At 47.6% G+C, this 57,671-nt stretch carries 53 protein-coding genes (1 of these 53 running past the window's edge); 29 read left to right on the top strand and 24 right to left on the bottom strand.

The features are described 5' to 3' along the window. Positions 1-172, top strand: the 3' portion of a protein-coding gene (locus tag ACE04G_RS09040) for an ABC transporter ATP-binding protein (RefSeq protein WP_449005267.1). It extends 785 nt beyond the left edge of the window; 172 of the gene's 957 nt are visible here — the last part of the coding sequence; the start codon falls outside the window, past its left edge; its stop codon occupies positions 170-172. Next, on the top strand, positions 162-773 hold the full coding sequence (locus tag ACE04G_RS09045) for an ABC transporter ATP-binding protein (protein WP_339307149.1): 612 nt from the start codon (positions 162-164) through the stop codon (positions 771-773). Before ACE04G_RS09040 ends, ACE04G_RS09045 begins: the two co-directional genes overlap by 11 nt. A 183-nt stretch (positions 774-956) precedes the next feature. On the opposite strand, the gene ACE04G_RS09050 is transcribed toward ACE04G_RS09045, so the two are convergent. Further along, positions 957-2,150, bottom strand: coding sequence for a MalY/PatB family protein (locus ACE04G_RS09050; RefSeq protein ID WP_339307151.1), 1,194 nt, complete (start codon positions 2,148-2,150; stop codon positions 957-959). Between the two features lie 410 nt (positions 2,151-2,560). Here ACE04G_RS09050 and ACE04G_RS09055 point away from each other — a divergent pair, with 410 nt between their 5' ends. Further along, positions 2,561-3,253: a stalk domain-containing protein gene (locus tag ACE04G_RS09055; protein WP_339307153.1), complete on the top strand. Its 693-nt coding sequence runs from the start codon at positions 2,561-2,563 to the stop codon at positions 3,251-3,253. Positions 3,254-3,384: 131 nt separating this feature from the next. On the opposite strand, the gene ACE04G_RS09060 is transcribed toward ACE04G_RS09055, so the two are convergent. Continuing rightward, on the bottom strand, positions 3,385-5,394 hold the full coding sequence (locus ACE04G_RS09060; RefSeq protein ID WP_449005268.1) for a S9 family peptidase: 2,010 nt from the start codon (positions 5,392-5,394) through the stop codon (positions 3,385-3,387). A 394-nt stretch (positions 5,395-5,788) separates the two neighbouring features. Between ACE04G_RS09060 and ACE04G_RS09065 the strand changes: the two genes are divergently transcribed. From ACE04G_RS09065 to ACE04G_RS09090, 6 genes are all read left to right on the top strand, one after another. Further along, a complete protein-coding gene (locus ACE04G_RS09065; protein WP_339307157.1) occupies positions 5,789-6,346 on the top strand; it encodes an STM3941 family protein in 558 nt (185 codons plus the stop codon). Positions 6,347-6,392: 46 nt separating this feature from the next. Next, positions 6,393-7,256, top strand: a complete 864-nt coding sequence (locus ACE04G_RS09070; protein WP_397376239.1) for an aldo/keto reductase — start codon at positions 6,393-6,395, stop codon at positions 7,254-7,256. A gap of 224 nt (positions 7,257-7,480) precedes the next feature. Continuing rightward, positions 7,481-7,867: a GntR family transcriptional regulator gene (locus ACE04G_RS09075; RefSeq protein WP_036606428.1), complete on the top strand. Its 387-nt coding sequence runs from the start codon at positions 7,481-7,483 to the stop codon at positions 7,865-7,867. Then, positions 7,860-8,558, top strand: coding sequence for an ABC transporter ATP-binding protein (locus ACE04G_RS09080; RefSeq protein WP_017690291.1), 699 nt, complete (start codon positions 7,860-7,862; stop codon positions 8,556-8,558). The genes ACE04G_RS09075 and ACE04G_RS09080 overlap by 8 nt, the downstream gene beginning before the upstream one ends. Next, positions 8,555-9,295, top strand: a complete 741-nt coding sequence (locus ACE04G_RS09085) for a hypothetical protein (RefSeq protein WP_449005269.1) — start codon at positions 8,555-8,557, stop codon at positions 9,293-9,295. Before ACE04G_RS09080 ends, ACE04G_RS09085 begins: the two co-directional genes overlap by 4 nt. Positions 9,296-9,475: 180 nt before the next feature. After that, positions 9,476-9,976, top strand: a complete 501-nt coding sequence (locus ACE04G_RS09090) for an LURP-one-related family protein (RefSeq protein ID WP_449005270.1) — start codon at positions 9,476-9,478, stop codon at positions 9,974-9,976. A gap of 141 nt (positions 9,977-10,117) precedes the next feature. On the opposite strand, the gene ACE04G_RS09095 is transcribed toward ACE04G_RS09090, so the two are convergent. After that, on the bottom strand, positions 10,118-11,002 hold the full coding sequence (locus ACE04G_RS09095) for a WYL domain-containing protein (RefSeq protein ID WP_449005271.1): 885 nt from the start codon (positions 11,000-11,002) through the stop codon (positions 10,118-10,120). Then, positions 10,950-12,305, bottom strand: a complete 1,356-nt coding sequence (locus ACE04G_RS09100) for a helix-turn-helix transcriptional regulator (protein ID WP_449005272.1) — start codon at positions 12,303-12,305, stop codon at positions 10,950-10,952. Before ACE04G_RS09100 ends, ACE04G_RS09095 begins: the two co-directional genes overlap by 53 nt. Positions 12,306-12,567: 262 nt before the next feature. Here ACE04G_RS09100 and ACE04G_RS09105 point away from each other — a divergent pair, with 262 nt between their 5' ends. The 3 genes from ACE04G_RS09105 to ACE04G_RS09115 all read left to right on the top strand — a co-directional run bounded on the left by ACE04G_RS09105 (position 12,568) and on the right by ACE04G_RS09115 (position 17,587). Further along, the gene (locus tag ACE04G_RS09105; protein ID WP_221818998.1) at positions 12,568-13,368 is read left to right on the top strand and encodes a nucleotidyltransferase domain-containing protein; all 801 of its coding nucleotides are present in this window, start codon (positions 12,568-12,570) and stop codon (positions 13,366-13,368) included. A gap of 59 nt (positions 13,369-13,427) precedes the next feature. Further along, positions 13,428-14,912 (top strand): 3' terminal RNA ribose 2'-O-methyltransferase Hen1, encoded by a 1,485-nt coding sequence (locus ACE04G_RS09110; RefSeq protein ID WP_221818999.1) that lies wholly within the window; start codon positions 13,428-13,430, stop codon positions 14,910-14,912. A 65-nt stretch (positions 14,913-14,977) separates the two neighbouring features. Continuing rightward, positions 14,978-17,587: a polynucleotide kinase-phosphatase gene (locus ACE04G_RS09115; RefSeq protein WP_449005348.1), complete on the top strand. Its 2,610-nt coding sequence runs from the start codon at positions 14,978-14,980 to the stop codon at positions 17,585-17,587. Positions 17,588-17,727: 140 nt separating this feature from the next. On the opposite strand, the gene ACE04G_RS09120 is transcribed toward ACE04G_RS09115, so the two are convergent. Beyond that, a complete protein-coding gene (locus tag ACE04G_RS09120) occupies positions 17,728-18,120 on the bottom strand; it encodes a RidA family protein (protein WP_221819000.1) in 393 nt (130 codons plus the stop codon). Positions 18,121-18,396: 276 nt separating this feature from the next. Between ACE04G_RS09120 and ACE04G_RS09125 the strand changes: the two genes are divergently transcribed. Beyond that, on the top strand, positions 18,397-18,648 hold the full coding sequence (locus ACE04G_RS09125; protein WP_036606446.1) for an RNA-binding protein: 252 nt from the start codon (positions 18,397-18,399) through the stop codon (positions 18,646-18,648). Positions 18,649-18,709: 61 nt separating this feature from the next. Here the strand turns inward: ACE04G_RS09125 and ACE04G_RS09130 are convergent, their stop codons facing one another. Further along, positions 18,710-19,630 carry an AEC family transporter gene (locus tag ACE04G_RS09130; protein WP_017690279.1) on the bottom strand — a complete coding sequence of 307 codons (921 nt, stop codon included), beginning with the start codon at positions 19,628-19,630 and terminating at the stop codon, positions 18,710-18,712. 121 nt (positions 19,631-19,751) lie between these two features. Between ACE04G_RS09130 and ACE04G_RS09135 the strand changes: the two genes are divergently transcribed. From ACE04G_RS09135 to ACE04G_RS09145, 3 genes are all read left to right on the top strand, one after another. Continuing rightward, positions 19,752-20,267, top strand: a complete 516-nt coding sequence (locus ACE04G_RS09135; RefSeq protein ID WP_339307171.1) for a mismatch-specific DNA-glycosylase — start codon at positions 19,752-19,754, stop codon at positions 20,265-20,267. Between the two features lie 202 nt (positions 20,268-20,469). After that, positions 20,470-21,045 (top strand): RNA polymerase sigma factor, encoded by a 576-nt coding sequence (locus ACE04G_RS09140; protein WP_221819001.1) that lies wholly within the window; start codon positions 20,470-20,472, stop codon positions 21,043-21,045. Further along, positions 21,023-22,645: a hypothetical protein gene (locus tag ACE04G_RS09145; RefSeq protein ID WP_449005273.1), complete on the top strand. Its 1,623-nt coding sequence runs from the start codon at positions 21,023-21,025 to the stop codon at positions 22,643-22,645. Before ACE04G_RS09140 ends, ACE04G_RS09145 begins: the two co-directional genes overlap by 23 nt. Before the next feature lie 228 nt (positions 22,646-22,873). Here ACE04G_RS09145 and ACE04G_RS09150 read toward each other — a convergent pair whose 3' ends face one another. Further along, positions 22,874-23,932: a LacI family DNA-binding transcriptional regulator gene (locus tag ACE04G_RS09150; protein ID WP_449005274.1), complete on the bottom strand. Its 1,059-nt coding sequence runs from the start codon at positions 23,930-23,932 to the stop codon at positions 22,874-22,876. A gap of 114 nt (positions 23,933-24,046) precedes the next feature. Here ACE04G_RS09150 and ACE04G_RS09155 point away from each other — a divergent pair, with 114 nt between their 5' ends. Beyond that, positions 24,047-25,366, top strand: coding sequence for a glycoside hydrolase family 125 protein (locus ACE04G_RS09155; RefSeq protein ID WP_449005275.1), 1,320 nt, complete (start codon positions 24,047-24,049; stop codon positions 25,364-25,366). A 301-nt stretch (positions 25,367-25,667) separates the two neighbouring features. Here the strand turns inward: ACE04G_RS09155 and ACE04G_RS09160 are convergent, their stop codons facing one another. Both ACE04G_RS09160 and ACE04G_RS09165 read right to left on the bottom strand, forming a co-directional pair. Beyond that, positions 25,668-26,723 carry a Gfo/Idh/MocA family protein gene (locus ACE04G_RS09160; RefSeq protein ID WP_221819005.1) on the bottom strand — a complete coding sequence of 352 codons (1,056 nt, stop codon included), beginning with the start codon at positions 26,721-26,723 and terminating at the stop codon, positions 25,668-25,670. Positions 26,724-26,853: 130 nt separating this feature from the next. Beyond that, on the bottom strand, positions 26,854-27,741 hold the full coding sequence (locus tag ACE04G_RS09165) for a sugar phosphate isomerase/epimerase family protein (protein WP_221819006.1): 888 nt from the start codon (positions 27,739-27,741) through the stop codon (positions 26,854-26,856). A 129-nt stretch (positions 27,742-27,870) separates the two neighbouring features. On the opposite strand from ACE04G_RS09165, the gene ACE04G_RS09170 reads away from it, so the two are divergent. Continuing rightward, complete coding sequence (locus tag ACE04G_RS09170) at positions 27,871-28,767, top strand: AraC family transcriptional regulator (protein ID WP_221819007.1); 897 nt, start codon at positions 27,871-27,873, stop codon at positions 28,765-28,767. 152 nt (positions 28,768-28,919) lie between these two features. Here ACE04G_RS09170 and ACE04G_RS09175 read toward each other — a convergent pair whose 3' ends face one another. Then, a complete protein-coding gene (locus ACE04G_RS09175) occupies positions 28,920-29,603 on the bottom strand; it encodes a serine/threonine protein kinase (protein ID WP_221819008.1) in 684 nt (227 codons plus the stop codon). Positions 29,604-30,017: 414 nt separating this feature from the next. Between ACE04G_RS09175 and ACE04G_RS09180 the strand changes: the two genes are divergently transcribed. Then, the gene (locus ACE04G_RS09180) at positions 30,018-30,935 is read left to right on the top strand and encodes a PD-(D/E)XK nuclease family protein (RefSeq protein WP_221819313.1); all 918 of its coding nucleotides are present in this window, start codon (positions 30,018-30,020) and stop codon (positions 30,933-30,935) included. Next, entirely contained in the window at positions 30,932-31,135 is a 204-nt protein-coding gene (locus tag ACE04G_RS09185; protein ID WP_339182516.1) for a hypothetical protein, read from the top strand. Before ACE04G_RS09180 ends, ACE04G_RS09185 begins: the two co-directional genes overlap by 4 nt. Here ACE04G_RS09185 and ald read toward each other — a convergent pair. Further along, positions 31,102-32,235 carry an alanine dehydrogenase gene (ald, locus tag ACE04G_RS09190; protein ID WP_237176695.1) on the bottom strand — a complete coding sequence of 378 codons (1,134 nt, stop codon included), beginning with the start codon at positions 32,233-32,235 and terminating at the stop codon, positions 31,102-31,104. The genes ACE04G_RS09185 and ald overlap by 34 nt on opposite strands. Positions 32,236-32,424: 189 nt before the next feature. On the opposite strand from ald, the gene ACE04G_RS09195 reads away from it, so the two are divergent. After that, positions 32,425-34,095, top strand: a complete 1,671-nt coding sequence (locus ACE04G_RS09195) for a PucR family transcriptional regulator (RefSeq protein WP_449005276.1) — start codon at positions 32,425-32,427, stop codon at positions 34,093-34,095. A 59-nt stretch (positions 34,096-34,154) separates the two neighbouring features. Here the strand turns inward: ACE04G_RS09195 and ACE04G_RS09200 are convergent, their stop codons facing one another. Then, positions 34,155-34,445: a hypothetical protein gene (locus ACE04G_RS09200; RefSeq protein ID WP_221819011.1), complete on the bottom strand. Its 291-nt coding sequence runs from the start codon at positions 34,443-34,445 to the stop codon at positions 34,155-34,157. Positions 34,446-34,764: 319 nt separating this feature from the next. On the opposite strand from ACE04G_RS09200, the gene ACE04G_RS09205 reads away from it, so the two are divergent. Then, complete coding sequence (locus ACE04G_RS09205; RefSeq protein ID WP_449005277.1) at positions 34,765-36,834, top strand: nSTAND1 domain-containing NTPase; 2,070 nt, start codon at positions 34,765-34,767, stop codon at positions 36,832-36,834. A gap of 47 nt (positions 36,835-36,881) precedes the next feature. Here ACE04G_RS09205 and ACE04G_RS09210 read toward each other — a convergent pair whose 3' ends face one another. The 5 genes from ACE04G_RS09210 to ACE04G_RS09230 all read right to left on the bottom strand — a co-directional run bounded on the left by ACE04G_RS09210 (position 36,882) and on the right by ACE04G_RS09230 (position 42,286). Beyond that, positions 36,882-38,591: a sigma-54 interaction domain-containing protein gene (locus ACE04G_RS09210; RefSeq protein WP_486094393.1), complete on the bottom strand. Its 1,710-nt coding sequence runs from the start codon at positions 38,589-38,591 to the stop codon at positions 36,882-36,884. A 526-nt stretch (positions 38,592-39,117) separates the two neighbouring features. Further along, a complete protein-coding gene (locus tag ACE04G_RS09215) occupies positions 39,118-39,993 on the bottom strand; it encodes an SDR family oxidoreductase (RefSeq protein ID WP_449005280.1) in 876 nt (291 codons plus the stop codon). Positions 39,994-40,022: 29 nt separating this feature from the next. After that, positions 40,023-40,502 carry a hypothetical protein gene (locus ACE04G_RS09220; RefSeq protein WP_221819015.1) on the bottom strand — a complete coding sequence of 160 codons (480 nt, stop codon included), beginning with the start codon at positions 40,500-40,502 and terminating at the stop codon, positions 40,023-40,025. Positions 40,503-40,630: 128 nt separating this feature from the next. Continuing rightward, the gene (locus ACE04G_RS09225; protein ID WP_221819016.1) at positions 40,631-41,188 is read right to left on the bottom strand and encodes a MarR family winged helix-turn-helix transcriptional regulator; all 558 of its coding nucleotides are present in this window, start codon (positions 41,186-41,188) and stop codon (positions 40,631-40,633) included. A gap of 174 nt (positions 41,189-41,362) precedes the next feature. After that, positions 41,363-42,286 carry a proline dehydrogenase family protein gene (locus ACE04G_RS09230; RefSeq protein ID WP_449005281.1) on the bottom strand — a complete coding sequence of 308 codons (924 nt, stop codon included), beginning with the start codon at positions 42,284-42,286 and terminating at the stop codon, positions 41,363-41,365. Positions 42,287-42,578: 292 nt separating this feature from the next. On the opposite strand from ACE04G_RS09230, the gene pruA reads away from it, so the two are divergent. Together pruA and rpoN are read left to right on the top strand one after the other, a co-directional pair. Further along, positions 42,579-44,126: an L-glutamate gamma-semialdehyde dehydrogenase gene (gene pruA / locus ACE04G_RS09235; protein ID WP_076251309.1), complete on the top strand. Its 1,548-nt coding sequence runs from the start codon at positions 42,579-42,581 to the stop codon at positions 44,124-44,126. 129 nt (positions 44,127-44,255) lie between these two features. Beyond that, entirely contained in the window at positions 44,256-45,560 is a 1,305-nt protein-coding gene (gene rpoN / locus ACE04G_RS09240; protein WP_449005282.1) for an RNA polymerase factor sigma-54, read from the top strand. Between the two features lie 120 nt (positions 45,561-45,680). Here rpoN and ACE04G_RS09245 read toward each other — a convergent pair whose 3' ends face one another. Next, complete coding sequence (locus ACE04G_RS09245; protein ID WP_221819019.1) at positions 45,681-47,114, bottom strand: aspartate ammonia-lyase; 1,434 nt, start codon at positions 47,112-47,114, stop codon at positions 45,681-45,683. Between the two features lie 334 nt (positions 47,115-47,448). On the opposite strand from ACE04G_RS09245, the gene ACE04G_RS09250 reads away from it, so the two are divergent. The 3 genes from ACE04G_RS09250 (at position 47,449) to ACE04G_RS09260 (ending at position 50,747) form a co-directional block, all read left to right on the top strand. Continuing rightward, positions 47,449-48,726 (top strand): methyl-accepting chemotaxis protein, encoded by a 1,278-nt coding sequence (locus tag ACE04G_RS09250; protein ID WP_221819020.1) that lies wholly within the window; start codon positions 47,449-47,451, stop codon positions 48,724-48,726. A 199-nt stretch (positions 48,727-48,925) separates the two neighbouring features. Further along, positions 48,926-49,771: a hypothetical protein gene (locus ACE04G_RS09255; RefSeq protein WP_221819021.1), complete on the top strand. Its 846-nt coding sequence runs from the start codon at positions 48,926-48,928 to the stop codon at positions 49,769-49,771. Between the two features lie 268 nt (positions 49,772-50,039). After that, entirely contained in the window at positions 50,040-50,747 is a 708-nt protein-coding gene (locus ACE04G_RS09260; protein ID WP_221819022.1) for a stalk domain-containing protein, read from the top strand. Positions 50,748-50,831: 84 nt separating this feature from the next. Here the strand turns inward: ACE04G_RS09260 and ACE04G_RS09265 are convergent, their stop codons facing one another. Next, complete coding sequence (locus ACE04G_RS09265) at positions 50,832-51,806, bottom strand: ring-cleaving dioxygenase (protein WP_221819023.1); 975 nt, start codon at positions 51,804-51,806, stop codon at positions 50,832-50,834. A gap of 264 nt (positions 51,807-52,070) precedes the next feature. On the opposite strand from ACE04G_RS09265, the gene ACE04G_RS09270 reads away from it, so the two are divergent. Next, on the top strand, positions 52,071-52,832 hold the full coding sequence (locus ACE04G_RS09270; RefSeq protein ID WP_221819024.1) for a YwaF family protein: 762 nt from the start codon (positions 52,071-52,073) through the stop codon (positions 52,830-52,832). Positions 52,833-52,974: 142 nt separating this feature from the next. On the opposite strand, the gene ACE04G_RS09275 is transcribed toward ACE04G_RS09270, so the two are convergent. The 3 genes from ACE04G_RS09275 to ACE04G_RS09285 form a co-directional block, all read right to left on the bottom strand. Further along, a complete protein-coding gene (locus tag ACE04G_RS09275) occupies positions 52,975-53,769 on the bottom strand; it encodes an SDR family oxidoreductase (RefSeq protein WP_076214533.1) in 795 nt (264 codons plus the stop codon). Positions 53,770-53,978: 209 nt separating this feature from the next. Continuing rightward, on the bottom strand, positions 53,979-54,242 hold the full coding sequence (locus ACE04G_RS09280; protein ID WP_036612099.1) for a YqkE family protein: 264 nt from the start codon (positions 54,240-54,242) through the stop codon (positions 53,979-53,981). A gap of 483 nt (positions 54,243-54,725) precedes the next feature. Next, the gene (locus ACE04G_RS09285; protein ID WP_221819025.1) at positions 54,726-55,373 is read right to left on the bottom strand and encodes a peptidylprolyl isomerase; all 648 of its coding nucleotides are present in this window, start codon (positions 55,371-55,373) and stop codon (positions 54,726-54,728) included. A 257-nt stretch (positions 55,374-55,630) separates the two neighbouring features. Here ACE04G_RS09285 and ACE04G_RS09290 point away from each other — a divergent pair, with 257 nt between their 5' ends. Further along, positions 55,631-56,845, top strand: coding sequence for an MFS transporter (locus tag ACE04G_RS09290; RefSeq protein WP_339308621.1), 1,215 nt, complete (start codon positions 55,631-55,633; stop codon positions 56,843-56,845). 102 nt (positions 56,846-56,947) lie between these two features. Here ACE04G_RS09290 and ACE04G_RS09295 read toward each other — a convergent pair whose 3' ends face one another. Both ACE04G_RS09295 and ACE04G_RS09300 read right to left on the bottom strand, forming a co-directional pair. After that, positions 56,948-57,139, bottom strand: coding sequence for a hypothetical protein (locus ACE04G_RS09295; protein WP_221819027.1), 192 nt, complete (start codon positions 57,137-57,139; stop codon positions 56,948-56,950). Positions 57,140-57,178: 39 nt separating this feature from the next. Beyond that, positions 57,179-57,550, bottom strand: coding sequence for a hypothetical protein (locus ACE04G_RS09300; protein ID WP_221819355.1), 372 nt, complete (start codon positions 57,548-57,550; stop codon positions 57,179-57,181). Between the last annotated feature and the right edge of the window lie 121 nt (positions 57,551-57,671).

Here is a 57,671-nt window from a genome sequence, read left to right on the forward strand (position 1 = left end):
GCAGAACGGATTTCAGCCACTCCAAGGCTCCCAGCCGTTGGCAGGTCAAGAGATCACCACAGGCTGTGCATTTGCTCCCCGATGTAATGCAGCAACCGCTGTATGTATCGATGAACGTCCAGAGCTTCGTAAGGTACGGGGCGGAGAAGTGAGGTGTTTCCATGTCACTTGAAGCACGGGAGGCAAGTTATCGTTATGATCAGAAATCATGGGTATTCCAACAGATGAACATACAGGTGCAACAGGGAGAAGTGGTTGGCTTGTGGGGACCAAGTGGCTGTGGAAAAACAAGCCTTGGACGCATCCTTGCAGGATATGCCGAACCTGTGGCAGGGCAAGTGCTACTGGATGGGAGACCACTCCCTCGTACAGGAGTATGTCCGGTTCAGCTGGTGTTCCAGCACCCGGAGAAAGCTGTGAATCCACGCTGGCGAATGCGTCGTGTACTCCAAGAGGCAGCTGTGCAAGATGAGCAGTTGCTCGAAGCTTTGGGTATTCAGCAAACCTGGTTGGACCGCAGACCGAGTGAATTATCCGGTGGAGAACTGCAGCGTTTCTGTGTGGCGCGAGCACTCGGTGCATCGACACGTTACGTGATCGCAGATGAGATGACAACGATGCTGGATGCGATCACTCAGGCACAGATCTGGCATACCGTGATGGAAGTGGCTCGCCAGCGTGATCTGGGATTACTGATCATAAGCCATGATCGAGATTTGCTGAACAGGTTATGCGACAGAATGACACCGATGCCGATATCGATGTCACTGTAATTTTAATTATGTTCAATAAATAAAAAGATTGAATACAAAAGGGTGCCCCTTGTGGAGTCGTTGACCATGAATGTGAGTCATGGACTTGACTACGGGGCACCCCTTTTTCTATTTTGACAAATATTCGTCATTTAACGAACAGTACACGTTCTGTTCGCAACGTACATAGATGTAACTGACAGTTTATTTGCCCGACACATTGCTGACCAACACAGATAACCTGCGCATCGCCTCTTCAACCGTAGAACGTGGACAGGCTACATTAATACGCATGAACCCTGTACCCTCTGTTCCAAAGAAGCTCCCGTCATTGAAAGCAAGCCCTGCTTCATGAAGCAGCATGTTGCATAGTTGTGCATGGGGAATATTCAATTCCCGGAAATCCATCCATAACAGATAGGTTGCTTCGGGCAGATGCATTTTGATCTGTGGCATGTGTTCCGTAACATACTGTTGTACATACTCCATATTTCCACGGATATAGGCAAGGCACTCATCCAGCCATTCCTCGGCCCCATTGTATGCAGCTTCGGTTGCCACAGCTCCCAGTGTACTGATACTGGCAAGTCCCATCGTTTTTACACCCTGCGCAAACGATTCTCGCAACTTGGCATTGGGGATGATGATGTTGGATGTGCAGAGGCCAGGAATGTTGAACGTTTTACTTGGAGCCGTACAGATGATACTTAGATCAGAGACGGCGTCCGAGATCAGGGTCAGTGGTGTATGGGTTCCGCGCTGATGAACAAGATCGGCATGGATTTCATCTGAAACCATCAGTACGTTGTATTGCAGACATAGTGACGTAAGCCCTTCAAGCTCTTCACGAGTCCATACACGTCCAACCGGGTTATGAGGACTGCACAGAATCAGCATTTTGACCCGACCGGTCTGCAAGCTGGATTCCAGTTGTTCCAGATCCATCGTGTAATGACCGTTATTCTCTACTAAAGGATTGGTGATCAGTTCACGGCCCTGACCACGTACTACTTCATAGAAGGGAGCATACACCGGGGTTTGGATGACCACTGCATCTCCCGGTTGAGTGAATCGTTGTACAGCAATGCTGAGTGCGGGCACAATACCTGGAGTGAATACAATCCAGTCATCGTTAATTTTCCAGTTGTGGCGCCGTTCCATCCAGCCTGCAACAGCTGCATGATACGCTTCAGTCCGTACTGTATAACCAAAAATCCCGTGCTCCATCCGTGTTTGCAGGGCCTGAATGACGGATGGTGGAGCAGCAAAATCCATATCGGCCACCCACATCGGAAGCGCATCAGCAGCGCCGAAGATATCCTCAAGCGCATCCCATTTTTCTGATCCGGTAGAGATCCGGTTAATAGACTGGTCAAATGTACTGTTATTGTTATTCATCGTATTTAATCCCCCTAGAGTTCCGTTCCTTCGACCACAAATCGACAAATAATTATCTAATACATTGGTTAATTTCGCAACTGTTGTGCGTGTATAATTAGCTTCATATGTATGGTCCGGATTTCGGGACTTTATTCATATAAGAACAACTTAACTAGCCAGAGAACAACGGGCATACGACAAAGACTATTTTTGTACGCCCTTGGTCCTGTTTTGTCCATTTATCGTTTACAACCTCTTGTCAGATGCTATTATATTGCTAACATTTGGTGGAACAACGGGCTGTTATCCGAATAAGCTCGTACCCATACATGATGAGCATAACTACATGAGTCTTTCGCGTACATCGAGCGATCGCTTGAATCGTATTATGCATAAGGCTGACATTTGAACTCAGGAGGCGTTTAGGGATGAAAAGCAAAAAGTGGTTGATTGCTGCGGGTGTGTTTGGCATGGTGTTAACCGGATCGGCAGGTGTATATGCAGGTACACAACTTGAGACAATCAAAGCTTATCTGAACCATGGGCTCGCCATCGAAGTGAACGGACATAAATTTACACCGACAGGTGACCAGGGCAAAAAGCTTGCGCCAATTACATATCAAGGCAGTACATATCTCCCCGTTCGTTCGATTGCTGATGCGTTGAAGACCGAAGTGAAGTATGATTCCCAAAACAATAAAGTAAGCATCGGCTCTTCGAGCTCTTCTGGTGGGTCAACATCCACAGGCAACAGCGGATCAACATCACCATCCACAGGCACGAACACACAGGCGTCAGGCGTGAAGTCCAAGTATCTGCCAGCAGATTTCCCGTTACCGAAGGATGCAAAGGCAATCAGCCTCATTGAAAGCAATGTAGACGGCGACAATAAAAAAGTCGTGCTCACGTACACGACCAAAGAATCATTGCTGACCGTTGGAACATCCTACAAAGACTACTACCAGACCAAAAATCTAAGCCAGAACACGCAGGATATCCAGGCAGACGGCTTCAGCATCGTGGGTCGTGAAGATGGCAAATATGCCGTAACCATCACAGGTTCGGTGTCTGCAACCAACAAGGATCTGAATGAAATCACCGTAGTGTGGGGCGAAGAGTAATCTTTCCTTCTATAAAAAAGTGAACAGCCAAAGCCGCCCGTTGAATTCATAACAGATTTCATTGGACGGCTTTTAGGGTTGAATCCATATCTGGTTATATACTCTGAATTAATAGTCTAAATATTAGTCCGTTACAGGTAATCGTTAAACCATCCGGCAATATGCTCCAGACGGCGTACCCTCAGATGAGGATGACCTCCACGGGACAACTCATGGTTGGCGCCCGGGAAACGAACGAGCCTTGTGGTCTGCTTACGCCGTTTCAACGCAATGAACAACTGCTCGGCCTGTTCAATCGGACACCGGAGATCTTGTTCGCCATGCAAAATGAGCAGCGGCGTGTTCACGTTGCCGACATAAGCGAGCGGAGAGTGCTTCCACAGTTTTTCCGTGTCATCCCACGCGTTACCGCCAATCTGGTCTTCCGTGAAGAAATATCCAATGTCACTTACACCGTAGAAGGATAGCCAATTGGAGATGGAACGCTGGGTAACTGCAGCCTTGAAACGATCCGTGTGCCCGACAATCCAGTTGGTCATGAAACCACCATAGCTGCCACCGGTTACACCCAGCCTGGATTCATCAATGAACTCATATTGGGACAGCGCATGATCTACACTTTCCATAAGATCGCGATAATCGCCACCGCCGTAATCTCCACGACAGGCGTCTACAAACTGCTGTCCGTATCCGAGGCCACCGCGTGGATTGATATATATAACAGCGTAGCCTTGTGCGGCGAGAATCTGGAACTCATGCATAAATGTAAAACCATACATCATGTGCGGGCCGCCATGAATCTCCAGAATGGTCGGGATTTTGACTCCGTCGACCATACCATGAGGTTTCATGATCCATCCTTGCAACCGCAGGCCATCCGAGGAATTGAACCAGAAGGTCTCTGGCGTGCTGAGATGGATCTCATCCTCAAGCTGTGGATTGCTGCGGGTGAGCTGAATCGGCTCTACTCCGGGATTTTCTGGTTGCTCATACACATATAGATCACCAGGATTTTGCGTATCGGCTACAGCAGCAACGATTCGCCCGTTGTCCAACTCTGCAAACTGATAAATCTCCCGTTCGTCAGGCCACATATAGTCGGCACTGCTGCCGTCTCGTGCGAATCTGGCGATGCGGACACTACCATGTATGGTTGCTAGACACAGGATGGAGGAACCATCCCGGCTGAATACAGGCCCTGTGGTTGTCAGATGTGATCGCATGTCGCCGACAATGCTGTGATTCAACTGTACGTCCCAATCGGTGCTCAGACATACGAGCTCACCACCTGATACCGGAAGGGTGTACAGCTTCACAAGCGTGGCATTTCCATAGGAACGGTCACTGGCGAGCAGTGCAATGGATTGTCCATCCGGTGCAAAGGCCAGCCGGCTGAACGTATATCCTTCCGGGGTCAACTGCTGCACATCCGATCCGTCTGCCTTGGCAAGGTACACATGATTGGTTAGAGTGTAATCGTTATGATCCTCGCCATCTTCGGGCAGCTGGGCAATCCATGCAATGGATCTTCCGTCCGGTGACCAAGCGTAGTCTCCAACGTCATAATGACCTGTAGTTACAGGGAGTGGTTCCACATCGATCGGTGCGAGAGCGAAGAGGTGGGAACGTCTACCGTTCCATAATCCGCTGGCATCTGATTTCATGCGAATCCGGTCTACGACATGTTCTTGCAGCAGTTTAGGTCCATCGTCTATAGGATCTGTATGTTCTGATTCCTCATCTCCGCCCATATCCACGGATGATTTCACAAGCAAAGTATGACCATCCGGTGACCAGAGCAGGGAACTGACGCCATGTTTCAGGTGACTGATTTGCTGTGCTTCTCCTCCATCTGATGCGATAATCCACACCTGGGATTTCCCATCAACCTCTCTTAAAAAGGCCAATTGAGACCCATCGGGCGACCAGGCAGGGGAATGATCCTTCTCACCAGAGGTAAAGGGTCTGTCCTTTCCACTCCCCAGATGCAGCAGTCTCAGGTGAGAACAATAACCGTCACGTGCTTCATTCGTTTTCCGGCTTACATATACCAGTTGTCCGCCTTGAGGGGACGGAGTTGGATCATTAACCCATGTAATCTGATAAAGATCTTCCGATGTTATGCCGCGCAGACTGTTCATTGTTTGTCCTCCCACCATGAATTAGAATTGGTTAATTTCCTAACCTTTCCATTTATATTAACGGAAAGCAAGGGACAGGACAATATGACTAAGGATGGGAGGGGAGACATTTATAACAGCGATCGGAAGGTTGTTCTGTCATCGGAGTGGCAAGTGTAAATATTCTTTGTTCAATTCATATAGGTGTTTTAAAAGGATTTGCTCGAAGGATGACGAATCCTATTGTTGAATAAGCGCAGAAATGACGAAAAACGGTCTAAATTTAATGTTTAACATTGGTGAATTTGGTTTAATGTACCATGCAATTCCTGTTCTACATTCAGCTATTTGGTTCATAGCCATTCGTTTATATAGAACTTGTATGATTCAGTCACAATGGAGGAGGAACGTCACGTTGAGCACATCCTATGAGCAGCATGTGGAATATCCAAGCCGGAAACGAATGGCGTGGCTTACGGCAGGGGCGGCACTCTTTGTGGCAGCCGGATTTTTTTTGATTTTTGATCGTTCTTCAGTTACGAATGATTCCATCCTTTCGGATGTGATTGGACTTCTTTCCATTTTGTTTTTTGGGCTATGTTTCTGCTACAGTCTGGTAAAGATGATTAAGAAGGAACCTTCTTTTGTAATCGATGAGGATGGGTTTGTAGATGCATCTTCTTATACCGCAGGGGGAGCAGTGGCCTGGAAAGACGTTGAGAATATTTTTATGTATGAATTAATGGGACAGAAAATGATCGGGGTAAAATTGCGGGACGAGAAAGCCTTTCTGGATCGCCAGAACGGGATGAAACGCAAATTGATGACGGTCAACAGCAATATGGTCGATGCGACCATCAGCGTTGCCCAAAGTAGCCTCACAGTGCCACTGGATCAATTGTATATCATGATGATGAGCCACTGGAGACATGTGAGTGATAACATGATGTATGATTCGTATAATCGTCGTTAGAGAGGTCAGAACGTCCATAAGTCTTCAGAATGGAGGAATATAGATGATGCATGGTAATCCAACACGCACGATTCTACTTCCGGATGGAACTGCCCTGCCTGCGATAGGACAAGGCACATGGAACATGGGAGAGAAGCAATCCAGCCAGCAAGAAGAAGTACGGGCACTGCGTTCTGGTATTGAACGGGGAATGACTGTGATTGATACGGCGGAGATGTATGCAGAAGGTGGGGCAGAAGTTGTTACGGGAAAGGCCATCTCGGGCCATCGTGATGAAGTTTTTCTCGTATCCAAAGTATATCCCCATCATGCAGATCGCAAGCAGATGATTACGGCCTGTGAGCGTAGTCTCACGCGTCTTGGTACAGATCGTCTGGATCTGTATTTGCTTCACTGGCGAGGGGGAGTACCGCTCGAAGAGACGGTTGAGGCTTTGGAACAATTAAAGCAATCCGATAAAATCCTTCGCTGGGGTGTATCAAATCTGGATACAAGGGATATGCAGGAGTTATGGAGTCTGCCGGAGGGGTCTCAGTGCATGGTGAATCAGGTGCTCTACCATGCAGCTTCGCGTGGTATTGAACATGATCTGCTTCCCTGGATGCGGGAACGTAGCGTTCCTGTAATGGCGTATTGTCCCCTGGCTCAGGGTGGCAGGCTTCGAAGTGAATTGTTGGAGCATCCAGTCATTCAGGATATTGCACAGGATCGAGGAGTTACGACTTCGCAGATCGCATTAGCCTGGGTGATCAGGGATGGAGATGTGCTGGCGATTCCCAAGGCGGTACAGCTGAATCATGTGGCAGACAATGCAGCAGCAGTGAATATCGTTTTGACACAAGAGGAACTCGCCCGTTTGGATGAGGCATTTCCTGCACCTAAAGGCAAAGTACCTCTAGATATCGTGTAGCTGGCTCTTTTTTATTGGATAAGCATATGAATAAGATAACAATACGATTAATAAAGTTATGCAGAGCAGATCTTCACGATCTGCTCTTTTTTTGTATGGATATCGATAGCGGAAGCTTGCCCTTCAATTAAGCGAATATATATTTTAACAAATGGGCTTTACAACACTATTTCACTAGTGTACTATGTAACTAATACACCAGTACAGAGAGGAGCGAGAGCTTTGTGACTATAGAATTTGATAACAATTTACCAATCTATCTGCAGATCATGCAGTACATCAAAAGACAGATTGTAACCGGAACACTTCAGGCAGGTGACAAAATTCCTTCGGTTCGTGAACTGGCGGCTGAACTACAGATCAATCCCAATACAGTACAACGGACATTTCAGGAGCTTGAGCGGGAAGAAGTGGTTGAAACCAAACGGGGCTTGGGCAGATACGTGACCAGTGAGGAGCGGAAGATTATGACGATCAAAAAAGAGATGGCCGGTGAATTGCTGGAACGCTTTCTGACCGGAATGCAAGAACTGGGGATCGAAGAGCAGGATATCTTATCCATCGTAGCCGATGCCGTTGCGGAAGGAAAGGGAGGAACAACGCATGAGTAACATCCTTGAACTGAACCAGATCAATAAAACATATGGCAATAAGAAAGCGCTAAGTAATATTACATTGGATATTGCACCGGGACGAATCGTAGGTCTACTGGGGAGCAACGGTAGTGGAAAAAGTACGCTCATGAAGCTGGTTGCAGGTTTATTGCATCCGAGCAGCGGAACGATTCAAGTCACAGGTAAGCCTGTTGGGCTGGAGACGAAGGCACTGGTTTCGTTCATGCCGGATCGTCCATTAACCGAGAAGTGGATGAGAGTGCGGGATGCGATTGCGTACTATCGCGATTTCTATGCTGATTTTGATGAGGAGAAGGCGCGGGAGATGCTGGACTTCATGAACCTTGTCGAGAGTGACCGGGTACGGCATCTGTCGAAAGGTATGAATGAACGACTACAATTAACACTGGCACTTTCTCGTAAGGCTCGTCTGTATTTGCTGGATGAACCGATTGGCGGAGTAGATCCGGTTGCGCGTGGCAAGATTCTGGATGCGATCGTCAAATTCTATGATGAAGACAGCAGTCTCATCATCTCCACGCATCTTGTGAATGATATCGAACGGATTTTTGATGAAGTTGTCTTTATTCGCGAGGGCGAGCTGGTGATGCGGGAAGAAGTGGAAACGCTCCGTCTGAAATATGGGAAAAGTGTGGATGAGATGTTCAAGGAGGTCTATGCGGAATGATGACATTATTGAAGTATGACTTTAGAAGGAACTGGAATACACTGCTGGCTGGGCTAGTTATTTTGATTATCGCTCAAGTGGGGCTTTCCCTTTTCGTGTCTGAGGTCACAGGGATTGTGCTTGGCATTATGGGATATGTTGGAGTAGGTGTGGCTATTTATGTGAAAATGATCAAAACATACACGTCCAATATCCGCTCTTATAATCGCCGTCTGTTACCCGTAACGGGCCTATCACATGTGTTGTCTCCTTTGATCTTTGGAGCTCTTTGCGGGTTGGGGTTAGTCATTATTTTTACGACTCATGCCTACATCTATATTTCAATGAAGCTCAGAATGAACATAGCTAACAATATTGATCTTTCGGGTCTACATGTTTCGGATTATATTAGTTTGTTGCTGTTTAGCGCATGGGTTATGGTATTCATGACCGTCATTATCTTCCTTTCGATCTCGATTGCAGGCAGCTTCCGTTGGAGAACTGGGCCATGGATCGGAATCGTTGCATTCTTGGTCCTCGTTAATCTGCTTGGCTGGTTGGAGAATATCATTACGACAGGACGTTTTAGTCCAAATGAAATGTTCCGGTACACGGAAGAAAGTACAGGGATCTCGATCACAGCCAATGGCGTATTATGGTCGGACGGCATGTGGGGAAGCATTGTATTTGAAGTTATTGTGGCGGTCATCTTGGTGTGGGCTACCATTTACCTGAACAACAAAAAAGTCGAAGTCTGATAACAGGATAACTTGAACGTGATGCGAGCAACCAGGGTTGCTCGTTTTTTTACATCCAGTAATAATCCACTTTTTGAATCTACTACCATTAATTATACGTATATATAGATATATTGTGTGCTCGATGCGAGATTAGGTTATAGAGAACAAAAGGATCTGTAAGGGAAAGGAGAAAGCGTTATGGAACTATATTTCAGGGATAACTTTTTTAACGCAGGTTACACCGAGATTATGAATCCAAATCAGGAACAGGCAGGGCATCTGGATTTGAAAAGTGTCTTTGGTTCTTCGCTCGATGTATCGGATAACTCGGGATTAGTCTGCAGCGGAAAATTCCGCATGTTAACGAATCGTTGGGATATCACTGCAGCAGATGGGAGACATCTGGGTGTGCTTCGGGCCAGGTTCAGTTTCTTTAACAAAAAGTATGAGTATGATGCGGGATCACGCGGTACGTATGATGTGTCTGCTCCAGCATTTTCGCAGGAATATGATATAAGTGGCAGTGGCGGCCGCATCGTGGCCAGTTTCCGTCGTACCAGCGGCTGGTTTAGTTCAGGAGCATTTGTATTAGATAACCAGTCGGAACAACTGGACACGTATGAATTAATTGCAGTGGTCATGGGCGTGCACGCGATTAATAAAAGACGGAACTCGGCTGCCAGCAGTGGCGGAACGTAGTGCAGAATAATGGGGTTCACAGGCAGTTAGGTAGTTCTACAGGAATAGAGGAATAAGGTCTGGATAATATCATCCAGACCTTATTTGCGTAGATGAAATTGCTGCTTTTGACAAATAGACATTTAACCCACTCTCATAAAATCAATGGACATCGGCATTCGCGAGAGGTTCTTCATCATGCTGGTGCGGTATGACGCCTCGTGTGCGTTCAGAATGCTGATCAGGTTCAGCTTGCGCATAACGGGCTAATGCCTTCGCAGCTGTTTCGGACATCCGCTCCCGCAGCACTGTGTGGTCAGCGATTCGAACCCGTTTGCCGAGAAACCGCATTTTGGATAAGACGTAATCCATCTCATTGCGCGGAACGGTCAGCTCGATCCGATATGTCTGCTTGGCTTCGAGGTACTCGACCTGTTTCTCAAAGCAGGAGAAGGCATAGAGGATTCGGGACAGTTCCTGATTGAACTGGGGCAGTACCTCGATGGTGATGGTCGTTTTACGCTTCTCCGTTATCGCAGCAATTCGGGCAGTGTAACCCGAAGCGGTATCCGGTTCAACCGGTTGGGCTTCCACGGTAACGATGCTGTGCAGTTTGGTGGACATGAGTTTGTCGAAGCGAGGAGCATACCACAGCACGTACCATTCTTTTTTGACCATGGAATATTCCAGTTTATACGGGAAGCCGAATTCATCTTGGCTTGTGCGTCCATTGCGAACGCGACCGATCAGCCGAAATCCTTGATGATGCAGAATGATTAGCCGTAACTGTCGAAGTAGTGGGTGAGAGACACTATTTTCTTCGCTTTTGGCTTTTTCGGTCAGGTAATCCTGAAGGTTCAGGTTCTGCTCACTATTCAGCATGTTGTGCATTTTATCCAACGTTACAGGGCTCAGCGCTTCTCTCGCAGCAGGGTGATTCAGCATCATGCGAAGCCAGGCTCGTTCCTGTGAGGTCCAGGTGAACAGTCCGGTTTCATTCAGTCGTGTCATCATCTGGTAATTGAACATCTTCTCGAACAGGTTCATAATATTCCGCAATCTCCTTCCATTCCTTGATCATCTCCTGGCGTAGTCTCTGAGGCGCGATTACTTCACAGCTTGAGCCAAAACTCCGTAACCACGGTTTGATCTCTGTGGTACCGTTGACCTGGATTTCGTAAAGAAAGGTATGATCCGTTTCGGGTATAATCTTGCCCCATTGACCTTGCAGACGAACCCGATCCAGAATGAAATTGCGCTGACCACGTTCCGGGTGGAAAAAGCGAGCTTGAACCGTCACGGTATTCCCCGTATCCACAAGCCAACTGTAGCGACTAATGTCGGTCCACTGCTGCTTCAACTCAAGCATGTATTGCTCTTCTACTGAATCCTGTTCCTCCAGTTGGGTTATGCCTTCCATGCGGAATTTCACAAACCCGCGGCGGCCCTGATATCCAATTACATACCAACGACCATACTGATGGTCATAGATCACTTCAAGGGGCACGATCCGGTTGGATCGACCATCTGCTTCCCGTTCAAAGCGTGGATTCGTATTCTGTGAACTGTAGCTGGATGGTTTTTTCGGTGAATAGTATAGGAAATGCACACGTTTGCGCTGACGAATCGCACCAAGCAGTGTGTAGAGATGAGCTTCATCCAGGATACGAGAATAATAGTGATACTTATAGATATAGGGTTCGGTAGCTTCTTCTTGCGGAAAACTTGCCGTAATGGCTTTTTTCAAACTATCGCGCAATAAATATCCCTGTACGGACGGAACCTGGGTATTCGCCATCATATCCACAAAATCATACAACTCCAGCTGTTCCTCCACTGTTAATTCGGTAAGGACATCCTGTTGCAAGGCATATCGATATGGTCTGCCACCGGGCTCCTTCCGTATAACTCCAACCTCTTCCAGATACTTCAGATCAGAGCGAATGGTTTTCTCGTCAGGTAACGCCAGATCTTCCGGCAGATCAGCACAGCAGGCATCCAGCAGTTCCATTGCGGTCAGTGCTTTATCTTGTAAGGTATGCAGAAGGACAGAAAGTCGCTGAACTTCAGTCTCTTTCATCGACTTGGCACGGAAGAGGAAGAGCAACATAGGCTCTGCCGACTCCCCGTATTGGAAGCGAACGAGATCTGCCATTTCCCGGCCTGCTTCGGCACTTGAGCGTTGGTCGGCGACGGTCTGCATGATTTCTTTTAATCTGCGATTGGTTTTATCAAAGGTATGTACGGATATGCCAAGCCGCTCGGCATATTGTTTGCGGTTATATGCACCGCTTGTTAGGGATAACATGCGTAAGAACTGAATTTCTTTGTCAAAACTCTCTCTTGCCATGAACATTCACTCCTTGTTATCCCTTCATTGTAGCAGGATGAGCGGCAGGTTTCATTTTAAACTTATGAAGGTAAACGATAATTTAATGAGTTATGGAAGTGATTCGTCGCCATACTTCTGCCATGTTCGTATGATCATGCTTGGGTCATAATGAGGTTATGAGCGAGGAAGGGCAACACGTTTAATCGATCTGGTGAACAATGCGAGAAGGGAATAGGAATCCATGATCCATATTGTAATTTTTTAAAAGGAGGCGACTGACATGACTCATGTTCATGAAGAAATGAGAGATACGATTAGACAACAGCTGAAGCAGATTGAACAGGAGGAGCAAGTTCGGATTATCTATGCCTGTGAATCCGGCAGTCGGGCTTGGGGATTTCCTTCCCAGGATAGTGATTATGATGTGCGTTTTCTGTATGTAAGACCACTGGAATGGTACTTGTCGATTGAGGATAAAAGGGATGTGATCGAACGCCCGATCAGTGATCAGCTCGACATCAATGGTTGGGATCTGCGCAAGGCCTTGAAGCTGTTTCGCAAATCCAATCCACCGTTACTGGAGTGGCTGCAATCCCCGATTCAGTATGATGAACAGTATAACGTGGCACAGCATATCCGTGCACTGTCACCTTTGACCTTCTCGCCCAAGTCCTGCATGTATCATTATCTGAATATGGCAAAGGGGAACTTCCGGGATTATTTACAAGGTGAGCAGGTGAAGATCAAAAAGTATTTCTACGTGCTTCGTCCATTGCTCGCTTGTGGCTGGATTGAACGTTATGATGCAATGCCACCGATGGCATTTGAAGAGCTGGTGCAAGAACTTGTACCTGCGACTACACCGCTATATACGGAGATTCATGAATTGCTGCGCCGGAAAAAGGCGGGCGAGGAACTGGATCTGGAGCCGCAGTTGCCCGCAATACAAGCTTTTTTGGCGGAGAAGATCGAGCATTTTGAACGAATGGCCGGCAAGATGGATAATGAGCAAATTATTGAATTTGAAGAATTGGACCGGATTTTTCGATTTGCATTGCAAGAGGTATGGGGAACTAATTAGGGCTTGATGACAACGGAAATCGTGAAAGAGAATGGAATTGATCCGAAGGAGGAGAATTGATGCATCTGATCTTGAAAGCAAGCGGCGCTGACGTGGGGGTTGTATCCCATTTGTTAGCGAAGAATCCGCTGAATATATATGACCGCGTAGACAAAGGTGTGCGTGTAAGAATGGTGTACACTGCGGCTACAGAGAACGAAACAGAAGTACTGATTCATGCCGAGCCTGATCCTGTGGATCTGGTCAGAGGTACACCTGATGGATATGACATAACGCAATATATTAACGATCGTGAGTTCGTGACCAGCAGTCTGTTCTGCTCCTACATACGTGCGGCGCTCGGGACGGCCTTGAATGGTAAGCCGAAGGAAGACTATGTGCAGTGGGTGAATCATGCCTTTGAACTGGAACTGAAATTTGGCCCAGTGGCTTCCGATCTGCCCGATAAGGTTGTGGAGGAATTATTCTCGCCATTAGGATACTCCGTTTCGGTGGAACGAGGAGAGCTTTCGTATTCATTTGATCTGAAAAATAGAAGCACGGTTCGCCATATCATCCTGCGTGGTCGTAACACGGTACAACATGCGCTGCGTCAGCTCTTTCTGCTGATTCCAGTGCTGGATAATTACAAACATTATTTCATCAGTGAAGATGAGATCGATAAAATCAAACGATATGGTGAAGGGTGGCTGGATGCTCACCCACTGAAAGAACTCATTGTGAAGCGTACGTTGCGTTTTGCCGAACTGATCCGACAGTATGAGCGACAAGAGGGTGCTTTGTCTGCGTCTTTTGGACAGGAGAGAGGAATAGGCCACATCTCGGAGGCGGTTATTCAGGAGGTTAACGTGGAACATCGAGAAGACGGAGAACAAGAGCAGCGTGGGTCCGAGTCTGTTAGCGATGGCAGCCAATCAGAACCTCCTGTGAGGTTAAACGAGTTGCGTTATCGTGCAATCACAGATGTGGTTGCAGCGTTACCAGTGAAACGGAGCATTGTAGATATGGGAGCAGGGGAAGGCAAGCTATCTGCCCGATTGGCGTACATTCCCGGTGTGGAGTCGATTCTGGCCGTTGAACCTTCGGGCCAGTCACGACTTCGGGCCATGGAGCGCTTCGCGAAGCTCGAGGGTCGTTCTGGAGTGGTGGCTATGCCGGAGCCGATCATCGGTTCATTGTTTTATTTTGACGAGCAGATGCAAAACCAGGACGTTATGATTCTGTGCGAAGTGATTGAGCATATTGAGGAATATCGTCTGAACGGAATTATGGATACAATCATGAACGAATATCAGCCAGATGTGCTGTTGGTCACTACACCAAACAAGGAATATAACGAAGTGTATGCAATGGAGCAGGAAAGCTTCCGTCACCATGATCATCGCTTCGAGTGGACCCGTGCGGAACTGGTTTCCCGGTGTGAGGAATGGACGCAACAGGGGAACTATGCCTATGAAATTAAGGGCATCGGTGAGCATGCAGAAGGCTATGGACAACCTACCCAACTGGTCATTTTTGAGCGGAGAAAGGAGAGTCAATCATGAGTAAAGAAAAGGGTTCTCGCGAAACAACTGGTGCGGGCAGAGGACAGCAGGATCGGAAAAATGGGATGGAGGAAAGACAACGTGAGATTCGTCTACCCCATGCAGGTATCGTTGTTCTTGTCGGCCCGTCAAACAGTGGCAAAAGTACGTTGCTGGATCGTCTCGTTGCAGAAAGCGTCATTCGCCGCACGGAAGGCGTCTCATCCGATCAATTCCGCATGCTGGTTGGAGATGATGAGTATGTGGATTGGAAACACCGTCCCCGCAGCGAAGCGGATGTGATCTATGCGGAGTATCAGCAAGTATCGGCCAAAGCATTTGAAGCGATGGAGGCGATGCTAGCAACCCGCTGCCGTCTGAACAAGTTGACCTGGGTCGATGCTACACATCTGTATCCCGAGGATCGCGAGAAAGTGATTCAGGTGGCAAGGAAAGCTCATGTTCCCGTGATTGCTGTGGTGCTGGATATCCCTGAAAAAGAACTGCTGGAACGTGATGCCCGACGGGATTATCCGCGTGGGCGTCAACGGGTGAAACAACAGGTGCAACAGTTCAAGCGCACATTGCGCTCAATCCGTGAGGATGGCTTTGATGCCAGTTATGTGCTGAAGCAGCCGGATGAGATTACATTTGTCCGCACATCCAATCCGCTGGTGATTGATATGGGTACAGGTATTGATATCATCGGAGATATTCATGGTTGTTACGATGAAATGATGGAATTAATCGTCCGTCTAGGGTATGTTGACGAGGATGGGACTGGTCTGTACCGTCACCCCGAAGGACGCAGATTAGTCTCCGTTGGTGACGTAACGAGCCGTGGGCCAGAATCGTTAAAATGCCTGTTGTTCTGGCAACGACATTGTGCCGCCGAGCTTGCCTACATGATTGACAGTAACCACGGTTGGAAAATTGCGCGTTATCTGGATGGTCGAGACGTGACACTGAGTCATGGTGACGAACGGGTGGAGATGGAACTGCTTCAGCTTGAGCAGGAGCAAGGTCAGGAGACAGCAAAACGAGTACGTGCAGAGCTAAGGACCTTTCTGCTTGATGCACCATCTCATCTGGTCTTTTCCCGCAACGGGGTAAGACAAGTGGTTGTTGCACACGCCGGGATTCGAGATCATTTTATCGAAAAACAGTCCAAACGCATTCAGGATTACTGCCGATATGGCGATGTGGAAGGTACGGATGAGCAGGGTCGGCCTGTGCGCAAGGATTGGTACGTGGATCACAATTCGGGTGAATGCATCGTCTGGGGACATGATCCCCGTCCATATCCTACGATTGTGAATGATACGGTCAACATTGATCAAGGTGTCGTTTTTGGTGGCATGCTCACTGCTTGGCGAATGCCAGAACGTGAGGCAGTCAGTGTTCCGGCGAGGCAGGATTATGCTGGAGATCCAGATAGTCCATTAAAGCGCTGGGAACAGCGGCGTTTTGCTCCGCCCAACATACGTAAGTTCAAGGAGGGTTTCACGGTTCAAACAGCATCCAAGCTTGATGTGTCTGTGCACGGTGAGGTGGCGAAAACGGCAATTGATACGTTTTCCCATTATACTGTGCCGCTGGAAGAACTGATTTACATCCCGCCTACGATGAGTCCTCCGCCGGGTGTATGCTCCGTAGAGGGATACTTGGAGCATCCACAGGATGCGTTCCAATATTATCGCTCACAGGGCGTTACCCGTATGGTTGCCGAGAAGAAACACATGGGCAGCCGGGCCATTTTGCTTCTTTTCCGCGATGGGCAAGCTGCGGTGCAGCGAGTAGGCCGACCGATGCTGGGGAACATTGTGACCCGGACGGGCCGATCCTTTTTTGACCCTTCGACAGAGCAAGATGTGCTTTCCAGATTACATGCGGACTTGACCGTAGACGGTTATTTTGAGCGTCATCAGACGGAGTTTGTATTGCTCGATGCGGAGATTGTACCTTGGAATCTAAAGGCGCGTGAGCTGATTGCTTCACAATATGCACATGTGGCTGAAGCCTCTATGATGGATCGCTCTACGGTGCTGGACAAACTGCGCGAAGCTCAAGCAGCAGGTCGTAACGTAGAGGAGTGGTTGCAGGAAACAGTAGGTAAACTCACTAATGCCGAAACGTTCCGCGATGTATTCCAGAAATACTGCTGGGATGTGGATGATATCGGGGACATTCGGATTGCGCCGTTCCATACACTTGCACATAGCACGGGAGCATTTTGGGAGCAAACCCATGAATGGCATTTGGAACAAAACCGTGAGTTCGCCCGTATGTCGACCTTGATGATGGAGACGGAATATCGCGTGATCGCAAGTGAGGCAGATGAAGCGGATGTCATTCGTTGGTGGGATGAGATTACGGCGGAAGGACATGAGGGAATTGTGATCAAACCTGAAACGTTCCGCGCCTGGAACGGAAATAAAATCATCCAGCCTGCGATTAAAGTACGAGGACGTGCATATTTGCACATCATCTATGGTATGGATTACCTGGCACCCGAGAATCTGTCCCGACTTCGTAAACGTAAAACATCCAAAAAAGAACGCCACGCCTTAATGGAGAGTGCTTTGGGCATGGAGGGGATTGAGCGCTTTATACGCAGAGAGCCAGTGGAGCGAATTCATGAATGTGTGCTGGCAACGCTATCACTGGAGTCGGAGCGGGTAGACCCGCGTTTGTAAATTGTTTAATAAAAAGAATAAATGATGAAGCAGGTGCGGATTTTATCCGACCCTGCTTTTTTTGTGTGTATGAACTTCGTTAAAGTGAATACCTCATCAGGTCGTTTTTCTTAGTGCTGGAGCGTTAGGGATTTTCCGAATCAGTTGGTATGAGCAACGGCGCGAATCTCGATCAGTTGATGAGGGAAGGCCAGACCCGATGTCCCAACCATCGTAACAGCCGGACGATGAGTACCAATGTACTCTTTATACACGGCAACACATGGCTCAAGATGCTCCTGCGGATGAACTAAGAAAATCTCCAGTTCAGCAATGTTCGACTTGGTTACATCGAATGCGGCGAGCACACGATCCAAGTTATCGAGTGTCTGGCGAACCTGTGCTTCAATATCATCGACACCAATAAACGTCCCCTGCATATCATGTGAAAATTGTCCTGCAATGTAGATCGTACCGTTAACACTGTATCCCTGAGCCACACTGAATGCCTCTTCCCACGGGACACCGTGGCTATATATTTGAGCTGTAGACATATATTTCTCTCCTTTGGGAATTCAAGATAAGGTTAGTATAAACGGAGAAAAACGACTTGGGCAGTACGCACTTTCATGACAGTGACTATCCATTAGGATAGTGTAAACACGGTGTTTGTGAGCCTAACGACTCATTCCAGAGAATCTTTATATCAGGATATTTAATTTAGGTATAACTAACTTAAGTCCTATATCCTTCCACTAGAATCTGGGTAATAATGATAGTAGGCAAGTAGTTAATGGAATCTCAGAACGTAACGATAGGGGGTAACCTGTATGGCATCCGTGATTCTGCTGGTGAAACAGACGGAGGACGATGAGAAGGTTATTTATCGATTCGGACCAAATGAGCGAAAGATGGGGCTCATTGAGATGAATAAGATCAAGGAAAGTGTGAAGGAACTGGAACCTGTCCAGGTGGATGGGGTAAGCCCGAGTTTTTTCTTTAACCGAGCCGCGCAGCGACTGGTACGATGTTTATTCAGGGAAGGCGGCAAGTTCCCGGAACGAACGACGTTTGAAACATAGTTTCAGCACCGCAAAAATAAGTCCACAACCCTGCTCATGGGTCATGGACTTATTTTTCATTTTAGAACGTTTTGGCATAAGAAATCAGTGCTGTTATCGTAATGATGTTAAGCAACGTTGAGATCAGCACCGTCTGGGCTGCAAAATCGGGTTCGTTATCGTATTCTTCCGCAAGGATGGATGCGTTGACACCGGTCGGCATACCCGAAGCGATAATGAGTGCCTGTGCAGCGATACCTTCCAACCCAAGCAGAAGCACAATTGAAATGCCGATAGCCGGGCCAATCAGAAGACGCAAAAATGTGCTAATATACACATCAAGACGGTACAGTTGAATTGGATATTTTACAATCTGTGCTCCGAGTGTCAGCAGCGCCACGGCAACCATACTTTGCTGCGCATAGGTTAGCGGCATGGACAGGAACGTAGGCAAGGGAACCTTCCACATGTGTAACAGAATCCCCAGCAAGAGCGCATATGGAACGGGCATTTTAAGAAATCCAATAATCACCGCACGGTAATTACCTTTGAGCTTCGCGCCCTGAATGGACAACACGCCATAGGTGAACGTCAGTAATGCCTGCAAAGACATGACCAGTGCCTGAATGGAAGAGGCGAGTGGATCGCCACGGAATACCAGTGCATTGATGGGCAGTCCATAGTTGCCTGCGTTATCCAGCATAATACTGTTGTTGAAGGCAGCCTTCATGCCTTTATTCATCCGAAGCGAGCGCGCAAATACAGAACCTACAATATAGAGAATTAATACATATATCGCGTAAAAGAGTGTCACGGTCCCAAGCAGTTCGCCCGACATATCCGAGTGGTACATGCTCATAAAGACGGCTGCGGGGGTAATACAATAGAAATTGATTTTGGCGAGTGTGTACAAGTCCAGCTTGAACACCTTTTGCATCCAGGACCCGACGGCGATCAGGAGAAAGACGGGCAGGACGACTTCAAGCATGATGTCTGCAATCATTAGTTCAGCTTCCTTTTTCATGAAAATTTCAATCCGATTTCGAAAATACTTTGCTTATTATATCATTTTATACACACACGAAAGATGTAATTAGTTAAAAAAGATAAGGGGGCTTCCCATCATGATTCCAGATCATCTGGATGTTGGTTTATCGATATTGTTTATTGGTTTCAATCCGAGCATTACGTCTGGAGAGACGGGTCATCATTATGCTTACAAAGGAAACCGGTTCTGGCGCATCCTTGAACGGTCGGGATTAACCCCGCGTTTATATGATGCACAGGAGGATGGAGAGTTGCTGAAGCTGGGATATGGATTCACGAATATTGTGGCCCGGCCCACCAGAGGTATGGAGGATATTACGAAGGAAGAGTACGCAGAAGGACGACAGATTTTACGGCAAAAGTTGGAGAAATACCGACCGGACATCGCTTGTTTTGTCGGAAAAGGTGTATACACCCAGTACAGCAAGCGTACCAAAGTGCAATGGGGATTCCAGGACGAACCGGTCGTCAAGGAGATCCAGGAGTTCGTCGCTCCATCGTCCAGTGGACTCGTGCGTATGTCGATGGATGAGATTGTGGCGATCTATTCACAGCTTGCTGATTTTGTCGGGGAGAAGAACAGGGAAGATTAAGAGGCAAGAACAAGTGCAGCTCCAAGGTCATCTATAGAGTGAATCGTGCTGCGGAATTAACATATGTGTATTCAGAGTTCACCCATTCGGCTTCGCCGATAAGGGCGAATTCTTTTTTTTGGATAAAGTGAGAGGTTTCGGGAACGGCTTCCGTCTATATAGTACAGAACCATGCATGGAAGCTGTAGAGAAGGGGGATTACATGACTCAACAGATACCGGAGGAGGAGCTTATTCAGTGCATTGTTGCAGGGGATAAGCAGTTGTTCTCCGTGCTTGTGGATCGATATAAAAATAAAGTCTACGGCATCATGCGCGGAATGGGCGCGAGTCATCCGGATGCACAGGATCTCGCTCAGGATACATTCATTCGTATCTATCGTTATCTCCCGTCGCGGCGGGAGGGAAGAAGTTTCTCGTCGTGGGTGTACACCATTGCGGTGAATCGGATGAGGGATTTTATACGGGAAAAGAAACCCGTCATGTCTCCGGTCGATCAAGGGATCGAACCCGTCAGTAATGAAACACCTGAAAAGCGTGTGCTGCATAAAGAGATGCAGCGTGAAATATATCGACAGCTCGAACAGTTACCTGAATCGTATCGCCTGGTGTTATTACTGAAGTACACAAACGAGTTGAGCTATGAAGAGATTGCAGACATTACAGGTATGAGTTCAACCAAAGTGCGCAATGCCCTTTATCGCGGGAAAAAAACGCTGAGGAAGCTAATGGAACGCAAAGGAGGTTTAGCCACGTATGAAGCCTATTTCAAAGGATGAAGATCGGTTGTGGGAAGAGCATTTGTACCGTGAGGAGCCGGACGCAGATTTTACGCTTAAGGTCATGCAGAAGTTGGATGGCGTGTCTATGGAAAGTGGAGAAGACGAGCATCCATTCGTGAAAAAATCCATGAGAACGCATTGGATGCGTCGGACTGGAATCGCCGCAGCGGCAGTTGTGATTCTTGCCGGAGGAGCCTGGTTTGCTTTTGACCGTACAACAGAGCCACCCTCCCCCTCAGTGAGCGCTGTGGATCGCCCTCCGCTACCGAATATGCCTGTGCCGGAAGCATTGAAATATTCCTATTTTGCGGATGATTATAAACGTCTTAAACCTCTTGGACTTGTGGTTAATCCGGATATCAATATCAATGACCAGGGCTACACGCTTAAAATTGAAGACGTGCTTGTAGACCGATCTCATATGGTAATGACCATGCAACAAACAACACCTGATGGATTAGGGTTATCACGGTCACTGTCTGCGATGGGGAGAATTCATGTTACGGATGAAGAGGGGCGACAGGTTGCCACTCTTGCAAGAGATACCAGAACTAAGGGTTCCGTAACTGAACGATTGTTATTCCAGTTCCATGATGAAATTCCGGATCAAGTGGTCGTGCGGGGTGAACTGCGTAATTTAAATGTGGGCAGCTATTATGATTACGAGAAGAAATCCTACGAAGATAGAGAAGTTACGGTGGATTGGAGCTTCCAATTCAATATCGATATGACCAAAGCTAAATCATTGGCTGTTGAAAATTCTATGGATAACACATATACGACGCCAGAAGGGCTCAAGTTCGATATGACCCAGCTTGTACGTACGCCAAACGGAACCCGGCTTGACCTGAATGTAAGTCTGGATAATGAACTTCGTGCCAAAGTTGATGAGGATTGGGCAAATGATATGGACATTATGTATCATATCGAAATCCCTGAAAAAAATGAGTATCGAATATTCAATGGGAACAGACCGGATACACGTGAAGCCAAGTTCCGTCTTCGAGATTTGAGCGAACTGAACCAGAACGGTGGTCAGTTGAAGTTGTCTGAGACATGGGACCCTGCTTATGTTACGGTGGATGCGAAGAAAATTCGCTTTGTCCTCGATGGCTACACCATCCCGGTGTGGGAGGAGAAGTCCGTGGAAGTGGATTTGGAAAAGATGCGTAAGGATGCTGAATTCTACACCTACGTACTACAGTTTGAACAATTTGGAGATGAAGTTTTATTTTCCAAATACAATTATTGGCCAGTGCAGCAATCATTAAAGCTACCTGAAAGAAACTTTGAAGGGACCTCTTCTCTTGTTTTGGAGGGATCAGGGACTTTCCAAAATGATATTAATGGAGATCAATGGGTGGCTATAGATCATGAAGGAAAGGAGTATCCCGTTGAAGTGATGGGAACTACGAATCAGCCTAATAAAAACAATGAAGAATACATCGTAGATGATCTCAGGTTGATTATCCATGGTTTTAAAAAAGAGAATGGAACGAAATTCACTTTGAAACGAACTGCAGTTAACCGAGAGGTCCGTGATGTGAATTGGGAAGTAGATCTTCCGTCGTACGATAGCCTGCCTTGGCTGAAATAACCAGTAGTACAATTCTCAGACATGAAGTAAATGAAGCTTCGAGTGGATGATATGAGGATGGATCAACAGATTTAAGTGTAGATGTATAGACATATAAGGATATAAGCCTAATATACGAAAGAGGCCCTGCATAATGGTATGCGGGGCCTCTTTCGTATGCACCAGACTCAGGGGACAGCAAATACCTAACGAATCCATCTTCAGAAAAGTGCAGTTACCCTTTCCAAATTATGCCGATTCCCTTGGAATCAACGTGGTCGATAACATAACCGTCTCTTTAGGCGTCCCAGGGCGTTCAATCCGGCGCTGTAAAGCCTCCACCGCACGTTGCCCAAGCTCCTCTTTGCACAGATTAACCGTGGTCAGAGGCGGGGAGGACGTAACGGCAGAATGTACATTGTCGATACCGATGACAAGGCAATCTTTAGGTGTAGAGATGCCTATCTCCTGTAATTTGTGCATCCATTGCAAGGCGATATCATCATTAACACCAATCCAGGCATCAGGGCGCTCGTCATCTGGCATGTTTTGAATTTTGGTGGCCAATTGGTTAACCCATTCCCCGTTCTCATACGGAATGTTCCATTCTCTGAAGCTGGTCGTATGACTGGTGTCCACATGGAAATGGTTCAAAGCCAACTCAATCCCGATTTTCCGCTGCGCAAAGCTGGCAGCACGACCATCATCTGTGATGAGGCCGATCCTTCGGCAATTCATAGATATTAGATACCTCGCGACGGTGATGCCAGCTTCCAGATTATCATGGCTGATCGTATCACAATTCAGCAGGGGTTCCTGATGATCTACCAGAATAATAGGCCGACCCGTCTGAGAGAGCCGTTGCAGAACTGTATGAGGAAAAGCCCCCATGACAATAATCCCAGCACATCGTTCCCAGTCCAAATGAGGAGCAATGGCTTTTTCGGGAGAGGTGTTCTCGTCCATCACTCCGAGTGAGGGAGATACAATCGCATGATGCCAACCGCGCTCATTACAGGCGGAGATCATGCCTGACAGAACACGTTGCCAGTAGTGGGGTTCACCGCGGTTGAGCTGATTCATGCATATGAGAGCGAACGGTGGATCGGACGAATCTGCATGGTTTGCAGCAGGAATATTGTTAGCACCTGGAGTACTTTGGCGATATCCTAAAGCACGAGCGAGTTCCAGAACTCGTGCGCGTGTTGCTTCACTGACACCCGTCTTGCCACTGAGTGCGCGGGAGACGGCATATTTGGATAATCCGAGCTGGTCAGCCAGCGTCTGAATGGATACTTTGCGTGACATATCATTACTCCTTCATTTGACGATCATCTTCTGACACAGTACACTTACAAATAATAATGTTATTATAAATTATCATAACAAAAATAACAATAGAGTTGTAAGGAGACGACATCCATGGAACAGTTCAGATTACCGAAAATCCCTATGCCACAACTGGAATTGCCACAAGCTGTGCAGGATATTCTTACTGAGGCGGACGAGCGTTTGCAACATCGACCGAGATTGCTTGCTCAGTTTCGCAATTGTTTTCCGAATACACTGGAAACGACCACGAAGCTGCTGGATGATGGAACAACCTTTGTGATTACAGGGGATATTCCCGCGATGTGGTTAAGGGATTCCGTAGAGCAGGTCATGCATTATGTTCCGCTTGCCAAGGGTGACGAGAAGTTGCAGCGTATTATCGGAGGCCTAATCAAACGGCATACGTTCTATGCTGATATGGACATCTATGCTAATGCATTCAATGAAACGGCGAATGGATGGCATTGGGATGCCAATGATGAGACGGAGATGTCACCTTGGGTGTGGGAACGGAAGTTTGAACTGGATTCCCTCTGTTTCTCTATGAAGCTGGCTTATACATATTGGCAGGAGACTGAACTTACAGATATATTCGATGAGCGCTTCAAGAAAGTGATGGAGAATATCGTACACCTGTGGGAGACAGAACAGCATCACTCAGAGCGTTCACCTTACCGGTTCATGCGCCGTAATTGTCCAGCCCATGATACGCTGCGTAATGAAGGATTGGGTATGCCTGTGAATTACACGGGGATGATCTGGTCCGGATTTCGTCCGAGTGATGATGCCTGTGATTTTCATTATAATATTCCGGCGAACATGTTCGCTGCGGTAACCTTGCGCCAGATGGGGGAGATCGCGAAGTGGGTGTTCAGGGATGAACAACTGGTAAGCCGGATGGCTCGTTTGGAAGAAGAAATACGACATGGTATTGCCCTGTACGGTACTTACCGTCATCCAGAGTATGGGCAGATTTATGCCTATGAGACGGACGGTTACGGTAACTTTTGTCTGATGGATGATGCGGGCACGCCTGGGCTGATGTCCATTCCGTATATCGAATATGCTTCGATTGAAGACAGGGTGTATCAGAACACACGTCGATTCATTTTAAGTAAGGAAAATCCGTTCTACTATGAAGGGAAGGTAGCCAAAGGTATAGGTAGCCCTCACACCCCTCCGGGATACATCTGGCATATGGCGCTATCCATGCAGGGTCTGACCGCAGACAATGACGAGGAGATGCTAGCGATGATTGAATTGCTGGAGAACACGGATGCGGGTACTGGATATATGCATGAGGGCTTCCACGCCGATGATCCAAACACGTTCACTAGACCATGGTTTGCTTGGTCCAACAGTCTGTTCTCGCAGTTAGTGTACAAGGCAATGAAAAAAGGAATTCTATAAAAGATGTAGTTCAAAAAAATAATTGCTCACTGCCTGCAAAGTGGCCGTTCCGGTTACGAATCGTTCTTTCGATCGCTGTTATCCCCGGATTTCCTGATCGACTTCTGTAAAGTCGAAATCCGGTGATAAAGGCGAACACTTCGTTTCTTCAGAATCGATTTCGTCCCCTACACTACTTCGTGTTTTGTCAGAAACTTTTTTGTACCTTGTATAGGCAAGGGGAGTAGGTAAAAACAAGAAAGCCCAAACTGCTGAACTTTGCAGTTGGGCTTTGTTTAATATGAAAAACACAGGCGCTTCGCTATGTGTTTTTCAGTAGATCGGCGATGAAGACTTTCTGGCCTGTGCGTGCGCTTTCCAAGGAAGCGAGGACCATGGCCATGCTAAACTGGTTATCGCTGCAATCGGTCTCAGGCAGTCGGCCGGATTCCAGTGCGGCGAACATGTCTTCGAGACAGCCGTGATGACCTGTTTTGTCCATGACAGGCAGTTCCGCTTCAATCCGCTCACTTGGCTGGAAAAAGGATGGTTTGCCGTCAGCATCCAGGCTTTGCGCAGTAAGCACCTCAGCATAGATGTCATCATGACCATCCCAGATGGCGGTTCCTTTTTCACCGATTACGCGCCAGCTTGCTTCCCATGATGTGGGTACACCTTCTGCGCACCAGGATCCGCGATAGTTGAATACGGACCCGTCGGACATCTCAAATATACATAACGCCATCGCATTGCCCTGATACCAGGAACCTGGAGGATTGAACTCATGGCAGTATACCGATACCGGGTTGGCTCCGAGAATATATCGTGCCTGATCAAACGTATGTATCGCCATATCGAGCAGCAGCGGACTATCCATCAGATCCCGGAATCCGCCGAAGTGTGGCCCGAGGAAAAAGTCAGCCCCTGCGTAACCTACCTGCCCTATAGCTCCGCCGGAAATGAGGTGCTGGTAGGCGCGGATACGCGGATCAAAACGGCGATTCTGCATGACGGCTTGAATGTGTCCTGTGCTGCGAGCGGTTTGCACAATATCTGTGCAATCGGAGAAGGACTCTGCCAGTGGTTTCTCGCCAAATACATGACATCCTTCCTTCAGCGCCGTCATGGCAATGCCGTAATGACTCGCCGGAATCGTGACATCAAATACGATATTAGCACCAGTCGCTTGAATGGCTTCACGGATATCGGTGAACGTGGGGCAGGTGAGGCCATGTCTTGTAGCAAAAGCAAGGGCTGTCTGTTCATACAGATCGACCAGTCCCACGATTTCTGTATCTGACCTTTGCAAGGCATAGTCCGCCCACGTGTTTGCCATGGCACCGCAGCCAGCGATAATTACCCGATAAGGATGAGTCATGTTCTCATCTCCTTCGCATGGATTGTGTTATACAGCTCGCATTGTTTTCGAGAAATGAGGAATAGATAAATTAAGGTTGTTATCCAACCTCAAGCCAGCAGTAAATTAGGTTTAAGTTGAGGTTGGTTTCCTATACCGGATTGGGCACAAAATCGCCGCCGCGGCATTGTTTCAAATATCGCAAAGCATGCACCTGTCCGGTCATTTCGAGTTCGTCTTTGTAGACGGGATCATGCCAGCCTTCAATATCAATCGTGCCCTGATAACCGTTCTGACGCAGAATGGTGATAATGTCTGCCCAGTTGTTATCCCCGAAGCCGGGTGTGCGGTGCCAGACAAATTCCCGTGGGCCATGCACGCCGTATTCCTTGACAATATCCCAGGCAATCGTGGCATCTTTGCCATGTACGTGGAAGACTTTATGAGCCCATTTGCGTAGCTGTGGAATAGGATCAATCAGGCTGGACATTTGATGGCAAGGCTCCCACTCCAGGCCTACATTTTCATCCGGAACAGCATCAAACATCATCTCCCAGGCCGTCGGATTATGGGCAATGTTCCAGTCGCCTGTCTGCCAGGTTCCACCCATATCACAGTTTTCAAAAGCAATGCGTACACCCCTGTCTGCTGCCCGGCGTGCCAGTTCACCAAATACTTCCTTGAACCGGGGGATGGACTCGTTAATGGGTTGATCGGTCAGACGTCCGGTGAACCCGGAGACGATATCTGCACCGAAGAGCTGTGCGTGATCAATCACCCGCTCCCAGCTTGCCAGTGTATCGGCGTTGTCTCCGGCTCCCGTTAGCGGGTTACCAAATACACTCACCGAGGAGATGACAATGCCTTGTTCGTCCACAATTTCACGGACACGTTTGGCTGTCTCTGCCAGGTCCAGATCACCAGTCGTTTGCCAGAAGGTCAGGTTAAATGATTCGAAGCCGTGTTGCATGATCTGCGGGATAACGCGGACGGCGTCCTGCCCGCCTACAAGGGTACCGATGCGTAATGATTTATTCATGGTTGTATTTCACTCCAATATTGGCTTATAGTACTTCGTGACACACTCATTATAGCCGTGGATTAACGGGATGGCTCTAAACAATCTTGTGTAATAATAGTCGGATCTTGTGAAGAGGGGGAAGAAGTCGTGCTGGATCTGAAAGCGCTTCACGAAAATACCCGAATTGATCATAAATCACATCCATTTCAGTTGTTCCAAAATCGGTGTTCAGATATGAAAGCTGAAGAATGTATTCTGTATTTGCATTGGCATGAACACTTTGAACTGATTGTTATGCGCAAGGGCAGTGCGCTGTTTCATATTGATAGCAAACCTTATGTGGTTCGAGCAGGTGAGGTCATCATCATTCCTGGAGGTACACTGCATGTCGGATATGCTCTGGATGAGGGGGATGTGCATTATGATTCCGTTGTAGTGAACCGTGCACTGTTCCATGATTTCACTCATGATCCTGTGCATGAGCAATATGTCGCGCCGTATTTGGAAGGAAGAGTGAGGTTTCCGGTCAAACCGACAGAAGAAAACACAGCCTGCACAGGCTATTATTCTTTGCTGAATGAAGCTGTGGAGGAAATGGCGTTACAGCCCCCGGCTTATCAGCTCGTGGTGAAATCCAAGCTGCATGCCTTGTTCACCCTGCTTGCGCGTACCTTTATGCCGCAGCAGCTACCGGATAAAACGGTCGGATCATATTTTCCAAACCGCGAACGTTTCAAACAGTTGATTGCACAGATTGAAGCGGACCCCACAGGTAAGATGTCTGTTACGGAAGCGGCAAGTCATGTGGGATTGAATGCGTATCACTTCTGCAAAATGTTTAAAAAGCTGACCGGACGTACTTTTGTGGAATACGTGAACGGGTGCAGGATGAGTGAGGCAGAGCAGCTGCTGCAAGGCAGTAGTCTGACCATTACGGAGATCGCCGCCAGAGTTGGCTGCGACAACGCCAACTATTTTACCAAGTTATATAAACAATACAAGGGCATGACCCCCTCGCAGGGACGTGGAAGAAAAGAAGATTGAGCACGACCAGTTTACCAGTAGTCTCGAATAAAATGTCTATAAAGATGGTTGTGACCCTATGAGAATAACCCGGATAAAGGCCTCTTCAAGGCTATTATCCGGGTGGTTTTGATTCAATAATATCAAGACAATTATCTACGTGTACAACGTGCTCATTTCATAAATCTGGAGAACAATCTATTCGCTTTCTTGGCGAGGTCGTCCATTTTGACATTGGCATGATCGAGTTGATTGTATCCCCATTTGATCGTTTGCAGCATGCGTGGAGATATGGGCGTTCCTTTGATTCGTGGATAGATGTTGTGATAGGCCCAGACCAGATGCTCCCAGCGATTGTCATTGCCGTCTTGAATATACTCGGAGACGTCAATTACTTTCCCGCGTCCGTTCTGGAGGATTACATTTTTCAGATGAATGTCACGAGGGTTCAGCCCGCGGCTGCGAACGGCTTCTCGCGCTGCGTCCACATCGAGCATGACCTGCTCGGGGACGGGGATTCCTTTTTCCAAACATTCCAGCAAGGTATCCCCAGGTTCAAAACTGATCACGAGTACATTCCGGCCGCTGCCATAATAGGTAGGGAAGTATGTCAGGCCTTTGAGCTGCTCGTATACCTGTTTTTCATTTTCGAGTTTGTCCAAGGCATGATCCGAGTACATCTTGAAGGCATACTGCGGCAAGCCGTCATACGTAAATACAGCCGCATCCGTACCTGTGCCAATGCAATTCAATCCTTCTACATCGCCGATGATGTTCACGAGCTCATTCCGGTCGCTTCCGATGACTTGGATCTGTTGTAATGCTTCTTCCGCCTGGAACCAATCCGGTCGATTCATGGGTAGTGCCTCCTTTTAGGATATGCCTGTACAATTTTTTTATAAAATAAACACGTTCTACAATCGAAAAAAGACTAATTAGCGTGTCTGGGGTTCGTTAGTTTCCATAAAACCTCATAATCCACGTGATAAGGTGTGTGAGATTCGTTAGCGCGGGCCCCCACTGGCCCTGGGTTAGACCCATACTAACATCCCGGTCTGGGATTCGCTGCCCTCTATGGAGTATATTAAGCGTTCTGCTCCGCAATTTCATCTTTTGGTGATGTTACTATATAAACGATACGGATCGAATCGGAAACGGTTGCGTCAGAAGAAAATAACGGAAGCATGCTTGCGGCAATGTTGCCCGGGCTTTATACTGTGAGCATTAAGGGATCTCATGCAGATCCGGCATACAGAAAGGCAGAATACCTTATGGCACAATACCCGCAATGGTCTTATTCGCAGTCGCGGGCGAGTATGTTCGATGAGTGCCTGCGCAAATATTATTATCATTATTACGGTGCCCATAACGGCTGGAAGGCAGACGCTGCTGATGAGATGCAGGTTCGTCTGTACCGTCTGAAGCAGCTCAGCAATCTGTATCTTGTCTTCGGGGACCTCGCGCATCGGATGTGTGAGTCGGCGGTACGCAGCAGGGAAGAGGGCAAAGATAAACCGCGTGAACACTTCCTGGAACAGACGGTACGCAAGCTGCTGAATCAGGCGTATGTGGAATCCATGGACGCGGATCAGTGGCGGCTGAACCCCAAGAATCGCACGATGCTGTCCGAGATCTATTACGGGGATGATACGTTGAATGACCGGATTGCCACGATTAAGGAACGGGCTTCGGCCTGTGTCAGTAACCTGTACCAGACGCTTACGTGGGAGGACTTGTCCCGGGCAAGTACGGACATTTTGGAGATCGAGAAATGGGATACCATGATGCTGCACGATACGCGCGTGTATGTGAAGATGGACTTATTGTATCGGCGCAGTAACGGTAATATCGTCATTGTGGACTGGAAGACGGGCAAGGAAGATGACTTCTCGGATCAGCTAATGCTATACGCATCCTATGTGAGAGAACACTACCGGGTTCCCTTGGAGCAGATTGAGCTGCGAGTGGAGTACTTATTAACCGGAAAGCACCGAGAGTTTACAGCGACAGAAGAGGATATCCGGAAGGTGGAGGAGAACGTGGGTCGTTACATTGAGGAGATGCGATCCTGCGTGGAGGATGAGTATTATAACCGTCCCAAGGACGTCACCTACTTCACAGCGATGCCTTCGCACCGGTCCTGCCGGGATTGCAACTTCCGCGAAGTGTGCAGTGAGCGAGCAGTTTGAAGCGCCAAAAACCGGAGCAACCTAAAGGCCTTATACCAACCAACAAGCTATCCTATGTGAAAAAAATCAAGAAGCGCAAGCCGGGAACATCATCTGCCCGACTTGCGCTTCTATTGCGTTCCACAGGCCTGGCGACAAGGCGCCGGATGGAACGATCATATCAAGATCACTGGACAGCGGCGGTATTCTCCAGCGCCTGACCCGCAGGAACATAGGCATGCCCGAGATCCCGGGCGACCGCCTCATACGTGATGTGTCCATTCAGCACGTTAACCGCGCTGCGAATGGACGAACTGCCGCGAATCGCGGCGGCTGCACCGTGGTTCGCCAGCTGCAGCGCATAAGGCATGGTGGCGTTGGTCAGCGCCACCGTGGACGTCCGCGGCACGGCGCCTGGCATGTTCGCCACCGCGTAATGCACGACGCCATGTTTCACATAGGTCGGTTCATCGTGGGTTGTGATATGATCAATGGTCTCAACGATCCCGCCCTGATCAATCGCCACATCCACAATGACCGAACCCGGTGCCATCGTCTTAACCACTTGCTCGCTGACAAGCGTTGGTGCCTTGGCGCCCGGAATCAGCACCGCACAGATCAACAGATCTGCCGCCGCAACAGCTGTTGCGATGTTGGATGGGCTGGATACCAGCGTGTGGATCTGATTGCCGAAGATATCATCCAACTGGCGCAGACGATTCAGATTCAGATCAAGGATGGTCACATCGGCGCCAAGACCAATAGCAATTTTGGCTGCATTTGTTCCGACTGTACCGCCACCAATAATGACCACTTTCCCCCGACTGACGCCTGGTACACCGGACAACAGAATGCCTTTTCCACCTTCCGTTTTCTCCAGTAGTTGTGCTCCGATCTGGGAGGCCATGCGGCCTGCAACTTCACTCATAGGGGTTAGCAGGGGGAGGGTATTGTTAACCTCCAACGTCTCATACGCAATAGCCGTTACCCGACTTTTAATAAGGGCTTTGGCAAGCTCGGGTTCCGCTGCGAGGTGCAGGTATGTGAACAGAATCAGTCCCGGACGAAAATATCCATATTCACTGGCAAGTGGTTCTTTCACCTTGATGATCATATCGGCTTCGGTCCAGACTGACTTGGCATCAATCCGAATCTCGGCGCCCGCAGCTTGATATTCATGATCCGTGAATCCACTGCCGATCCCCGCGCCTTGTTCAATCAGTACCTGGTGACCGGCTCTGATGAAATCAGCAGCCCCGGCCGGAGTCATTGCTACACGATTCTCATTGTTCTTGATTTCTTTGGGAATTCCGATTCTCATCACCATGCACCTCGTCCATTTATTGGTTGTTAGATTATACTACAAGTTTATGACTTGAATAATCGTTTTGCACCTTACTTGATGTCTAATTTTTAGGAATCGAACTCAACATATTGTCGAAAAAGACTGTTCAGGACATTTGTCCATAGATTATAATGTAAGAAAAAATAACACAAAGAGGGATCGATATTGCGAAATGACCGTGTGTTTACGATCAAAGATATCCTTGCACGTCCAGTATTTGGCCGAGCACGACTAGCGGCAGGGAAGGATGGAGTGAACCGTCAGGTTGGTTGGGTTCATGTATTGGAGATTACAAATGTATCTCCATTCGTAAGCCCCCATGATCTTATTTTATCCACTGGACTGTGGCTTCAATCGGAAGAAGGGCGCGAAGAGTATCTGCTTCAGCTCATTGGCAGTGAGGCAGCGGGGCTATGTGTGGAGTTTGGTACCAGCATATACGGAATCCCGGAAGAACTGATTGAACTGGCGAACAGACACCAGTTTCCGCTGATCGTATTTGAACAACCGGTCCGTTTTGTCGAGATTACACAGGATATTCACTCTCTGCTCATTAATCATCAACACCAGTTGCTGAAAAGTCTGGAAGCATACTCCCGTCAGCTTCAGCAACGAACATTACAGAGTACGGATATGTCTGCTGTGCTGAACCTGCTGCATGAGTATGCTACCAAACCGGTGGTGTACATTTCGTCCATGGAGCCAGGCAGTTTTGTGCCCGAACTTGTTCCGGAGATGGAACAGGCCATCTATACCTGGTATGAGCATGAGGTAGAACATCTGGATTTGAATGATTCAGATACCGAATTATGGTTCCACATCGACGAAGAGAAGGCTCTGCTGTGTCATCCGGTCGTCTGTTTTGGCCAGGTATTTTCGGCTGTAGGCATGATTGTGCATCCCGCAGCTCCAGTCGAATATCTCAAGCTGTTGCTCGACTATACAGCGAAGGCGGCGGCAGCGCTCACGCTTCGTTCCCAGTTTCTTGAGGAGAAGATGGTCCGCAATCAGAATGAACTGATCCAGGATCTGATGAATGGCAACATCCATCAGGAGGAACAGGCTCAGACTAGAATGGGGCTTCGTTTGCTGGTGAAGGGACAGTACTGGTTTGCCGGAGGGGTCATCGAGATTGAGCATCGATTGAAGGGTACAGGCCGGGAGAGAATGGAAGCCAATCATCAGGATGTTCTTGTCCTGCTGCGTTCCCTGCTCAAGAAGAACAATCTGCCTAGCCTGATTATGCTGAAGAACAACCAGGTATATCTGTGCTGTGCGAAGGAAGCGGTAACGGCTGCTGCACGTCATCAACTGCTGCGATTGCTGGAGGGGATTACCCAGGACGTGAAACGGTTTGCGAGCCGTAACTTGAAACAGGTTATGATTCATGTGGGATTTGGCAAGTTACGCAACCGTTTGACCAGCCTGCCGGAGAGCCTTCAGGAGGCCTATCAGGTGATCGAAGTTTCAAGATCGGTAGATCTGATGGAACATGTTCACTTTTACGAACGTATGGGTATATATCAAATGTTAAAAGCGTTACCCCAATCCTTCCTGCAACCCTTTGTCCAAGATCACCTGGGTATGTTGATTGAACATGACCAAACGCATCACCTGCGATTGGTGGAGACGTTGGATGCTTACCTGCAGAACTTTGGTTCCAAACGGGATGCAGCTGCCCAGTTATTTATTCATCGGCAAACGTTGTACAACAGGCTGGAGAAGCTGGAAGAACTGATGGGTCCAGGTTACATGGATCAAGGGAGAAGAATCTGTCTGGAGATGGCGTTACTCGCGCACGCGATGATTGAGAATGGGCAGTGGCAATCCTCTTGATGGGGTGAAAGGGATGTAAGACAGACTGTGCACCCATCTTACACTACCTTGTGCACAGTCTAGCAGTTTTTACTGATCCGCCGAGTCCGTTGTAACGAGGCGGGAAGGTGTTGCAGGGTAGGAGTGGAGCGTCGGCCCCGATATAGCTTCGTTTGACCGGAGGAAGGTGCCAGTGATAAGGAAGATGGTGCAGCCAGCCGATACGGAGGGGATGACCGGTCAGGGCGTCCTTCCGGTTCTGCGTCGTTGTCCTCCATTGAAATGCCACTTTGGTGCAGCCATTCATTAAGTCGTTTGGGATTGATTCCGAGTTGTCCGCTCAGATTACAGATATCGAGGTTTATTCTCACACAAATCCGCCTTTCCTGGAATATCGGGCTGGTAGTAGGGTATGAAAGGGAAGCATGAATTCGAGATCAGTAAATACTCATGTAACATGTTGATTGCAGTTTGATCGGCGGAATGATCCATTATGATAAGAAATAATGCGGAGGCGTTTATGTATACCTTGTTATACGTTTCCATGTCCGCTGTTTTGAATATTTCCATTAAATTGGCTTTTAACAAGATTCTATCACTTCACATGCAATTGCGCGTCTCAATATAGTCTCAATTTTGTGAGAGAAAAAAGTATATTAAAAGTACCAGTATCTAGTACGGAGGACATATATGGGAAACAGTAGTGAGGCGAAATACGACAAATATGTTGAGGATGGCAAACGTTTCATTGGTCGAACCAAGGAACTGACGACACTGGAGCGGTGGTTCAATCATCCGGAAGCCCCATTAACCATATTTTCAATTACGGGCATGGGAGGCATTGGTAAATCTTCCTTGCTTTCAGAGATGTTATCTGTCTCTCGGGATCGAGGTGCGACGGCAATATGGATGGATGGTCGATCATGTGGGGCAACTCCTTCCGTTTTTATGGATTATTTGTCCTCTACATTAGGCTTGGAAACAATGGATAGTGAAGGATACCCACGACCATTGAGTCTGCTGAGAGACACATCGATCGAGAAGAGATTGGTCCTGGCCGTGGATAATTATGAAGAGCTTGCTCTGTTAGAAAGCTGGTTCATGGAAGTCTTTGTATCCAAACTTCCGTTAAGAGGGATACTTGTCATTCTTGCATCACGCCCGGAACTGGCGTCCACCTGGCGGACACATCCCCGATTACATCAGAGGTTTATACAGATGCGGCTTCAACATTTCACAGTGGATGAGATTACGGAATATATCACGTTGGCAGGCTTTCTGGATCAGGGGATGGCAGGTACCATTACGCGAATGACCGATGGACATCCGCTGGGGCTGGCCCTTGCTGTAGAAGCTGCGGATCAGAGGAGGAATCTTCCTCAGTCCGAATGGGCTGAGCTATCACACATGATCAGTGCACGATTATTATTGGAACTGACCAATTCCCATCTACATCCCATGGTGGAGGTACTGACACTGATTGAGACAGCCAATCAGGAATTGTTATCATCTGTCCTGGACATGACTGTGACGCAAGAAGACTACCACATGCTGAGACAGATGTCGTTTATCCGTTCCAGTCCGGATGGTCTTGGACTGCATGACATGGCCAGGGTGCATCTGCTCCGGGATTTTCGACAGCGTGAGCCACATCGGTTGCAGACAATGCGTATCAAGATTGCGAAGCTGCTGAAACCGCTACATGAACACGCAGGGGCTCATGAGCGTCGTCAAATCGCCCGAAAGATGCTGCTGCTCTGTCAGGAATCCATGCTTCAATACCGCAAGTACGCAGACGTGTCTCGTGATTCCCTGTTCTCCCCTCTTGAGACGATGAGAAAAGAGGATCTGCCCGCTCTGCACAGCTTGTTACAGCAATGGTGCGAGTACAGCGTGGAACCATGGCAGGCTGTGTCCTACGGTCCCTTCCTGGATGAGTTGGCACACCGTTATCCTGAAGGAATCGTATTGATGCGTGACAAGCTTGGGGAGACAATCGCCATGTTCATCACGGTACTTGTACATAGGGGTAGTAGTGAGCTGCTTTTGAAATATTTTCCGAATGAGATGCAGGAATGCTTCACTCTACAGGAGCTTGAGAATGACCCCGATCAGAGTGATACTCACTTTGCATTGCTGGCTGCGGCAAGAGATGATGTGCCTGGTTATACACGAGAAGAACTGGTGGGATACATGGCACTTGATCGACTATCTCTACTGGGTGATGGTGCGAGAGCGATGCTCGTTGCAACGAATCCTCACCTGAAACTATTTTTGCAAAGTATTGGATTCCAGATGCGAAGAACCCGCACTCGTGTCTGTGACAGATTCGAGGACCGGGCGGACATACTTGATTTGGATTTGCGTAGCGGGCAATTCGGAGAGTGGGTCATGTCTCTGCTTGATCCGAAATCAACAGAAGATCGTATACAGCCGGAAACAACAGAAGTGGATGGTGTTATCTGGACTGAACAGGATGTTCGCAAGATGTTGGGGGATCTTCGTTCCCCGGGAGAATTGCATGAATATGCTGACAGGGTTAGAGGAGTAAAGGATGGAATCCAGTTACAGCTGTATGTCATGGATCTGTTGGAAGGCAGAGTGCATGGCCTATCTCCACAGGATCAGATGCTGTTATACGCGGCCTACTGGACGCATGCTGGCAATCCAACTGCCGCAGCCCAGACGTGTTCCATGAGTCGGGCGACATTCTATCGCCATCTCAGAACAGCGCTGACTCGCTTGGCGCGGATTTTGTAGGGTTCTATTCGTTCATCATACCGATAATGACGACAAGAAGAGGCTGGTCATAGACCAAGCCTCTTCATGCGGTTATAGAGTGTTGCCCTGGAGATGCCAAGTTGCTTGGCGAGTGTTCGTTTGTTGCCACCTGCTGCTTTCAGATATTGAATTAGAAGTTGCGCCTCATAGGTGTCCAATTTTTGCTGGTAGGTAACACCCGAGACAAGTTCGGAATCATTCGAGGGATCTAATTCGTCCACATTTGCAATGGATCGAGGTTCTGGTTCTGCTCCCGCCGAATCCTGACGTTGCTGATTTTCGTTGTTGGCATATGAATGAATTCCGGATGTCAGTTGAACTTCGGACTGTTCATGCATGGTGAGGGAAGTGAGGGTATCAGGCAGGTATTCCTGCTTCACCTCACCATCTGTCGTCAGAATGGTCAGGCGTTCGATCACATTTCGTAATTCACGTACATTGCCTGGCCAATCATATTGGAATAGCAATTTGAATACTTCGGGTGGAACCAACTCAATATGACGGTTATACAGCAATGAGAATTCTTGAAGGAACGTTTGGGTTAATTCATATAGATCTTCCTTGCGCACACGCAGAGGAGGGATGACAAGATTAATAACATTCAGCCGATAGTAGAGATCTTCTCGGAATTGATTGCGGGCAATCATACTCCGTAGATTCTGATTGGTCGCAGCGATAATCCGGCAGTCGGCCTGTTTCATTCGCGTTCCCCCCACAGGAAAGTAACTCTTCTCCTGCAACACCCGAAGCAGTTTCACTTGCAATTCCAATGGCATCTCACCGATCTCATCCAGAAAAAGAGTACCCCCTTCGGCAAGTTCAATCTTGCCCTTTTTGCCTTTGGGATCCGCTCCGGAGAAGGCGCCTTTTTCGTAGCCGAATAATTCACTTTCGAACAAGGAAGCGGGAATTGCCCCGCAGTTAATCGCGATGAACGGTGCCGTCTGCAATTCACGAAGATCATGAATGGCTTTGGCGAATAACTCCTTGCCTGTGCCACTCTCCCCGAGAATAAGTACGGTTGCTGAGGTGGTGCTGATCTTGCGAATGGTCTCCAAACACTGGTGAATCACTGGGCTGCTGCCTTTGATGCGAGCAAAGGGATCTGTGTCAGGACGCAGTCTGGCAACGGCTTTTTCCAGATGTTGAACTTTGGATGTCATATGTAATAGTTCCTGATGTAATCGGATTTCAGTTGTTATATCCACTTCGGCAGCAACTGCACCCACAATATGTCCATCCAGTTGGACAGGACGAGCATTAATCAGGGCGAACAGGTCGGGCCGTGGCTGATGCTGTTTGCGATAGACCGTTTCGCCGGTATACAACGTCTTGAGAGACTGAAGTCGATCAGGCGGAAAAAAGTCTGCCGCAGGCTGTCCGATAATATCATTTTTGCTGATCGAAAAAACATGCTCCGCGCCAGTTGTCCAGTAGGCCACCTTGGCATCTTCATTAATTAATGTCAGAGCTGAACCCGCTGTCTCCAGTGTGGTCTCAAAATAAGCTTCTATTAGGCGATGTGCATGCATCATGGCATGCAGGACATCGGATACCACGATATATCCCAGTACGGGTCCTTCATCCTGAACGAACAGATAAGAAGATGTGTCGAATAAGGAGATGGCATCTACCAGCGATGTCGATGAAGGGATGCAGGGGGTGGGGAGGACTGTATCCAGAGTACCCATATCCGTGCGCAATAAAGACATTAAATCTGGAAGTAAATGTTTCATCGGTATCACCTCAGTTTGGGCATAACTTTCAGAACTGTACCTGTTACAAGGAACTCTTATGATCGGAGTATATGGAAATATTTGAGTGAGATAGTTATCCATAGTATAGCTTTCAAAGTGAAGTGTGTATAGATTTTTTGACATGAATCATACATAAGGCAATCGGAAATCGTGGTTGATTTTTTTGTAATGCTGGGGACTACGCGGTATTTTTCATCGTTGCCCAATCCAGGAATGATCATTATCACTGCTACATCAAGTGATGTACTGACATTACGGAATCATTCCAGTGCATCGGCAGTTGATCTGCAGACCCTTGCAAGCGGAACACAGATCAATGCGAATGCTTCTATCCTAATGCTACAATTAAGTGGTTAACTTTTGAATAATAAATGGGTGTGTCCAGAAAAATAGACATTTAAATTGTGGTTCTCATTAAAAACATTATTATCGCCTATGATTCCTGTAGATCTCATAGTTGTTTGTCCATAATTCTTTATGACTTTTCGTTATTCTATAACTTGGTTTACAGCCTTGGTTTAAATGCATCTCGATGCTCTCTCAGGAATACATCAAGCGAGCGCGGCGCTCTGCCAAGCAAGCGTTGAACGATATCCGTCGGCTTCTCTGGTACAACGGTAGACATCGTCTGAATTTCTACCACGTGGTCTGCAAGCCAAGGAGGCATCTGTCCATGTTCGATCAGATCCGTTCGAAGCTCCTCGGGTTTGAGGTTGAGGAATCCGATTGGCCGATTGAACAGGGTGGACATTTTATCTGCAATCTGTGCATAAGTGAATGCTTCGGAACCCGTCAGCGTATAGATGCGGTTCACTGGTTTGTCTCTAGTCAGCACTTCTGTGGCAATATCTGCGATGTCTCGGCAATCAATGAAGTTGCACGGGGAATCTCCAATGCAGCCGAAGAATACATCTTGGGTTGTAATGGTTGGTGCGAGTCGGAGCAGATTTTGCATAAAAGCATAGGGGCGCAGCATTGTATATGTCATCCCGGATTTCACTAGAGCTTGCTCAATTTGTTCATGCCAGCCTGCTACAGTTACTGGTGAACGTTCGTCATATGCTGGGCTGGATATTTTGACGACATGCTCCACTCCCTCTTGCGCAGCCATCTGAATAATGGATGTCTCTAGTTCCACTTGTTTAGGGTTGTTGGATAACGCTAGAAATAGTTGACTGGTACCCGCCAAAGCTCTGCGCATGGATTCGGAATCATTTGCATCGGCAGCACAGATTTCAATCCCGGACAACGCCAAGTCCGCCATTTGTTGACGAAGCTTATCCGGCTTTCGACTTACTGCCCGAACGGGAATACCTCTTTCCATCAAACGTCTCAAAAGTGCATTTCCAATCATCCCTGTTGCTCCAATAATAGTAATCATGTTTCAATCTCTCCTTATAATGAACTTGTTTATTTGATAATGTAAGCTCGCCAGCGCCATGTCATGATCGTACAAGCTATTGCACCGGACAATGGAAAATCGAACCCAATATGATCCAACCAAGCCCATGAAGAACTCGGGTTTACGATCTGCAATACATTAGAAATCCCCCACGCCGCCACCAAGCCAAACCCTGCGCCTGCAAGTGCCAAGCAGCCCACGACAATGATCCGGGGTGCTTTCGCCACCCACCGTGTGCGGTTCTTACGGTTACGAAGCCAGAGTCCGGCCCATAGAGCCATAAGCAGAGACGCCCCTCCAATCGTTGTTAAAGCTCGTAACTGAAGGACTTTATCAGCGGTAACGATTCCCCCGATGCTTGCCATGATGGCAGGAGACAAGTAGGCCGGAATTAATTCACGCCACAGTACAAAAGGTTTTGGGGGAGGATTAGCGGCTCGGTTTGGATAAGCTTCCTCGGAATGAATGGGGTCATTAAGGTTAACCATATCACTACTCCTTTTTTTGTTTAGAGATCACTGATTTGCTTTCATTTATATATAATTAGGAGCCTAACTATATGGGGGTGAAAATGGGCTAGTTGAACTAGCCCGGTTCACCTTTCTTTGTTATGCTCCTAGGATTTTGGTTCGGAGAAGTCGTGTGACTCATCTGTAAGTGCAGTAATACCTTGTGTTACACGCCCCAGCAGGTTGAGAAACACACTCCTTTCCTCGATCGTAAGTAATCCGACCATCGCTTCCAGTCTGGCAAAATGTTCCGCAGCCATATCCGTTAGCTTCTTCGCACCTTTGGCGGTCAAAATGACTGACTTCTGACGACCATCAACAGAACTCGTCCGACGAGCAACCAGTCCGTCGCGTTCTAAAATCTCGATTAGACCAGTTACGGTAGCACGGGTTACACCCAGATTTTCCGCCAGTTGGGAGGGCAGTTCTTCTCCTTCGTGATCTTCAAGATCTGCCAACAGACGATATCGTCCTGTCGATAAACCAAATCTGGAGAAATGGATTTCCGCAGCATGCCCAAGTTTGGCTCCTGCTACCATCAGTCTGGATGCGACAAGCACGGCTTGTGCATCCACGTCCAATTGATAGCGATCAACCTGACGCTTCGTTTGTACTAACGAAGGGATGAGGTACATATCAGTTGTTGATTTGTTTTGATTGTCCATGAATATAGTATGGCGCCTAACTATATAGTTGTCAACTTTTGTTTAGACCATTCGTCAAGTTGGATGCTCTCGTAAAGTGTTTGCACAGAAAAAACCATGTGCCCAGAAAGAAAGAGGCAGCATGGTTTTATTTTTGCTGTTTTTCATATATATATTGATCCAGCTGGAAACTAACTATCGGAACATATTCTTAACGACCATCCAGAGATTAGCCGGTTTTTCGGCCAAACGGCGGGTATAGTACGGATACCACATGGTGCCATAAGGAACGTAACAGCGAATGCGATAGCCTTCTTTGGCGAGACGTTCCTGTTCGCTCATGCGCAGACCATATAACATCTGGAATTCAAAGGCATCCGGCGAGATTCCCCGATCCTTGGCGTATTGTTTCGTCCAGTTAATGATGTGATCATCATGTGAGGCAACCGCAGTGTACACACCCTGATCGAGGTGATTACGAATCATCGTTTTGAATTGATGAATGACTTCAGAAGTACTCTGATAGGCGACTGATCCGGGTTCTTTGTAAGCACCTTTAACCAGACGAAGTCGAATGCCTTCCCGAATCATATCACGTGTATCTTCTTCGGTGCGATGCAGGTAGGCTTGCAATACTGTGCCAGTATTATGCAGTCCTTCCGAGTGCAGTCTTCGCACAATATCCAGCGTTGCTTGAGTAAATGGACTATCCTCCATATCAATTCGGACAAATAGATCATGCAATTTGGCTTGTGCGGCAACGGTACGGATATTTCGATAACCCTCTTCCGGGTCAAGTGCGAGGCCCATCTGGGTTGGTTTTAGCGAGACGTTGGAGTCTACGCCTTCACGTGCAATGCCTTCTACCAGGCGTACATACTCATCCCTGTACAATGCCGCTTCGCTCAGGCGGGTGATGCCTTCGCCCAGATGATCGAGCGTAGCCATAATGCCTTTATTATTGAGTATGTGGATCTCTTCGAGAGCTTCTTCCAAGGTGTTTCCTGCAATAAATTTGCCTGCCAGCTTCTTACCATATCTAATGGACAGGTTCTCTACAGCTTTGTTGCCTGCCACGGTTAATAAGGTTTTGCGATATATTTCCGTTCCCACACTCATTTTCGTTTCCTCCTTCAGCATTGTGCATCCTTAATTCAAGCAAGAAACGTGCCAGATTTGGCGATGGTCTACTATTTTTTATGAGAATTATCTATTTAAATTGAATTTGGAAGGTTATTCTGTCATCGGAGTGGGCCGTGTGAATTTTCTTTAGTTAAATTTAACGAGAAAAATATTTCAATCCCAACCGGAGTTGGCACGGATTTTGCTACATATATTTGGTGATGAGTAACATGCAACATAATTCAGGCGAGCAGCCAGCGAATCCCACATCCTGAAGGAGGAATCATTGATGAATATCCCTTTTGTTAACGAACCATTCACACCTTTTGCGGTCCAGGCGAACCAGGAAGCATTTGAAGACGCACTTCGTCAGGTAGAAGCTGAACTTGGGCAGGAATACCCGATCATTATTGGTGGGCAAAAAATAACAAGCAGCCGCACGTTAACTTCCGTGAACCCCGCAGCCAAGAATCAAGTGGTCGGAACGATCCATCAGGCAGATCAGGAATTGGCCGAAAAGGCCATTCAGACAGCGGCGGAGACATTCCACACATGGAAACATACTGACCCGAATGAACGGGCTCGTTATCTATACAAAGCAGCTGCCATTATGCGTCGTCGCAAGCATGAATTCTCTGCATGGATGGTCTATGAAGCTGGCAAGACTTGGCCTGAAGCAGATGCGGATACAGCGGAAGCCATTGATTTTATGGAATTCTATGCACGGGATATGCAGCGACTGAGTGAACCGCAGCCCCTCGTGCGGATTGCAGGAGAAGATAATGAACTGAGTTATATACCGCTGGGTGTGGGTGTTGTTATTCCGCCTTGGAACTTCCCACTGGCAATTATGGCAGGCATGACCTCTGCTGCACTGGTATCCGGCAACACGGTGGTATTAAAGCCGGCCAGCACAACTCCGGTGATTGCCGCGAAGTTTATGGAACTGCTCGCAGAAGTTGGCCTGCCGGATGGCGTCGTGAACTTTTTACCAGGACCAGGCAGCGAAGTGGGCGATTATCTCGTGGATCATGCGCTCACCCGGTTTATCAGTTTCACCGGTTCCAGAGATGTAGGACTGCGAATTAATGAACGTGCAGCACGTACAGCTCCAGGTCAGAAGTGGATCAAACGGGTTATTGCAGAAATGGGCGGCAAGGATTCCATCGTAGTAGACAGCGACAGTGATCTGGAACTCGCGGCAGAGTCCATTACCGCTTCGGCATTTGGTTTCTCAGGACAGAAATGTTCGGCGTGTTCCCGCGCCATTATTCATAAGGATGTATATGATGAAGTATTGCAAAAAGTGATTGAACGGACACAGAAACTGACGATGGGCAGTCCACTTGAAGTTGGCAGTCAGGTTGGGCCGGTTATCGATGACAAGGCATATGCAAAGATCACGGAATATATTGAAATCGGCAAGGGTGAGGGGCGTCTTGTGCACGGTGGCGGTACAGGGAACGTTGAAGGTTATTTCATTGAACCAACTATCATTGCCGATGTTGACCCGAAAGCCCGAATTGCTCAGGATGAGATTTTTGGACCTGTGCTTGCGTTCATCAAAGCAGAATCCTTTCAGGATGCATTGGATATCGCCAACAATACAGATTATGGTCTGACCGGCGCGGTGATCTCACGTAATCGTGAACATCTGGAACAGGCAAGACGCGAATACTTTGCGGGTAATCTGTATTTCAACCGGAAATGTACCGGAGCACTGGTAGGCACACATCCATTTGGCGGATTTAACATGTCAGGCACGGATTCCAAGGCAGGTGGAAGAGACTATCTGCTGTTGTTTACCCAGGCGAAGCTGGTGTCGGAGAAATACTAGTCAGAATCCCATGATCCGACTAAAAACTTCTTACATTCATTTGAATAGTATGCTATTATCCCTGCAAATCCTTTTGTTCGTATAAGAAACACAGATGCTTATTGCCGAAAGGCATAAGGAGGGTAACGGATGTTAGGTGTTCAGTTGGTACAGGAACAACGTATTCGGCTGTCCATCACGCCGGAGATGAAACAATCCTTTCATTTGTTAACCATGTCTGGCCAGGATCTGACCCGTTACTTGCTGGATGCGGCGGAGGAAAATCCAGTACTTGAACTGGAAGAACAAGCTGCGCCCCTCGCCCGAATTCCGCGGCGAATGGATCAGCGCAGGTATGGTTCCTATGATCCGTTGCTTCAGGCCAAAGGTGCCGAACCTACTCTGGAACAATTGCTGATTGCGCAAATTCGAGTGATGACAATTTCAGACGAATTGGAAAATATGGCCGTATATTTGGCAGGGTGCGTTAATGACGATGGTTATCTGACGGTTGAACTGGCAGAGGTGCAAGCAACACTTGAGCTTCCGATGAGCAAGATTGCAGCTGGACTGGAGCTTCTCCAATCGCTGGACCCTGCTGGTGTAGGGGCGCGGAATCTGCAAGAATGTCTGTTGCTCCAGATTAGACGTGATCCATCAGCCGCGCTGAATGCGGAGCGGATGGTGGAAGCCGGATTGGAAGCACTGGTTCCTTTTCACCCAGGTAGAACAGGGAGTCGATTAGGCATGACTTCGCAGGAAGCTCAGACTGCCTATGACTATATTACACGTCTCGATCCCAAGCCCTGTCGATCCATCGGATGTACAGAACGGCCACATTACATTATTCCGGATGCCATTGTCGGATTGCGTTACGGTGAGGCCCATTTTAACCTGCATGCAGCAGGTAACCCTCGTGTATCGATGAATGAAGCGTGCTTCCACTGGATCAGGGAAGAGGCTCCGGACGCAATCTGGTCTACCCGCGTGGCAGAGGCGAGGGCTATCATTCGGAGTGTACGCTTGCGGCGCAGGACTTTAGTGCGTGTGCTGGCGGCAGTGATGGAAGAGCAGAGGCATTTTTTGGTCAAAGGCCCATCCGCACTAAAACCACTTAATCTGGCTGTTATTGCAGAGAAGATTGGCATGCATGAATCAACGGTAAGTCGTGCGGTGAACGGTAAATACATTGAGACCCCACATGGGGTATATGAACTCAGGGCTTTTTTTGCCTCGGGAATCAGTACAACGTCAGGGGATAAAACATCAGCATCAGTGGTAAAACGCAGATTAAAAGAAATCATTCGCACGGAACAGGCTCAGCGTCCATACTCGGATAGTCGTTTGGCTACACTGCTCGCCGAGGAAGGGATTCTAATCTCCCGCAGAACGGTTACCAAGTACAGGGAGGAACTTCAGATTCTGCCTTCCCTTGAGCGTAAACGGTGGACTTAATCGAATAGCTGGCGTCTTATCATCTCTGAATACACAAGAACCCCCGCAAACCGGATGAACGGTCTGCGGGGGTTCTTGTTAATCATTCGTGTTTGGGTTGCTGTACCAATTTCCTGATACCTACAATCGTTCCATATTACGCAGGAAGTGTTCTCCGGCAATCCCTGGTGTAGTCATCTGTTCCGGATGAAGAATCTCTTCCAGTTCTTCCGGTGTCAGCAATCCGCGTTCCAGAATAATCTCTTGCAAGGAAAGCCCAGTCTTGAGCGCTTCCTTCACGATGGAAGCTGCCACATTATAACCTAAATGCGGGTTCAACGCCGTAACCACACTGAAACTTTGGTTCATGATTAATTCACAGCGCTCACGGTTAGCTTCCATCTCTTCAACTGCATAACGCGTGAAAACATCGATGCCGTTATTCATAATTTTCAGCGATTGCAGCAAGTTAAATGCAATAACTGGTCCCATGACATTCAGCTCGAATTGGCCGGCTTCACACGCCATACAGATTGTATGGTCGTTCCCCATCACCTGGAAGGATACCTGGTTAATGACTTCCGCCATAACGGGGTTAACTTTGCCCGGCATAATGGACGAACCTGGCTGACGTGGTGGCAGGCGCAATTCATTGAATCCTGCACGCGGACCTGAAGCCATCATGCGAATATCATTACAGATTTTGGAAAGGCTAACCGCACATACCTTCAGCGCTGCTGAAAGTTCCAGATAGGCATCTGTGTTCTGCGTTGCATCCACGAGATCCTCAGCTGTTTGTAGTGGAAGTCCGGTAACATCAGACAGGTGCTCTGTAACCTTGACGATGTATTCGGGTTTGGCATTAAGTCCTGTACCTACGGCAGTTGCACCCATGTTAATGGTAAGCAAGCGGCGATTGGCGAATTCAAGACGCTCAATATCCCGTCCGATTACACGGGCATAAGCTCCGAATTCTTGTCCAAGGCGAATAGGTACGGCATCCTGAAGATGGGTACGGCCAACCTTGACCACATCGTTGAATTCCAGTTCTTTTTTACGGAATGCATCCTGTAGTCTTTTCATGGTAGCGAGTAACGTCTCCGACAGTTGGTACGCCGCAATGCGCAGTGCTGTAGGAACCACGTCATTAGTAGACTGGGACATGTTCACATGATTATTTGGATTGCAATGGAAGTAGTCTCCCTTGCTTTTCGTTAACAGTTCCAGCCCGCGGTTGGCCAAAATTTCGTTCATATTCATATTCATGGAGGTGCCTGCACCACCCTGAATGGAGTCTACAATAAAATGATCCAAATGATGGCCTTTCATCATTTCTTCAGCCGCCATGACGATCACATCGCCAATCTTGCTCGGCAGCATTTTCAACTCCATGTTGGTAATCGCTGCTGCCTTCTTCACCGCAGCCAGAGCCGTGATCAGCTCCCGGTGTACCGGAACGCCGGTAATCGGGAAGTTTTCCACGGCCCGTACCGTCTGAATTCCGTAATAAGCATAAGCCGGGATTTCTTTTTCACCGATAAAATCTTTCTCCGTCCGTGTGGACATAGTAGACATCTCGTTCGCCTCCAGTGGCATCAATAAAAATAGTTCGGCTTCAGTGTTGCTGAAGCGCACTCAGTATATCATTTAAGCAAAATGGATGCCAATCTAAATCATTTGTCCTCTTGTGCCGATAATAAATAAAATTAGGGATATTAAATTGGGATATTATTCAATTTTTAAGAAAGGGAGGGGGGCCAAGCTTGTCTTATACATTATGCGCTTTATGATAGAGAAGTCATGCATGAACGGCAAGTATGGGAGGAATAGAACGTTTTCAGTGATGTATATCACATGATATTTGGTACCTGATTGGTAAAATAGGAAAAAAGGACTACGGGGTGTGCACATGAAATGGACTTTAGGAGCAAAGACTGTCGCAGGTCTGGTACTGATTTCGATTATTACCTACGGAACTAGCGGCTTTTTTATATTTTTTGTCAAAGACTGGATTACGTTAGATATTCCGAATTGGGTGTACATATCGATTATCCTGATCATGGGAGTATGCTGGAACGGGATTCTGGGATGGTTTGCCTCACGCTGGCTGACTCGTCCAATCGTTCACCTGTCCCGGGCTGCACAGCAGGTTTCAGCGGGTGACCTGACAACCGAAATTCCGCAGCGACGCACGCAGGATGAACTTACCGTATTATATGATGCTTTTCGCGCAATGGTTTCTAACCTTCGAAGCATTGTAAATGATATTGCAGACAGCACAAGAACGACTTCACAGAACGCACAGTCTCTGAGTGAAGCGATTACCCAGGCCGCGGAACAGATCGAGATGATGTCGGATGCGGTGGATCATATTGCGGTAGGCGTAGAAGAACAGAAGGTCACTTCCCATCAATCTCTGATCACTGCGGATGAGATGCTGAACGATTTCCAGCGTATGCATAGCCAGTCCATGGACATGACAGAGATGTCCGGTCAGATGGAACGATCGGTGGATCATACTAAACAGACTTTTTCATCGTTGATGAAAGGGATGGACGAGCTGGCCGAGTCGCACAATCGTTCCCGTGACATTATGCTGCTGCTGGAGAAGGAAGCCTCCGATATCGAGGTAATTACCCATTCTGTCAAAAACATTGCTGAGGAAACAGGGTTACTTGCCCTGAATGCTTCAATTGAGGCTGCACGAGCTGGAGAAGAGGGTTCTGGTTTTGCAGTCGTGGCGCAGCAGATCCGCAAGCTGGCAGACGAAAGTAAGGAATCGGTACATCGTATTAATGAGCTGATAAGTCGTGTGCAGCAACGGATCAGGGAGACAGCCCAACTGTCTCATGAGCAGCATGGTCTCGTGGTCAATGAATCGGAGCGGACCATCTCTGTGGATCAGACGTTGCATGAGCTGACAGGCACAGTGGAAGTATTTATGAAGGGTGCTCATGATATCGGTTCCAAGATCGCGGAACAGACCGGTCGCGTGGAGCAAACGCACGGTCATGTGAAGAAGATCCAGGGGAAAGCCGGATCGTTCTCGGATGAGGCGAGACGAATTATGGATGCCGCACATGAAGAGACAGCCATCATGGAGGAGATTTCATCCTCGGCTGAAGAACTGAGACAATTAACCGATCGGTTATTGGACAAAACCAAAGCGTTCCGGATGCAGCCTTAAGCTGTGTTCGGGATTTTTTTTTGTTTTTGGAGAACAGTTTTGGCATGAGAATTTGCTTATTCTGGTTAAAACCGAACGTTCTTTCGTGAAAACGAAAATTTGTAAAGATTATTTTATGAAAGATTAACAAATTCGCAACTTGCAAGCGATAAATGAAGATATAATAGGATTATCACAACAGATAAAGGAGCCCAGTATATTGAAAACTTGGACAGGTATCCTGCTGATGATTATTTTGGCGGTAGCTACGATTAGTACAACTTCGGCTGCCAGAACCATGAATGAATCGCAAAAACAGCTTAACATAGATGATCAATCCAGCCAGACCGCAGTGGTCGAGGCTTCCAATATAGATAAAATGCATGACACAACGAAGACAACACAGGAATCCATTCCCGTGAAAGAGGAATACGTTTCGGTAGCTCCAGAGAATAAGAAAGTCAGATTATACCCTATGAAAGTTGAGGGTTCAGGTTATATATATAACGGAATGATTCTGGAAGTGGACGGCAAAACGCGAGAATTTAGGGATTGGCAGGGAGAAGGTGGGTCTTACAAACCCGAAGTGCACGAGCTGGATCTGAATGGAGACGGCCAGAAAGAGATTATTGTTCTGTACACGGAAGGTCATGGAACAGGTATTTATTTAGGACAAGCACGTATCATTAATCCGGTAACGCTGGAAGAGATGAAGATGCAATCTCTGGATGAGATTGCGAAACAACATGTGAAGTCGAAAGTTACGGTTAGATCAGACCGTGTGGATGTTGATGTCACCGTTGATGGCGTTCAAGCAGAACCTTTACGGATCGAGGAAGATACGAGTGGCGGCGTATATAACGAAGAGTTGGGATTCGGTGGAGTAACCTATTACAGTATAGAAGATGGCCAGCTTGTCGTATCAGCAGCAGGATCTTACGGTGCGGCTTTATATGCCGGTGATCTGACATTTACTTATGAGTATCAAGATGGTGAGTGGAAGGCCGTAGATTTGAAGTACAGTATGGAAGTGTATGAAGAAGAATATTATGAAACTTTTGATTAATGGTGTCATGTTGATATCGTAATACAACGGGAATTGAAAGTTCTCGAGTGTGGAGTTAAGTGAACATCTGACAAGAATATCTTCCTTACTCCGTATACGGACAGTGGGAAACAGGGCGAGGCTGAAAAAAATCGGGACATACAGCCTCGTTTTGTGCTGCCCGGAAATAGGCACTGTGCACTAAAAATGCAGGAAACAATTGACTTTATCACTTTAGTCGTTTAAATGTATAAAGGACAAATCATTTTAACATTCAGGAGGGATTTTGATGAAGAAAAAGGTTGTACTGGGTTTGATGGTAGGCACATTAACGCTTGGAATCGGAACAGGTGCACTCGCAGCAACAGGACTGGAACAGATTAAAGCCTATCTGAACAGCAAGATTACGCTAAAAATGAATGGTGCCACGGTGACAGCCAAAGATGCAAATGGTAAAACAGTGTTGCCTATCACCTACAACGGAACGACTTATTTGCCTGTACGTGCTGTAGGATCCTTGCTTGGGACAGAGATCACTTATGACAGTGCAACTTCATCCGTCCTGATTGGTGGGAAAAATGAAACCGGGCCAGTAACCAACGATAAAGTAACACTAAGTACACTGGGAACGACGGTGTTGGGATCTACCGCATGGCATACCAAAGATCCTGCGGAGACTACTTACAAAGGCAAGGATTATAAAGATGTATATCTGCATACAGATTCCGTGAAGCAAGGAGACGACTTCCAGATCATGACGGGCAAAAAGTATTCTTCCCTGCATCTGGAACTGGCCGCTCTTCAAGGGAATCAGGAGATACAGGTAATCAACCAGGACAATACGGTTCTCAAAAAGTTGAGTATATCGCCGGGAAGCGGATTGGTTAGCCTTGACGTGGATGTATCGGGCACTGAAGCTGTGTTTGTTGAGATTGTTTCAGAAGATCCAGGTTCATCGCTATTTGTACCTCTTACAACATCGTATTTGGTTAAATAAAATAGACGTAATAAAAAACGATTATCAACAATGGTGTTGCTGGATCAAGTCCATAACACACATGGTGATAATCGTTTTTAATGTTTAACGAATGACGGTATCCAGCGGTTTGAGATTGGCTTCAATCTCGGCGCGGCGACCTTCAAGGAATGGAGGCAAAGCAAGCGATTCACCCAGATGCTCCAATTCTTCGTCTGTATCAAATCCCGGACCATCGGTTGCAAGTTCGAACAGAATACCGTTTGCTTCACGGAAATACAGGGAGCGGAAGTAGAAGCGATCTACAAACCCGGAGTTAGGGAATTGGAAGTTACGAACCCGTTCCACCCATTGTTTCAGTTCTTCCTCATTATCCACACGGAACGCAACATGGTGTACGCTGCCACGTCCAGGACGCTCTTGGGCAAGGTCATTCCGTTCCTCAACATGCACCTCGGAGCCGCTGCCACCTTCACCGGATTCAAAAACGAGTACATCAGGTTGACCTGGAGTAAAGGCAGGGTAACTTCCTTTAGCTCTGAAACCGAGCAGTTCGGTAAGAACCGGAGCGGTAAGGGAAGCATCTTTTACCGTAAGATGGATAGGGCCAAGGCCTACAACGCCATACTCGGCAGGCACAGGGCTCTGATCCCAGGGTTTACCACCAGCGACACCTGTATTATTTTCATCCGAGACCAGAATCAGACGTTGTCCTTCAAAGTCTGTGAACGAGAGTGTGGCACGACCACCCCGTTCAACAATCTCTCCATGTGGGACTTCGAATTCGTCAAAACGCTGCTGCCAGTAAGTAAGTGCCGCATCACTTGGAACGCGCAGTGACGTGCCAGATATGCTGTTCACACCTTCACGAGTCTGTCCGGCCATCGGAATCTCGAAGAAGGTAAGTTCGGTACCCGGATTGCCTTTCTCATCGCCATAGAAGAGATGGTAGACGGACACATCGTCCTGATTGACCGTTTTTTTAATGAGGCGCAAACCCATGATGTTGGTGTAGAAACGATAGTTCTGATCGGCATGTGCTGTTAGAGCTGATACGTGGTGAAGTCCTTTGATTTGCATAATAAATTCCTCCTAGATGAAATGGGATAGTGTAAAAGTTCAGTTGAATATTTTTTGAGTTTATTTAAATTTATTCTTTATTAAGAAAGTTACTAACTTTTCGTTTGTTTTGGTTCTGGATTTATCTTAACATAAAGATATTTAAATTACAATGCTTATTTAGAATTCCAACTGGACAGCATTTTCATTCAATGGCAAAATGAAAAAGTTAACATTAAAGAGAGATAATGTTGGTGAGATAATCGAAAAGGAGAGAAGAGATGCGTGGCGTATCCACCATGGCTGGACCCTTATGACGCAGAGCCGTTTATCCTGTTCTCCCGTTCACATATCGTTTCAATTAGCGTAATTACAGCATGTATTGTACTAATGTTTTTGCTTCGACACCATCTTCGATCATGGTCAGAGAGGGCACGCCGCATACTGCGAATCGCTCTGGCCTGTGTCATGTTTGCCTGCGAAATCGTGCTGCAACTCTGGTATGTGTATGGAGGGATTTGGAGCCTGCAGACCTCACTGCCGCTCGAACTATGCAGTCTGTCTCTGCTATTATCGGCGTTGTTACTACTGACACGCAGTCGACTGTTACATTCTGCACTGCTGTTTGCAGGTATTGCTGGAGCCCTTATGGCGATCCTGACGCCTAATCTGGGTTATGGTTATGCTCATTTTCGATTCATTCAATTTTTCGTTGCTCATGCCTGTATCATTATGGCCTTACTATACATGACCTGGGTGGAACAGCTGCGACCTAGCTGGAGATCTGTAACAGGTTCGATGATATTTGTGAATGTGGCAGCATTAATCGTATACGTTGTAGATATTATGCTTGACGCGAATTATATGTTTTTGAGACACAAGCCGAGTACACCCTCGGTGCTTGATATGTTAGGTCCGTATCCCATGTACATCCTTGGGGAAGAGATACTTGCGCTAGTTTTGTTCTCGCTGATGTACATTTTGCTCTTTGCCATTCCAGATCGGTTGAAGCATCGTGTGAAAAAAGGTAAAAGCTCCGCGGTATAGGGATAATCCTTGTAGTTGCGCCTGCGCCGCATTATAAACTCTATATAAATAAAACATCCCGCAGTAATCTGAATGGAACGAATCAGATCGCTTGCGGGATGTTTGGGCGTTGTCCCTGAAAAAGGCCAACTTATATTTATATTTATCCACGGAGCAGAGATTCCGCACCATCCACATAGATTCGTGTACCTGTAACATGAGAGGCTTCATCGGAAGCGAGGAACAGAACGAGGTTCGCCACTTGCTTCGACGTTCCAGGTTCGCCCTTGAGCGGATGTTCATGTCCTTCGGGGAATTCAACAGGAATCTGCACTTCTTTCAGATCATCCGACGGGTAGGTGTTATCATCAATGTTGGTATCGATGGCTCCTGGGCAGACAGCGTTAACACGGATCTTATAACGAGCCAGCTCCAGTGCGGCCATCTTCGTAAACGCAGTTTGTCCTGCTTTGCTGGAAGCGTATGCAGAGAAACCGATCCCTGAGAAGACCCGGTTACCGTTGATGGAACTGGTAATAATGATGCTGCCGCCATGTTCTTTCAGATGGGGGATGGCATATTTGACGGTTGCGAAGGTTCCGCGCATATTGATCTCCATCGTCTGGTCCCAGTCCTCGATGTCCATGGTTTCGATCGGGGCCATCGTTCCGTTGATGCCAGCATTTGCAAATATGATATCCAGTTTACCCGCTTCAGCCGCAGCCTGATTGATCGCCTTCTGCACATTATCCGGTTTGGAGATATCACATTCGATCACATACGCTTCTCCGCCAGCTTTTTCAATCGTCTGCTTGGTTTCCTCCGCATTTTCGGGTGTGCGATCCAGCATGTACACTTTGGCTCCATGCTCGGCGAAACGAATAGCGGTCGCCTGGCCAATACCCGATCCACCTCCGGTTACAATTGCGACTTTTCCTTCCAAACGCTGTTCAGTCATCTCTGATCCCTCCGTATGGTATAGATTGTCGTTGTACGCTCTACTTTTACATACCCGGCTCAAGACTGATGAATCATATGTGTATATATCAAAAAGAACAGGACCGCAACGCGGCCCTGTTCTGGAACAGATCAACTTCATCATCTGTCTGCTGTTAACTTATTTTGGCATGTGAATGGTGGGAAACTCATTCAAGTCATGTCCGATACTTACTTATGTTTCTTCCAGTCCATTGCACTGTTATTAAGCAAATATTCGAAGTCGTTATCCCGGCGCTTCTGCTCCGCTTGGCGAGCTTCTTCTGCTTGCTGACGTTCCTGTTCTTTAAGAGCCGCTTCGGCAGCCTTGGCTTCATCCGCCTGAGCTTTCAGCTTCTCCAGCACATCACTGCTAAGCAGATCCTTCAGTGTTGTGGGTTTATCCTGTGCTACTGCTGCTTTGGGAGCAGGAGTGCGTTTTTTGGATTTTGCCATAGGAAAATCTCCTTTCCAAACATGAATCAGGTTCCATTTATCGTACAGTAGTCATAGTATATCAGGTTCCCGTAAAGCATTCCATGAATCTGCGGAACAAAAGCAGGAAAACGAGTGTTGCGTGACGAATGAAAACGGGTATAAAATCATATACTATTACCGATACTGCGACTATTCCCTGGAGAAAGGAGTCGTTGTTCGTGGAAGTAAACCGTGGTTTACTGAAAGGGCTTGCATGGGGCGTTGCCTTTAGCTGCCCGTTATGGATTGCGATTATCGGCTGGTTACGTTTGATGGGATGGATGTATTGAGGATGATGCCGGAAGAGGTCATTTTTTATAAAGTCATATATGTAACCGTTATCATTAAAATCAATAAATAAAGCTCTGCCTTGCGACATTCGCACAGGACAGAGCTTTTGTTTGTTTAGAGCTCATTACAAGTCATACCCAAGGATTATCATCCGTTTGGCATGGATATTAATTAAGGCATTTTTACCGGTTCTGGATACTCCAGACCGTGGGTGTCTACCGTAACTTTTTTCATAACTTGATCGGTAACCGGTTTGTCACCTTGACCTATTTCCTGAGCAGCAATACTATCAACAACTTCCATACCTTCGGTTACTTTACCGAAGGAAGCATAGGCATTATCCAAATGATCCGCGTCAGCTAACATGATGAAGAACTGAGAACCAGCCGAATCCAAATTATCTCCGCGTGCCATGGAAATGACTCCGCGGGTATGATTCAGGTGGTTTTTGTGACCGTTGGATGTAAATTCACCCTTAATGGCATACCCTGGGCCACCTCGACCATTACCTTCTGGATCTCCGCCCTGAATCATGAAACCTGGAATAACACGGTGAAAGATTGTGCCATCATAGAAACCCTGATTCGCTAGTGAAATAAAATTGTTCACCGTATTGGGTGCAATTTCGGGATATAGCTCAATGACGATCTTCTGGCCATCTGCCATTTCAATAGTAGCTACTGGATTGGGACCCGTTGGTTCAACTGGAGCTGGTGTTTCTGTAGCGCCACTCGAAGGGCGTCCACAACCACTAATGACGATAAGCAGCATCGCGAGTACCAGCGAAACTACTGTATTTTTTTTCCATGTTAAAGACATGAAAACGTTCCTCCTTGCATCTCTGCATCATATATTTTCTCCAAATCCCTATTTGGATATTTACCCAACTATCATACCGTTTTTGTGGACAGGATGGCAATGTAATACATGTGTTTGTGGTGAACAAGGGATGGCCTTCATGGAATGATGGGTGTAAAATAAGGAAAATGCTTCCGCATCGGGGACGTACGGGTCTGTTCCGTCCGCTCCAATACACGGCAGTCCCGGCGTCAGTAACGGAAAGGGCGTGTGGGTATATGAACTTCTCGTGGAAGCGCAATCTGGTCATATTGTGGATTGGTGTATTTTTTTGCAGCACCGCGTATTCGATCTCGATTCCATTCCTGCCCCTGTTTCTAAGTGCTGACTTGGGGGTTCGTGATCACCTGGAGTTATGGTCAGGATTGGCCTTCGGTATTACGTTTCTGGCGAGTGCGCTCGTGTCTCCTTTCTGGGGATCACTGGCTGACAAATACGGGCGTAAGCCCATGCTCATCCGGTCGGGATATAGTCTTGCCGTCTTGTATTTAATTAATTACTTCGTGCAGGACCCCTATTCACTGATTGTTGTTCGATTGTTCCAGGGTCTGCTTGCAGGGTTTGTTCCAGCAGCGATTGCCCTGGTTGGCACGAATACACCGGAAGAGAAGACAGGGTATGCACTGGGCATTATGTCTACAGCGGGAGCAACAGGTGGTATTATCGGACCGTTAATCGGTGGCGTGGTCAGCCATTATTATGGTAACCGGAATGCATTTTTGTTTTCGGCCATTGTAGTGCTGGTCTCTGCGATCATCGCAACCTTCTGGGTAAAAGAGGAGAACTTCAACCGGAACAAGGCGCGTTCCCATGTCATGGATGATATTCGTGAAGCGAGAGCGAATCGGCTGTTTATGACAGTGCTTGGCATGATGGGCATATGTACATTCTCTGTCATGATTCTGGAGCCATTATTGACGGTCTATGTGATGGAGATGGGTGTGCAACCTGATCGTGCCTCACTTAGCTCGGGTATTATTTTCTCCGCGGTAGGTGTAGCAACAGTCATCATGGCACCGCGCTGGGGCAAGATTGGTTCAAGGATTGGATACGGTAAAGTGCTGATCATTGGACTGGTTGGCGGAGCTATAGGTAACCTTCTGCAGTTCTTCACAACAGGGTATATCGGATTCGGTATATTGCGGTTTGTGTACGGTTTATTCTTTGCAGCTGTATATCCAGCGATTAACGCCATGATTGTGCAGGCTACCGCATCGGGTTTCAGGGGAAGAGCATTTAGCTTGAATCAGTCCGCTGCCCAAATTGGGACGATGGCGGGGCCGATCATTGGTGGTGTTCTCGGTGGCTGGCTGCCGATTCGCTGGATTTTTATCATTAACGGAATTGCATTGTTAATCACTGCAATTGTAGCGAAGTGGTCTGGATTGGATCACAAGCTGCCTGGAACAAGTAAGGTTGCTGCAAAGCGGTGACGCTGAATTGCGTACAGAAAGTGGACTGAAAGGTAACAAAAAAGATGACGCTGTGAAATTACAGACGTCATCTTTTTTAAGTCTACTACGGATCTATATAAGTTAGTCATCCGAAGAGGGCTTACGAGAAGCCTTCTCTTTGGGAATAGCATGCTCGACCGCATCACGTTGATCCTCATCCTCAAGTGCTTCGGGGAAGGAGTCCTCAGTGAACAGTCCGAAGTCCGGGTCAATATCCCGTTCGGTCACGAGATTATCCGGTTCATGCACCTGCTTTTGGCGATCTTCCTTCATCGTGTATGCACCTCCTCATTCAGGATGTCATAACAGCTGTTAATGGCGTGGTGGAATGTCGTTCTCGGGTTTGGCGTCCGCACCAGCACCATTAAGCAGATCGGTACCATGCAATGCATCCGGATCGGGTGCAGCAGGATCAACCGGACTGTTCGGTTGCAGAAGATCTGCATCCGGTACAGATTCCAGCGGTGTCTCAGCCAAACGTGAATCCAATTCCGGCTCGTCCACAGCGGCTACAGCTACGGGTGCCAGATCCGAATCTTCCGTTACAATCCGTCTGCCGGAAACTTCATCAAAGCTATCCATATCGCCTTCCGGGACTTCCGTCTCTGGGGGAATATCGCGGGACCTCTGATAACGGTCATAATAGCGGTCGCTCTCTTCGTTACTAATTGGTTTGTCAGACATGAGTAACACTTCCTTTCATTGTCGGTTGTCCAAAGCTTCTTACCCCGTAGTTACCCAAAGCGCTAGTATTGTAATCTTGCACAGGTTATTATCTCCGGGTGTTCACTACGATATGAATGCC

Source organism: Paenibacillus sp. AGC31, from assembly GCF_057334655.1.

Excerpts from the sequence above, each read along its gene's own strand:
- ACE04G_RS09045 (WP_339307149.1), top strand. The coding sequence starts at position 162 with ATGTCACTTGAAGCACGGGAGGCAAGTTATCGTTATGATCAGAAATCA.
- ACE04G_RS09050 (WP_339307151.1), bottom strand. The coding sequence starts at position 2,150 with ATGAATAACAATAACAGTACATTTGACCAGTCTATTAACCGGATCTCT.
- ACE04G_RS09055 (WP_339307153.1), top strand. The coding sequence starts at position 2,561 with ATGAAAAGCAAAAAGTGGTTGATTGCTGCGGGTGTGTTTGGCATGGTG.
- ACE04G_RS09060 (WP_449005268.1), bottom strand. The coding sequence starts at position 5,394 with ATGAACAGTCTGCGCGGCATAACATCGGAAGATCTTTATCAGATTACA.
- ACE04G_RS09070 (WP_397376239.1), top strand. The coding sequence starts at position 6,393 with ATGCATGGTAATCCAACACGCACGATTCTACTTCCGGATGGAACTGCC.
- ACE04G_RS09080 (WP_017690291.1), top strand. The coding sequence starts at position 7,860 with ATGAGTAACATCCTTGAACTGAACCAGATCAATAAAACATATGGCAAT.
- ACE04G_RS09085 (WP_449005269.1), top strand. The coding sequence starts at position 8,555 with ATGATGACATTATTGAAGTATGACTTTAGAAGGAACTGGAATACACTG.
- ACE04G_RS09090 (WP_449005270.1), top strand. The coding sequence starts at position 9,476 with ATGGAACTATATTTCAGGGATAACTTTTTTAACGCAGGTTACACCGAG.
- ACE04G_RS09095 (WP_449005271.1), bottom strand. The coding sequence starts at position 11,002 with ATGAACCTGTTCGAGAAGATGTTCAATTACCAGATGATGACACGACTG.
- ACE04G_RS09100 (WP_449005272.1), bottom strand. The coding sequence starts at position 12,305 with ATGGCAAGAGAGAGTTTTGACAAAGAAATTCAGTTCTTACGCATGTTA.
- ACE04G_RS09105 (WP_221818998.1), top strand. The coding sequence starts at position 12,568 with ATGACTCATGTTCATGAAGAAATGAGAGATACGATTAGACAACAGCTG.
- ACE04G_RS09110 (WP_221818999.1), top strand. The coding sequence starts at position 13,428 with ATGCATCTGATCTTGAAAGCAAGCGGCGCTGACGTGGGGGTTGTATCC.
- ACE04G_RS09115 (WP_449005348.1), top strand. The coding sequence starts at position 14,978 with ATGGAGGAAAGACAACGTGAGATTCGTCTACCCCATGCAGGTATCGTT.
- ACE04G_RS09120 (WP_221819000.1), bottom strand. The coding sequence starts at position 18,120 with ATGTCTACAGCTCAAATATATAGCCACGGTGTCCCGTGGGAAGAGGCA.
- ACE04G_RS09125 (WP_036606446.1), top strand. The coding sequence starts at position 18,397 with ATGGCATCCGTGATTCTGCTGGTGAAACAGACGGAGGACGATGAGAAG.
- ACE04G_RS09130 (WP_017690279.1), bottom strand. The coding sequence starts at position 19,630 with ATGATTGCAGACATCATGCTTGAAGTCGTCCTGCCCGTCTTTCTCCTG.
- ACE04G_RS09135 (WP_339307171.1), top strand. The coding sequence starts at position 19,752 with ATGATTCCAGATCATCTGGATGTTGGTTTATCGATATTGTTTATTGGT.
- ACE04G_RS09140 (WP_221819001.1), top strand. The coding sequence starts at position 20,470 with ATGACTCAACAGATACCGGAGGAGGAGCTTATTCAGTGCATTGTTGCA.
- ACE04G_RS09145 (WP_449005273.1), top strand. The coding sequence starts at position 21,023 with ATGAAGCCTATTTCAAAGGATGAAGATCGGTTGTGGGAAGAGCATTTG.
- ACE04G_RS09150 (WP_449005274.1), bottom strand. The coding sequence starts at position 23,932 with ATGTCACGCAAAGTATCCATTCAGACGCTGGCTGACCAGCTCGGATTA.
- ACE04G_RS09155 (WP_449005275.1), top strand. The coding sequence starts at position 24,047 with ATGGAACAGTTCAGATTACCGAAAATCCCTATGCCACAACTGGAATTG.
- ACE04G_RS09160 (WP_221819005.1), bottom strand. The coding sequence starts at position 26,723 with ATGACTCATCCTTATCGGGTAATTATCGCTGGCTGCGGTGCCATGGCA.
- ACE04G_RS09165 (WP_221819006.1), bottom strand. The coding sequence starts at position 27,741 with ATGAATAAATCATTACGCATCGGTACCCTTGTAGGCGGGCAGGACGCC.
- ACE04G_RS09175 (WP_221819008.1), bottom strand. The coding sequence starts at position 29,603 with ATGAATCGACCGGATTGGTTCCAGGCGGAAGAAGCATTACAACAGATC.
- ACE04G_RS09180 (WP_221819313.1), top strand. The coding sequence starts at position 30,018 with ATGGCACAATACCCGCAATGGTCTTATTCGCAGTCGCGGGCGAGTATG.
- ald (WP_237176695.1), bottom strand. The coding sequence starts at position 32,235 with ATGAGAATCGGAATTCCCAAAGAAATCAAGAACAATGAGAATCGTGTA.
- ACE04G_RS09205 (WP_449005277.1), top strand. The coding sequence starts at position 34,765 with ATGGGAAACAGTAGTGAGGCGAAATACGACAAATATGTTGAGGATGGC.
- ACE04G_RS09210 (WP_486094393.1), bottom strand. The coding sequence starts at position 38,591 with ATGAAACATTTACTTCCAGATTTAATGTCTTTATTGCGCACGGATATG.
- ACE04G_RS09215 (WP_449005280.1), bottom strand. The coding sequence starts at position 39,993 with ATGATTACTATTATTGGAGCAACAGGGATGATTGGAAATGCACTTTTG.
- ACE04G_RS09220 (WP_221819015.1), bottom strand. The coding sequence starts at position 40,502 with ATGGTTAACCTTAATGACCCCATTCATTCCGAGGAAGCTTATCCAAAC.
- ACE04G_RS09225 (WP_221819016.1), bottom strand. The coding sequence starts at position 41,188 with ATGGACAATCAAAACAAATCAACAACTGATATGTACCTCATCCCTTCG.
- ACE04G_RS09230 (WP_449005281.1), bottom strand. The coding sequence starts at position 42,286 with ATGAGTGTGGGAACGGAAATATATCGCAAAACCTTATTAACCGTGGCA.
- pruA (WP_076251309.1), top strand. The coding sequence starts at position 42,579 with ATGAATATCCCTTTTGTTAACGAACCATTCACACCTTTTGCGGTCCAG.
- rpoN (WP_449005282.1), top strand. The coding sequence starts at position 44,256 with ATGTTAGGTGTTCAGTTGGTACAGGAACAACGTATTCGGCTGTCCATC.
- ACE04G_RS09245 (WP_221819019.1), bottom strand. The coding sequence starts at position 47,114 with ATGTCTACTATGTCCACACGGACGGAGAAAGATTTTATCGGTGAAAAA.
- ACE04G_RS09250 (WP_221819020.1), top strand. The coding sequence starts at position 47,449 with ATGAAATGGACTTTAGGAGCAAAGACTGTCGCAGGTCTGGTACTGATT.
- ACE04G_RS09260 (WP_221819022.1), top strand. The coding sequence starts at position 50,040 with ATGAAGAAAAAGGTTGTACTGGGTTTGATGGTAGGCACATTAACGCTT.
- ACE04G_RS09265 (WP_221819023.1), bottom strand. The coding sequence starts at position 51,806 with ATGCAAATCAAAGGACTTCACCACGTATCAGCTCTAACAGCACATGCC.
- ACE04G_RS09275 (WP_076214533.1), bottom strand. The coding sequence starts at position 53,769 with ATGACTGAACAGCGTTTGGAAGGAAAAGTCGCAATTGTAACCGGAGGT.
- ACE04G_RS09280 (WP_036612099.1), bottom strand. The coding sequence starts at position 54,242 with ATGGCAAAATCCAAAAAACGCACTCCTGCTCCCAAAGCAGCAGTAGCA.
- ACE04G_RS09285 (WP_221819025.1), bottom strand. The coding sequence starts at position 55,373 with ATGTCTTTAACATGGAAAAAAAATACAGTAGTTTCGCTGGTACTCGCG.
- ACE04G_RS09290 (WP_339308621.1), top strand. The coding sequence starts at position 55,631 with ATGAACTTCTCGTGGAAGCGCAATCTGGTCATATTGTGGATTGGTGTA.
- ACE04G_RS09295 (WP_221819027.1), bottom strand. The coding sequence starts at position 57,139 with ATGAAGGAAGATCGCCAAAAGCAGGTGCATGAACCGGATAATCTCGTG.
- ACE04G_RS09300 (WP_221819355.1), bottom strand. The coding sequence starts at position 57,550 with ATGTCTGACAAACCAATTAGTAACGAAGAGAGCGACCGCTATTATGAC.